The 57671-nt window shown below is 62.3% G+C and carries 24 protein-coding genes (1 of these 24 running past the window's edge); 8 read left to right on the plus strand and 16 right to left on the minus strand.

Features of this window, described 5'->3' with window-relative positions:
* Positions 1 to 674 precede the first annotated feature (674 nt).
* Entirely contained in the window at positions 675 to 1034 is a 360-nt protein-coding gene (locus ACTJK9_RS24105) for a DUF6124 family protein (protein WP_085612895.1), read from the plus strand.
* Between the two features lie 572 nt (positions 1035 to 1606).
* On the opposite strand, the gene ACTJK9_RS24110 is transcribed toward ACTJK9_RS24105, so the two are convergent.
* The 3 genes from ACTJK9_RS24110 to inhA form a co-directional block, all read right to left on the minus strand.
* A complete protein-coding gene (locus tag ACTJK9_RS24110) occupies positions 1607 to 3172 on the minus strand; it encodes a methyl-accepting chemotaxis protein (protein WP_440816752.1) in 1566 nt (521 codons plus the stop codon).
* A gap of 102 nt (positions 3173 to 3274) precedes the next feature.
* Entirely contained in the window at positions 3275 to 4066 is a 792-nt protein-coding gene (locus ACTJK9_RS24115; protein ID WP_440816755.1) for a lysostaphin resistance A-like protein, read from the minus strand.
* A 166-nt stretch (positions 4067 to 4232) separates the two neighbouring features.
* Complete coding sequence (gene inhA / locus ACTJK9_RS24120) at positions 4233 to 4919, minus strand: isonitrile hydratase (RefSeq protein WP_085612892.1); 687 nt, start codon at positions 4917 to 4919, stop codon at positions 4233 to 4235.
* Between the two features lie 87 nt (positions 4920 to 5006).
* Between inhA and ACTJK9_RS24125 the strand changes: the two genes are divergently transcribed.
* Positions 5007 to 5990, plus strand: coding sequence for a GlxA family transcriptional regulator (locus ACTJK9_RS24125; RefSeq protein ID WP_440816759.1), 984 nt, complete (start codon positions 5007 to 5009; stop codon positions 5988 to 5990).
* Here ACTJK9_RS24125 and ACTJK9_RS24130 read toward each other — a convergent pair.
* From ACTJK9_RS24130 to ACTJK9_RS24145, 4 genes are all read right to left on the minus strand, one after another.
* A complete protein-coding gene (locus ACTJK9_RS24130; RefSeq protein WP_440816762.1) occupies positions 5959 to 6858 on the minus strand; it encodes an alpha/beta fold hydrolase in 900 nt (299 codons plus the stop codon). The genes ACTJK9_RS24125 and ACTJK9_RS24130 overlap by 32 nt on opposite strands.
* Positions 6859 to 6869: 11 nt before the next feature.
* Positions 6870 to 7259, minus strand: a complete 390-nt coding sequence (locus tag ACTJK9_RS24135; RefSeq protein ID WP_440816764.1) for a hypothetical protein — start codon at positions 7257 to 7259, stop codon at positions 6870 to 6872.
* A 308-nt stretch (positions 7260 to 7567) separates the two neighbouring features.
* Positions 7568 to 9397: a glycoside hydrolase family 15 protein gene (locus ACTJK9_RS24140; protein ID WP_440816767.1), complete on the minus strand. Its 1830-nt coding sequence runs from the start codon at positions 9395 to 9397 to the stop codon at positions 7568 to 7570.
* Positions 9390 to 10190 carry a glucose 1-dehydrogenase gene (locus ACTJK9_RS24145; RefSeq protein WP_440816770.1) on the minus strand — a complete coding sequence of 267 codons (801 nt, stop codon included), beginning with the start codon at positions 10188 to 10190 and terminating at the stop codon, positions 9390 to 9392. The genes ACTJK9_RS24140 and ACTJK9_RS24145 overlap by 8 nt, the downstream gene beginning before the upstream one ends.
* Positions 10191 to 10398: 208 nt before the next feature.
* Here ACTJK9_RS24145 and ACTJK9_RS24150 point away from each other — a divergent pair, with 208 nt between their 5' ends.
* The 5 genes from ACTJK9_RS24150 (at position 10399) to ACTJK9_RS24170 (ending at position 42771) form a co-directional block, all read left to right on the plus strand.
* Entirely contained in the window at positions 10399 to 11571 is a 1173-nt protein-coding gene (locus ACTJK9_RS24150; protein ID WP_085612879.1) for an MFS transporter, read from the plus strand.
* A gap of 78 nt (positions 11572 to 11649) precedes the next feature.
* On the plus strand, positions 11650 to 12384 hold the full coding sequence (locus ACTJK9_RS24155; RefSeq protein WP_440816773.1) for a thioesterase II family protein: 735 nt from the start codon (positions 11650 to 11652) through the stop codon (positions 12382 to 12384).
* Between the two features lie 180 nt (positions 12385 to 12564).
* Positions 12565 to 28125 carry a non-ribosomal peptide synthetase gene (locus ACTJK9_RS24160; protein ID WP_440816776.1) on the plus strand — a complete coding sequence of 5187 codons (15561 nt, stop codon included), beginning with the start codon at positions 12565 to 12567 and terminating at the stop codon, positions 28123 to 28125.
* Between the two features lie 12 nt (positions 28126 to 28137).
* Positions 28138 to 41760, plus strand: coding sequence for a non-ribosomal peptide synthase/polyketide synthase (locus ACTJK9_RS24165; RefSeq protein WP_440816779.1), 13623 nt, complete (start codon positions 28138 to 28140; stop codon positions 41758 to 41760).
* Positions 41761 to 41823: 63 nt separating this feature from the next.
* Complete coding sequence (locus ACTJK9_RS24170) at positions 41824 to 42771, plus strand: alpha/beta hydrolase (RefSeq protein WP_440816782.1); 948 nt, start codon at positions 41824 to 41826, stop codon at positions 42769 to 42771.
* Positions 42772 to 42882: 111 nt separating this feature from the next.
* Here ACTJK9_RS24170 and ACTJK9_RS24175 read toward each other — a convergent pair whose 3' ends face one another.
* From ACTJK9_RS24175 to pvdM, 7 genes are all read right to left on the minus strand, one after another.
* On the minus strand, positions 42883 to 43143 hold the full coding sequence (locus ACTJK9_RS24175) for a bacteriocin immunity protein (RefSeq protein ID WP_085612870.1): 261 nt from the start codon (positions 43141 to 43143) through the stop codon (positions 42883 to 42885).
* Positions 43140 to 45218, minus strand: coding sequence for an S-type pyocin domain-containing protein (locus ACTJK9_RS24180; RefSeq protein WP_440816786.1), 2079 nt, complete (start codon positions 45216 to 45218; stop codon positions 43140 to 43142). The genes ACTJK9_RS24175 and ACTJK9_RS24180 overlap by 4 nt, the downstream gene beginning before the upstream one ends.
* 314 nt (positions 45219 to 45532) lie before the next feature.
* The gene (locus ACTJK9_RS24185) at positions 45533 to 47959 is read right to left on the minus strand and encodes a TonB-dependent siderophore receptor (RefSeq protein WP_221399127.1); all 2427 of its coding nucleotides are present in this window, start codon (positions 47957 to 47959) and stop codon (positions 45533 to 45535) included.
* A 153-nt stretch (positions 47960 to 48112) separates the two neighbouring features.
* Entirely contained in the window at positions 48113 to 49762 is a 1650-nt protein-coding gene (locus tag ACTJK9_RS24190; protein WP_064594771.1) for a cyclic peptide export ABC transporter, read from the minus strand.
* A 118-nt stretch (positions 49763 to 49880) separates the two neighbouring features.
* On the minus strand, positions 49881 to 50774 hold the full coding sequence (pvdO, locus tag ACTJK9_RS24195; RefSeq protein WP_064594772.1) for a dihydropyoverdine dehydrogenase: 894 nt from the start codon (positions 50772 to 50774) through the stop codon (positions 49881 to 49883).
* A 30-nt stretch (positions 50775 to 50804) separates the two neighbouring features.
* Positions 50805 to 52085, minus strand: a complete 1281-nt coding sequence (gene pvdN / locus ACTJK9_RS24200) for a pyoverdine-tailoring periplasmic protein PvdN (RefSeq protein ID WP_440816791.1) — start codon at positions 52083 to 52085, stop codon at positions 50805 to 50807.
* Positions 52086 to 52113: 28 nt separating this feature from the next.
* Entirely contained in the window at positions 52114 to 53463 is a 1350-nt protein-coding gene (gene pvdM, locus ACTJK9_RS24205; RefSeq protein ID WP_064594775.1) for a pyoverdine-tailoring dipeptidase-like protein PvdM, read from the minus strand.
* A gap of 222 nt (positions 53464 to 53685) precedes the next feature.
* On the opposite strand from pvdM, the gene pvdP reads away from it, so the two are divergent.
* A complete protein-coding gene (gene pvdP, locus ACTJK9_RS24210) occupies positions 53686 to 55314 on the plus strand; it encodes a pyoverdine maturation tyrosinase PvdP (RefSeq protein ID WP_085612863.1) in 1629 nt (542 codons plus the stop codon).
* A gap of 100 nt (positions 55315 to 55414) precedes the next feature.
* On the opposite strand, the gene ACTJK9_RS24215 is transcribed toward pvdP, so the two are convergent.
* Positions 55415 to 56818: an efflux transporter outer membrane subunit gene (locus ACTJK9_RS24215; RefSeq protein WP_064594777.1), complete on the minus strand. Its 1404-nt coding sequence runs from the start codon at positions 56816 to 56818 to the stop codon at positions 55415 to 55417.
* A gap of 7 nt (positions 56819 to 56825) precedes the next feature.
* Positions 56826 to 57671 carry the end of a MacB family efflux pump subunit gene (locus tag ACTJK9_RS24220; RefSeq protein WP_085612859.1) on the minus strand. The gene runs 1128 nt beyond the window's last position, so only the last 846 of its 1974 coding nucleotides appear in the window; its start codon lies off the right edge, out of view; it ends in the stop codon at positions 56826 to 56828.

Genomic DNA, 57671 nt, shown 5'->3' on the forward strand with positions numbered 1-57671 from the left:
CTTCGCCAAACGGTCGCTGCGCTCCCACCCCCGGATAAATCCCTCCACTCAGCCTTCCGACGTCGCCCGAAGATCAGAAGCGGTGCTCGAGCTAACGCTCATCGTTTTGAGTGGTGAGAAGCGGATACGAACTGCTTTCGTTTTCTGTGGGAGCCAGCCTGCTGGCGATGGCGGCCTACGAGCCGACCAGTTTCCTGCAGACTGCATGCGATCCCTGTGGGAGCGAGCTTGGTCCGGGCGGCGATCCGACGAAAGCGGTCTGCCAGAGCACAGCAAAGGAACAGTCAAACATCCGGCTTTTTGGCGCATAAACGTAATTCTGCAAGCGCGTTTAAAGTACACGAACCGTTACGCCATAAGGGCTACGACTCCTTGCGTCGTTGCCTACGCGTACGCCAGAATCCGCCGGCTTACGCGGCTTGGAGAGGGCTATATCGTTTCCCTGTCACTCAAAAGTGACTGGGTTTGGTAGCCCGATTCGAGTTGTGGTTATTGCGACACCTTCAATGCTGTCTCTTTTCTGAGGTGCAGCTTTGTATGGTGGGCATGCGTGGGGCTCATTCGTGAGCGCCGGGTTTCCCAATTCGACCGGTCTACCAACCCGCGCATGGCCGCCACCCGCCGTTTGGTAGCGAGGGTGATGGCTCCCATTTTTTCGAATTGGAGTTTTATCCATGTTCAAAGCCACACCAAATCCACCAGTAACCGATCCAACCTCCAACGACCCCGAGCTCGAGTCCAAAAAGACAAAAGAAGCCGCCGATCGCGCACTCGACTATTACCTCGGCCCCGAAATCCCGAAGTACTTCCCGCCCAAGTCCCGCCCCATCTACATGGTCGATCCCACGCTCGATGACGAAACACTGCTTGTCGAAGCCAGCGAGTCATTGTCGTCAGCCAACGCCATGGCCGGGAATATCGCCAACTCGGTAAAAGGCCCGGAACGCAAACCGCTGCTGGCGCTGCAACAGCTGATCATGTTGAACGAGTTGCTGGTGAATCGACTGCTGGACAAGCTGCGTTTGCCGCAGTAACCGCCAACTCTGACGTCGTACGTTTTAGCGGGTAATAAAAAGCCCGGACGCCTTCTCGCTCCGGGCTTTCAAAATCACGGGATTGATCCTCCTCAACAATCGGGAGGCAGCCTGCCAGAGATCACAAATTTATCGAACGCCTTCTGCCCATCACGCGCCGCTCGCTGCACATCAAGGAATGTCAGTTCACCCCGGACTTCCTTTCTCACAGGTTTGTCGGTCGTCAGCATCGGAGTCTGCGTAGGAGGTTTTTTCATGCTGGCTAGCCCGTGTGAATAGGTTTGAACGACAAAGTAGAGCCGGGCTTCAACGCGTGCCAGTCAGTTGGGTCTGATTCAGTTGTAGGCACTGTCCGCGCTTTTTGAATGAGATTTTCGCCGGCAGACTGGGCCTCTTCGCGGGCAAGCCCGCTCCCACAATGATGGTGGTGTTGCGAAATTTTGTGGCCAATGCGAAACCCTGTGGGAGTGGGCTTGCCCACGAAGAGGGCGGTGCTGGCTACGTCCATTTCAGACAGGCAATAAAAAACCCGGAAGCTCTCGCTATCCGGGTTTTTTGTATTGCCATTTCAATCAGCGGTTAAACCGCTCCACCAACGAATATTGCGTGTTGGCAGTCTTCGTCAGCTCTTCACTCAGCAACGCCGAGTTGTGCGCCTGTTCCGAGGTCTGGTCCGCCAGTTCCGAGATGTTGCTGATGTTGCGGCTGATTTCTTCAGCCACTGCACTTTGCTCCTCGGTCGCGGCGGCGATCTGGGTGGTCATGTCGGTGATGTTGGCCACCGCTTCGCTGATGCCCACCAGGGCCTGGTCCGCTTCCAGAACCCGTGCCACACCTTCTTCCGCCTGGCGATGGCCGGCTTCCATGGTTTGTACGGCGCTGGACGCAGTCTGTTGCAACTTGGCGATCAGGGCATGAATCTGCCCGGTGGATTCGCTGGTGCGTTGCGCCAGTTGGCGGACTTCGTCGGCGACCACGGCAAAACCACGGCCCATCTCGCCGGCACGCGCGGCTTCAATGGCAGCGTTCAGTGCGAGCAGGTTGGTCTGGTCGGCGATGCCTTTGATCACGTCGACCACGCCGCCGATTTCGTCGCTGTCCTTGGCCAGTTGGGTGACGGTCAGGCCGGTTTCACCGACCACGACCGACAGGCGCTGGATGGCTTCGCGGGTTTCGCCGGCGATGTCGCGGCCGCGACCGGTCAGGCGGTTGGCTTCCTGGGTGGCGTCGGCGGTGCGCTGGACGTGGCTCGCCACTTCTTGCGTGGTGGCGGCCATCTGGTTGACGGCGGTGGCGACCTGTTCGGTTTCCACGCGCTGACGTTCCAGACCGCTGGAGCTGTTGTGCGCCAGGGCGTCGGACTGTTTGGCCTGATCGGTCAGGTGCTCGGCGGTGTCCTGCAGACGGGTCAGGCAGGTTTTCAGGCGCGCTTCCTGGCTGAGGATCGACATTTCCAGACGCGCTTGGGCGCCACGGCTGTCGGTGTACATCTGTGCGATCAACGGGTCGGAGGTGGTCTGCTCGGCCAGACGCAGCAGGCGCTTGAGCCCGCGCTGTTGCCATTGCAGGCCCAGCAGGCCCAGCGGCACCGACAGACCGGCGGCGAGGGCGAAGCCCCACTGCGAGTTCAGGGTGGCGCCGATCATGAAGCTCAGCTGGCTGACCAGAATGAACGGCAGCCAGTCCTGCACAATCGGCAGCCATTTGTCGCTCGAAGGAATCGCCGACTTGCCCTGGTTGATGCGTTGGTAGAGCGCTTCGGCACGGCGGATCTGTTCGGCGGTGGGTTTGACCCGCACCGACTCGTAACCGACCATCTGATTGCCATCGAACACCGGCGTTACATAGGCGTTCACCCAGTAATGATCACCGGTCTTGCAGCGATTCTTGACAATGCCCATCCATGGCAAGCCTTGTTTCAGTGTGCCCCACATGTGCGAAAACACCGCCGCCGGCACGTCGGGGTGACGAACCAGGTTGTGCGGCGCACGGATCAGTTCCTCACGCGAGAACCCGCTGATTTCGACGAAAGCGTCGTTGCAGTAGGTGATCACGCCTTTGGCGTCGGTTGTGGAAATCAACCGTTGCTGAGCCGGGAAAGTCCGTTCGCGTTGTGTAATGGGCTGGTTGTTACGCATGGTTTTTCAATCCGCAAGGCTTTGAAAGGTTGTCGGCGGTATCGGTCATTTATTGAAATTTTTTTTCATTTATATGTACGGCGTCGCAAAACCGACCTTGCTTCAACCCGCGAGCATCGGATAGGTGAACAGGCCGAAATGCAGCAGGTTCAGGCCAAAGTGCGTGGCGATAGCCGCACCGAGCCCGCCAAAACGGTAGGCCAGACCATAGCCGACACCCGCCAGGCTCGCCAGCAACACCCAGTGCCAGCCGGCGCCCACATGCACCAGGCCGAACAGCAGGGACGCCAGCAGCAGCGCGAGATTTTCGCCGTAGGGCAGGTGTTTGAAACGCCGGCTCAGGCCGCCCTGGATATAGCCGCGAAACAGCGCTTCTTCGACCAGCGTCACCAGCAGCAGATTGTTCAGCACCCAAAGCCACGCCTGATCCGGCCATTTCGGTGCCCAGGTGATCATGCCCAGCAACACCGCACCGCCCAGCGCCAGAATCACGCTCAACGTCAGTGCCAGCGCTGTCGCATACACCGTCAAGCGCAACGAGCGCCGCGCGACGATCCACGGGCAGACCAGCAGCAGCCAGAAACCAATCAGCGGTTTGTCGAGATTCAGGTGCATCGAGAACGGCACAGCGTTGTCGGTGAAGCGCTGGGGCTCGATGGCCCGGCCGTTGTAGAAGCCCGGCAGCCAGTGCAGGGCCAGCGCCAGGGCCAGCACGATAAACAGGCCATGGCCGAGATAACGCCCGACCGGCACGGTTTGCTGGCGCACGGCGTAACCGGCGAAAACCAGCAGTGCAATGGAGATCAGCGCCAGCCAGCCGAGCTGGCCGAAACTCGACGCCAATCCGTAACCAAGGCTGAGAAGCCCGAGATAGAGCCATGGCAGAGCTGTCATGGAAAGTCCTTGTGCACGATTTGTGGACAGGCTTTCTACACGGGTGGGGGCTACGGGACAAGTGAAGGTGTGACGGGATGTGGGGACAACGCGTGAATCCGAATTCATACACAAACCCAATGTGGGAGCAAGCCCGCTCCCACAGGGTTTTGTTTTTGGCTGGAGATCAGCGCAGATTGAGCTTCGCCGCGGCGCGCTCGGTGATTTCCCGGCGCAGTTTCAGCGACGGTGCTGCACGGTTGCGCGCCTCATCGACAACCGCACTCGGCGCCGTGTCCGGGCTGCCCGAATCAAACGGCGGCGCCGGCGCATATTCCAGCTGCAACTGCACCAGTTGCGCCGTATCGACACCGACCAGCTCTTGCGCCAGGGTCAGGGCAAAATCGATCCCCGCGGTGATGCCGCCCCCGGTAAACAGATTGCCGTCGCGCACCACCCGATCCTTCACCGGGATTGCGCCCAGTGTCGGCAGCAGATCGTGATAAGCCCAGTGCGTGGTCGCCCGTTTGCCCTGCAACAGGCCCGCCGCCCCGAGCACCAGCGAACCCGTACACACCGACGTCACGTACCGCGCCTGCGCCGCTTGCGCCTTGATAAAGGCCAGCGTCTGCTCATCCTCCATCAACGGCCCGACGCCTGCGCCGCCGGGTACGCAGATTACGTCCAGAGCCGGGCAATCCTCGAAGGTGGTGGTCGGTTTCAGCACCAGCCCGGTGCTGGCGGTGACCGGCACCAGATCCTTCCAGACCAGATGCACCTGCACGTCCGGCAACGAGGCCAGCACGTCGTACGGGCCGGTCAGGTCGAGTTGCTGCACCTGGGGAAACAACAGAAAACCGATCTGCAACGCCATGATTCTTCTCCGTGAAAAGGGTGGACGGCTTCACTGTAGGCGCGTAGGTTTTGGCGCATACGCCAATCAGCCCACGAATTACGCCAAATGCCGAAAACCATCCACGTCCTCGCGTTCGCCAATGTGCAATTGCTCGATGTCACCGGGCCGTTGCAGGTCTTCGCCTCGGCTAACGATATCGCCCGTCAGCAGGGTTTGCCTGCGCCATATGCGCCAACGGTGATTGCCAGCGGTGGCGGGGCGGTCAACTCTTCCGCCGGGTTGGCGATGCTGGCCGAGCCGCTGCCGAAACTGCCCAGCGATACGCTGATCATTGCCGGCGGCTGGGGCGTTTACGCCGCTGCCGAAGACGCCGAGTTGGTGAGTTGGGTGCGTGAACATGCGAGCGGCTGCCGGCGTGTGGCTTCGGTCTGCACTGGCGCCTTTCTGCTGGCGGCCAGCGGCTGGCTCGACGGTCGCCGGGTCGTCACCCACTGGACCCGCTGCGAGCAACTGGCGCAGCAGCACCCGCAATTGCAGGTCGAACCCAATCCGATCTTCATCAACGACGGCCCGGTCTGGACCTCGGCGGGTGTCACCGCCGGCATCGACCTGGCGCTGGCCATGGTCGAAGACGACCTCGGTCGCGACATGGCTCTGGACGTTGCCCGGCAACTGGTAGTCTTTCTCAAGCGCCCGGGCGGGCAGTCGCAATTCAGCGTGACGCTGTCGCTGCAAAAACAGGGCAACCGCTTCGATGATCTGCACGCGTGGATCGCCGAACATCTGACCTGCGACTTGGGCATCCCGACCCTCGCCGAACAGGCCGGCATGAGCGAACGCAGCTTCGTGCGCCACTACCGCGCCGACACCGGCCAGACCCCGGCCCGAGCCATCGAACTGATCCGCGTCGAAACCGCCCGTCGTTTGTTGAGCGATACCGGGTTGCCGATCAAACGGGTCGCGGCCAATTGTGGATTTGGCAGTGAAGAGACTTTAAGACGCAGTTTTCTGCGGGCCATGGGTGTGACGCCGCAGGCGTATCGGGAGCGGTTTTCGGTCAGTGCTGCAGCAGATCCAGTAATGCCTTGAGCGTTTCGCCCGGCGCTTCCTCGGGAATGTTATGCCCGACACCCGCCAGCACCCGCCGCTCATAAGGCCCGGTGAAGTGGTGCGCATCTTCATCGTCCGCCGGCGCCGGGCCGACGCCATCATCCGCACCGCACAGCGAAATCGTCGGCACGCTGATCTCCGGTTGTTTTTCCAACGCCTGCTCCATCCACTCCAGCGCCGGATCGCCCGGCGCATACATGAAGCGATGGCGATAAGAGTGAATCACCACCTCGACAAAATCCGGGTTGGCGAACGCCGCTGCGCTCAGCGGAAAACGCTCGGCGTTCCGCGCCCAGGTCGGTGACCACAATTGCCACAGCAACTCGCACAGCGCCCGGCGATTCTGCGTCAGCCCTTCAACGCCACGGGGCGTGTGGAAGTAATACTGATACCAGAAGCGATGCTCGGTCTCGGGATCAAGCGGCCGGACCGAATTCGGAATGTCTTGCAGGTTGTAGCCGTCGCCCGTCACCAAACCGCGCACACGCTCGGGGAACAGCGCCGCCACAATGCACGCCGCCCGACCGCCCCAGTCGTAACCGCACAGCGTCGCTTGCTCGATCCCCAGCGCATCCATCAATTCCAGCAGATCCTGAGCCAGCGCCGCTTGCTGGCCGGAACGCAGCGTGTCCGGGTTGTTGAAACGGGTCGGGCCGTAACCGCGCAGGTACGGCACGATCACCCGGTAGCCCTTGGCAGCGAGGGGCGGGGCGATTTCGTCGTAGGCGCGGGGGGAGTAGGGGAAGCCGTGGAGGAGGATGACCGGCGTGCCGTTTTCCGGGCCGTGATGCTCATAGCCGATGGTCAGGCTTGGGGTCTGGCTGAATCGGATTTCGGCACGGGTCATGGAAAGTCTCCTTACACCTCGGCTTCTGCCACCTGATTGAAATACTTGCTGCGATCCGGGGTAAACGTCACCACCATCTTGGTCCGCGAGCAGGTCATGACTCGCTCTGCACCCAGATCAATATCCAGATCTTCCCCACGCAACCCCTGCCACTGGGCGAGGTATTTCAGTGATCCGTATTTTTCATTCTTCTTCAGGCTGCGACTGACCCCGCCTTTCCAGCCGAGTACCGGCAGTTCATCGGCACGACAGCGTTGGGCGAGGTCGGGGAAGCGGGTGGCGCGCTGGCGGCCGATTTCCCAGCATTTGATCAGGCCCTTGTCGGTGGCTTCCCACAGTTCGTCGCGCTTCAGGCCGGTGCGCAGTGGGGTATCGATCTGGCGGTGGATGCGTTGGCTCATTCTGGTTCCTTGAATCGGGTTTTTATTGGACAGCTCCGCTGTGCCCGTTGCGGTGGATGGTAGGGGGGGATGTAACAGCTGGCAACAAGGTATTTCGGGGTGTAAGTGCGAGTTGCGGGCCAAGCGTTACACGGGGTTGGCAGGTTGTTGTAGGTCGTGCCATCAACAAGTTGTATCGAAAGGAATCGATTGTGTGGGCAAGCCCTTGTAGTGAAAGGCTCAGGGGTGTTTGCCGTTCGTAGGTGGCCATCCTACAAACGGCGGTTGGAGTGGAGATCTTTCTTACAGGCTCTATCGAAAAAGGACGACTACGGCTGCCAGTAATTCTTCTCCCCACTCAACTTGCGATCGAGAAAACTCGCCGCGCTGATCAGCGCCAGATGGGTCAACGCCTGGGGCGTGTTGCCCAGATGCCGGCCGCGGTTGTCGAATTCCTCGGCGTACAACCCCAGCGGATTGGCGTAGCGCAGCAGTTGCTCGAATTCCAGGTGGGCCTTTTCCACTTGCCCGGCGCGGGCCAGGCATTCCACGTACCAGAACGAGCACGCGGCGAAGGCGCCTTCAGTGCCGGACAAACCGTCGATGCCGGCATCGTCGTTGCGATAGCGATAAACCATGCCGTCACGCACCAGATGTTTCTCGATGGCTTCCAGCGTCGCCAGCCATTTCGGATCCTTGGCGCTGACGAAGCGCACCAGCGGCATCAGCAGCATGGAGCCATCCAGTGCGGTGCCGCCCTGGTATTGCACGAAGTGTCCGCGCTCTTCGTTCCAGAAGTTGTCCCAGATGTCGGCATGGATGGCCTGACGGGTCTGGTCCCAGCGGGCGAAGGGCGCCGGCAGCGAGCGTTTTGAGGCCAGACGGATCGCCCGGTCCAGCGCCACCCAGCACATCAGCCGTGAGTGCAGGAAGTGATGTTGCTCACCACGCATTTCCCAGATGCCTACGTCCTTGGTCTGCCAGGTCTCACAGACCTGATCGACCACTTCCGTCACGTGTTGCCAGCCTTCGTGGGAAATCGCGTCGCCGTACTTGTTGACCAGATAAACGGCGTCCATCAGTTCGCCAAAGATATCCAGTTGAATCTGGTCGTACGCGCCATTGCCGATGCGCACCGGTTTGGCACCGCCATGCCCGGCCAAATGCGTGAGTTCGGTTTCCGGCAGTTCCTGGCGGCCGTCGATGGCGTAGAGGATGTTCAGCTTCATCGATGACTGGCCGCAGCAGTCGCTGACCCGCCCGCGCAGCCAGCGCATGTAGGCGTTGGCTTCGTCGACAAACCCCAGGCGCATGAAGGCGTAGACGGTGAACGAGGCGTCGCGGATCCAGGTGTAGCGATAGTCCCAGTTGCGTTCGCCGCCGGGTGTTTCCGGCAGACCGAAGGTGGCGGCGGCGAGGATTGCGCCGTGCTGGCGCGAGGTCAGCAGCTTCAGGGCCAGGGCCGAGCGATTGACCATTTCCCGCCAGCGACCGCGATAGTTGGACTGGCCGATCCAGTCGCGCCAGAACTTCAGCGTGCGTTCGATGCACAGCTGCGCGGCGCCTTCGGCAAAGCGCGGATCGTCGCTGGCGCCGAGCATGAACGCCGCCGTCTGATCCTGCTTGAGGGTGAATTGCGCAGCCGCCGCATTGTTATCGACGTTCAGGGCTTGATCCGAGGCCAGCCGCAGTGTCGGCTGCCCGCTGGCGCTGAACAGCACATCCTGTTTATCGATGACGGTGCGGGTCTCAGCGCGGGCGTAGTCATGCCGCACTGCGCAGCGCAGGTGAAACGTCGCCTGCCCGCTGACCACCCGCACCCGGCGCATCAACAGCGGCAAGGCATCGTCGTTGTCGCCGATGGGCAGCAGATCGGTGATTTCCACCACGGCGTGGTCGCTGAGCCAGCGGGTTTGCAGGACGTTGGTGTCCGGCAGGTAGATCTGCTCGCGCCGGGCATCGGGCAGGTCCGGGGCGAGTTGGAAAATCCCCGCGTCGGGCGTGTCCAGCAGCGAGCAGAAGATCGACGGGCTGTCGAACTCCGGCCAGCAGAAGAAATCCACGCTGCCCTTGTCATTGACCAGCGCGGCGCTGCGCAGGTCGCCAATGATGCCGTGGGCGTCGATGGGGCTTTGTCGTTCGGATTGATGCTCAGCCATTACCACGGAACTCCGGATAGAGGCTCATGCCGCCGTCGATGAACAGGGTGGTGCCGACGATGTAGTCGGAGGCATCGGAGGCGAGAAACACCACCGCGTTGGCCACGTCCTCGACATCGCCGATGCGACCGTAGGGGATGAGTTTGAGCAGGTCCTGCGCGGCGTCGCCTTCGGTGGCGTCTTTATTGATGGCCGTGCGAATCGCCCCCGGCGCGATGCCGTTGATGCGGATGCGCTGGTGGCTGACTTCCTGGGCCAGGGTCTGCATCAACTGATCGACGCCGCCCTTGGACGCTGCGTAATTGACGTGCCCGGCCCAAGGGATGCGCTGGTGCACCGAACTCATGTGGATGATCTTGCCGGCAGCCCGGGAGACGCCTTCGCGCACGCCCTGGCGATTGAAGATCCGCAGCGCGGCACGGGCGCAGAGGAACTGGCCGGTGAGGTTGACGCCGATCACCGCGTTCCAGTCGGCCAGCGACAGATCCACCGCCGCCGCGTCTTTTTGCAGGCCGGAATTGGCCACCAGAATGTCCAGTGTGCCGAAGGCGTCGAGGGTCTGCTGGAACAGCCGCTCAACGTCTTCCTCCTTCGAAACGTCGGCGCCAATGGCGATGGCCTGGCCACCGTCGGCGACGATCTGCCGGGCCAGCGCTTCGGCGGGCTCGGCCTGACGGTTGTAGTTGATGACCACGGCAGCACCGGCGTCGGCCAGGGCTTTGGCGGCACCGTGGCCGATGCCGGAACTGGCGCCGGTGACAAGAGCCACTTGGCGGGCGAGGGAAATCTGCATGCAGGGTCGCGCCTTGGGTTGAGGGCTTACTTAGCTGACTGATGGGCGGCGGCGAGAGTTCATCCGCGTACATGAAATCATCGACAGCTTTATGCTGCAGCGATTGGCCCTGCACGCCACAGGGACTTCACACTCCACCAACAATTGCGCGCTTCCCCGGCTGTCAGGCTTTGTGGCAACTTGGCCGCCCCTGATGAGGCTGCATCCGATGGCAAACCCTTACCGCGAACTGTTCAACGCCCCCGGTGCCCGGGCTTTTGTGATGGCGGCGATGATCGCGCGCATGCCGATTTCCATGACCGGTATCGGTGTGATCACCATGCTCTCGCAATTGACCGGCGGCTACGCATTGGCGGGTGGGGTGGCGGCGACGTTTGCGCTGGCCACGGCGTTTTGCGCGCCGCAGGTGTCACGGTTGGTGGACCGTTTCGGCCAGGGGCGGGTGCTGCCGGTGGCGGCGCTGATCGGCGGAGGCGCGCTGTTGATGTTGCTATTGTGTACCCGTTTGCAGGCGCCGACCTGGACGCTGTTTGTCTGCGCCGCACTGGCCGGTTGCATGCCGAGCATGTCGGCGATGGCGCGGGCGCGCTGGACCGAAATCTATCGCGGCCAGCCGCAATTGCAGACCGCGTATGCGCTGGAGTCGGTGCTCGACGAAGTCTGCTTCATCGTCGGCCCGCCGTTGTCGGTGGGCTTGTGCGTCGGCGTGTTCCCTGAGGCCGGACCGTTGGCGGCGTTGTTGATGCTGGCCATCGGCGTTACGGCGTTCGTCGCCCAGCGCAGCACCGAGCCGCCGGTGCATCCGCACGAATCGCAGCATCAAGGCTCGATCATTCGTTCGACCGACGTGCAGTGGCTGCTGGCGTTGATGCTTGCCATGGGCGTGATCGTCGGCGTGGTGGATGTGGTCAGCGTCGCGTTCGCCCAGCAGCAGGGCCAGCCGGCGGCGGCAAGCATCGTGCTCTCGGTGTACGCCATCGGTTCCTGTCTGGCCGGTATCGCCTTCGGCGCGATGCGCTCGAAACTGCCGTTGTCCAGGTTGTTTCTGTATGGCGGGATCGCGACGGCGGTGACCACTTTGCCGTTGTTGCTGGCGAACAACATTTTCGGGTTGGCTGTCGCGGTGTTCATCGCCGGGCTGTTCTTCTCGCCGACCCTGATCGTGGCGATGGCGTTGATCGAGCGCATCGTGCCGCCGGCCAAACTCACCGAAGGCCTGACCTGGCTGGTGACCGGTTTGAGCATCGGCGTGGCCATCGGCGCCGCCGGTTCCGGCGCACTGGTGGATGCGTTCGGTGCGCGCAGCGGCTTCTGGCTGGCGATTGCCGCCGGGGCGGTGGTGCTGGGCTCGGCGGTGCAGAGTTTCCGCCACTTGAAATGACTGGATAGACGCGCGCGGGCTAATTTCTGCAGGGCCGCCTTCGTTCTTTTATACAGACAACTTTTCGAGGTAAGCCGGGTGACTCAGCTGACATTGCTGTGCCTTCCTTATTCGGGCGCCAGTGCCATGGTCTACAGCCGCTGGCGCCGCAAATTGCCGCAGTGGCTGACGCTACAGCCGGTAGAGCTACCGGGTCGCGGCGCACGTTTTGGCGAAGCGCTGCAAACCGACATGCGGGCGCTGGCCCGTCAGTTGGCCAGCGAACTGCAAACGACCCTGCGTGCGCCTTATGCCATTTTCGGCCACAGCCTTGGCGCGCTGCTGGCCTGCGAACTGGCCCATGCCTTGCGCGCTCTGGGGTTGCCGGAGCCGGTTGCGCTGTTCGCCTCCGGCACGGCGGCGCCGACGCTGCGCAGTGAATATGACCGCGGCTTTGCCGAACCGAAAAGCGATGCCGAACTGATCGAGCAGTTACGCACCTTGAATGGCACCAGCGAGGAAATTCTCGCCAATGCCGAATTGATGAGCCTGACCCTGCCGGTGCTGCGTGCCGACTTTCTGTTGTGCGGACGTTTTCAGCGGATTCAGCGTCCGCTGCTCAAATGCCCGGTGCATGTGCTGGGTGGTACGACCGACCGCGCGACCACCGAGCAATTGATCGGCTGGAGCAAGGAAACCCTCGGCAGTTTCTCCGTGGACATGCTTGCTGGCGGTCATTTCTTCATCCATGAACACGAGGCCAAGGTGCTGAAGGTCATCAAGGATCAGCTCGACGTACACCATCGCCGGCACTCAATACCCGCCATTGCCTGAACAACGGGAAACCCTGTGTGAGCGAGCTGATCGCGCCCACAGGGTTTCCTGTCCGTCTGAAAATTCCCGCCTGCTTCCCTCCTGATAGTTCTTCTCATTCGCTAATTTTTCCGATGTGCATTCGTTTTATAGGGACGACGTGCCTTTGTGCTTCCTGCCTACTGATCCGGATGCTAAGAAATGAATGCTGAAGACTCCTTGAAACTTGCTCGCCGGTTTATCGGGTTGCCCCTGGAAAAGCGCCAGATGTTCCTCGCGGCCCTGCAAAAGGAGGGCGTGGATTTCGCCCGTTTCCCGATTCCCGCCGGGATCGAGGCCGACGATCGCCAGGCGTTGTCTTACGCGCAGCAACGGATGTGGTTTCTCTGGCAACTGGATCCGCACAGCGGCGCCTACAACTTGCCGGGCGCGGTACGCCTGACCGGGCGGCTGAATCTGTCAGCGCTGGAGCAGGCCTTTGCTGCGCTGGTGGCGCGACATGAAACCTTGCGCACGGTGTTCCAGCGCCAGGCGGATGACAGCCTGCTGCAAGTGCCGGCCCCGGCGACCTTGAACATCCATCATGAAGATTTCACTACGCTGCCGGCCACCGAACGCGAGGAAGCGGTTGTTCGTGCCGCCGAGCAGCAATCGGTGTTGCCGTTCGATCTGGCGGTCGGGCCGTTGCTGCGAGTCACCTTGCTCAAGCTCGCCGAGCAGGAGCACGTCTTGCTGCTGACCCTGCACCACATCGTTTCCGATGGCTGGTCGATGAACGTGCTGATCGACGAATTCATCCGTTGCTACGACGCCTTTGACGCCGGCCAGTCGCCGGCGCTGGCAGTCCTGCCGGTTCAGTACAGCGATTACGCCCTGTGGCAGCGTCGCTGGCTGGAGGCCGGCGAGCAAGCGCGGCAACTGGAGTATTGGCAGGCGCAACTGGGTGATGAGCATCCCGTGCTGGAACTGCCGCTGGACCATTCGCGTCCGGCCATGCCGAGCTATCGCGGCACGCGCCATGAGTTTGCCGTCGACGGCCAGTTGGCCGACCAGCTGCGCGCCACCGCGCAACAACATCAGGTCACGTTGTTCATGTTGTTGCTTGGCGCGTTCAATGCGCTGCTGCACCGTTACACCGGGCAGACCGATATCCGTGTCGGCGTGCCGATTGCCAACCGCAATCGCGCCGAGATCGAAGGTCTGATCGGTTTCTTCGTCAACACCCAGGTGCTGCGCACAAAAGTCGATGGCCAGACGCGCGTCGATGCGTTGCTGCAGGCGGTCAAAGAGACGGCGCTCGGCGCCCAGGCGCATCAGGATCTGCCGTTCGAGCAACTGGTCGAAGCACTGAAACTGGAGCGCAGCCTCAGTCACACGCCGCTGTTCCAGGTGATGTACAACCACCAGCCGCAGGTGGCCGATATCGCCGCCCTGGGCACAGCCTCGGGCCTGGTGCTCGACAGCCTCGACTGGCAAAGCCGCACCACTCAGTTTGACTTGACACTCGACACCTACGAGAAGGGCGGCAAGCTGCACGCCGCACTGACTTACGCCAGCGACCTGTTCGACGCGCCGACCATCGAACGCATGGCGCGCCACTGGTTGCGTCTGCTCAAGGCCATGGTCGCTGATCCTGCGCAACGCATTGGCGAGCTGCCGTTGCTGGACGCGGATGAGCAGTACACGCTGGTGCAGGCCTGGAACGGTGCAACAGCGGTTTATCCCACCGAGCAACCCATTCATCAATTGATCGAAGCCCAGGTGACCCGCACCCCGGATGCACCGGCGCTGGTGTTCGGCGAACAAACCCTGAGCTACGCGCAACTCGACGCGCGGGCCAACCAACTGGCCCATCTGCTGCGTGAGCAAGGCGTGCGGGCCGACAGCCTGGTGGGGATCTGTGTCGAGCGTTCGCTGGAAATGGTCATTGGCCTTTTGGCGATTCTCAAGGCCGGGGGCGCCTATGTGCCGCTGGATCCGGAGTACCCGCAGGAGCGCCTGGCCTACATGATCGAGGACAGCGGCATTACCTTGCTGCTGACCCAGAGCGCGTTGCTGGCGTCGCTGCCAACGGCCGGGGTGAACGTCATTACGCTTGATCAGGAAGCCGAATGGCTGGATCGCTACAGCGAAGGCCGTGTCGAGGCGGTCATCGATCCGCAAAACCTCGCGTACGTGATTTACACCTCCGGCTCCACCGGTAAACCGAAAGGCGCCGGCAACAGTCATGCGGCGCTGGTCAACCGTTTGTGCTGGATGCAGGAGGCTTACCGGCTGGATGCCAGCGATTCGGTGCTGCAGAAGACACCGTTCAGTTTTGACGTGTCGGTCTGGGAGTTTTTCTGGCCGCTGCTGACCGGCGCCCGACTGGTCGTGGCAGCGCCGGGCGCGCACCGCGATCCATCGCTGTTGATCGAGACCATCAACCACTACGGCATCAGCACGCTGCACTTTGTGCCCTCGATGTTGCAGGCGTTCATTCATGAGCCGGGCGTCGAGGCCTGTGTCGGTCTCAAGCGCATTGTCTGCAGCGGCGAGGCGCTGCCGCTGGACGCGCAACTGCAGGTGTTTGCCAAGCTGCCGAACGCCGGGCTCTATAACCTGTATGGCCCGACCGAAGCGGCCATCGACGTCACCCACTGGACCTGTGTCGACGAAGGTGCCGACAGCGTGCCGATCGGACGGCCGATCGCCAACCTGCGCACCCATGTGCTCGACGCCGAACTGATGCCGGTGCCGAGCGGCGTGGCGGGTGAGCTGTACCTGGGCGGAGCAGGGTTGGCGCGCAGTTATCACCAGCGCCCGGGGCTGACCGCCGAGCGTTTTGTCCCGTGCCCGTTCCACGAAGGCGCGCGTCTGTACCGCACCGGTGACCGGGTACGCCAACGTGCCGACGGCGTCATCGAATACCTCGGGCGTCTCGATCATCAGGTCAAGCTGCGTGGCTTGCGTATCGAGCTGGGCGAAATCGAAACCCGTCTGATGCAGCATCCGCTGGTGCGTGAAGCCGTGGTGCTGGTGCAGGGCGGCAAACATCTGGTCGGCTATCTGGTGCTGGAAACTGCTCAGGCAGACGAACAATGGCAACAGGACGTCAAGGCGTGGCTGCTCGGCAGCCTGCCGGAATTCATGGTGCCGACCTACCTGATGACGCTGGCCAAATTGCCGGTCACCGCCAACGGCAAGCTCGATCGCAAAGCCTTGCCGCAGCCGGATGCCGCGCCGCAGCAAGCTTTTGTCGCGCCGCAGGATGCCATGCAAAAAGCCCTGGCGGCGATCTGGGAAGACGTGCTCGGTTTGCAACGCGTGGGGCTGGAGGACAACTTTTTCGAGCTGGGCGGCGATTCGATCATTTCGATTCAAGTGGTCAGCCGCGCGCGGCAGGCCGGGATCCGTATCAGCCCGCGCGATCTGTTCCAGTATCAGACTGTGCGCAGTCTGGCGCTGGTCGCGATCCTCGACAGCCACAGTTCAGTGGATCAGGCGCCGGTCACGGGCGAGGCCTTGTTAGGGCCGATCCAGCAGCAGTTCTTCAGCCGGGTGATGCCTCGGCGTGAACATTGGAACCAGTCCCTGTTGCTGACCCCGCGCGAGGCGCTGAATGCGCAGTGGCTCGATGCCGCATTGACCCATGTGATCAATCATCACGATGCCTTGCGCCTGCGTTTTGTCGAGGGCGCCGAAGGCTGGCAGCAAGCGTACGCCGCACAGGTCGAACGCGCTGATCTGTGGCTGCGCACGGCCGAGACGACCGAGCAACTGACCGCCCATTGCGACGATGCCCAGCGCAGTCTTGATCTGGCCAACGGGCCGTTGTTGCGTGCCGTGTTGGTGACCATGGCCGATGGCAGTCAGCGCCTGTCGCTGATCCTCCATCACCTGGTGGTGGACGGCGTGTCGTGGCGCGTGTTGCTGGAAGATCTGCAGCAAGCCTACGAACAGCTGGCGGCGGGCGGTGGCGTGCAATTGCCGGCCAAAACCAGCGCGTTCCAGAGCTGGACGGCGCGCCTGAGCACCGAGGCTTCGCGCTTCGACGATCAACTGGCTTACTGGAAAGCCCAGCACCACGACGCACGGGATCTGCCGTGCGAGCGCCCTGAAGGCAGCCTGCAAAACCGCTTCGGGGAAAAGATCGAATGGCGTCTGGACGCCGAGCGCACGCGCCAGTTGCTGCAACAGGCGCCGGCGGCGTATCGCACGCAGGTCAACGATCTGCTGCTGACGGCACTGGCGCGCACCATCAGTGGCTGGAGCGGTCAGCCGGGCACCTTGATTCAACTCGAAGGCCATGGCCGTGAAGACCTGTTCGACGACATCGACCTGACGCGCAGCATCGGCTGGTTCACCAGCCTGTTCGCCGTCAATCTGGTGGCGAGCGAGGATCTCGACGGTTCGATCAAGGCGATCAAAGAACAACTGCGTGCGGTGCCGGACAAAGGTCTGGGTTACGGCGTGCTGCGTTATCTGGCAGCGCCGTCGGTGCGTGAAGAGCTGGCGTTGCTGCCGCCGCCGCGCATCACCTTCAACTATCTGGGGCAATTCGACCGGCAGTTCGATGAGCAGGCGTTGCTGGTGCCATCCACCGAGTCCGGCGGTGTCGCCCAGGATTCACAGGCGCCGCTGGATAACTGGTTGACGATCGAAGGCCAGGTTTATGGCGGCGAATTGAGCCTGATTTGGGGCTTCAGTTCGCAGATGTTCGACAGTGCCACCGTGCAAAGGCTGGCTGATCGCTACGCCGCCGAACTGACGGCACTGATCGAGCACTGCTGCACCCTCGACACCGCGCAAGCGACGCCATCGGACTTCCCGTTGGCACGCCTCAGCCAGGCGCAACTGGATGCGTTGCCGGTCGCCGCCGCTGTCATCGAAGATGTCTATCCGCTGTCGCCGATGCAGCAGGGCATGTTGTTCCACACCTTGTACGAACCGCAGGCCGAGGCCTATATCAGCCAGATGCGTCTGGACATCCAGGGCCTTGATCCGCAGCGTTTTGCCAGTGCCTGGCAAGCGGCGCTGGCGCGTCATGATGTGCTGCGCAGCAGCTTCCACTGGCAAGGCCTGGACAGCGCCCATCAGGTGATCAGCCGCGAGGTGCAACTGCCGCTGCAGATACTGGACAACACTGACACCGATGCGCTGGCCGAGACCGAGCGGGCGCAGGGTTTCGAACTCGACTGCGCGCCGTTGCTGCGCCTGAAACTGGTGCGCGCCGGCGCCGATCATTGGCACTTGATCTACACCAGCCATCACATCCTGATGGACGGCTGGAGTAATGCGCAGTTGCTCGGCGAAGTGATTTCCCACTACGCCGCCGGGCGCTCACTGCCGGCGCCGGTCGGGCATTACCGCGATTACATGGGCTGGTTGCAGCAGCAGTCGGCGGGCGCCGGCAAGGCGTTCTGGAATGCTGCGCTGGCCCCGTTGCAGGCGCCGACGCTGCTTGCCGACACCCTGCGTCCACCCGTGGGCGGCCACGGCACAGACGAACATCGCGAGGTGCTCGACGAAGCCGCAACACGGCGTCTGGGTGAGTTCGCCCGTCAGCAGAAAGTCACCCTCAACACGTTGTTGCAAGCGGCCTGGAGCCTGCTGCTGCAACGCTACACCGGACAGGACTGCGTAGCGTTCGGCGCCACAGTGGCCGGTCGTTCGGCGCCGCTGCCGGGCATCGAGCAGCAACTGGGGCTGTTCATCAACACCCTGCCGCTGGTGTGCAACCCGCGCCCGGATCACCGCGTCGGGCAGTGGCTGGCTGATCTGCAGGCGCAGAACCTGGCCCTGCGTGAGTTCGAGCATGTGCCGCTGTACGACATTCAGGGTTGGGCAGGGCATCAGGGCTCGGCGCTGTTCGACAGCCTGCTGGTGTTCGAAAACTTCCCGGTCGCCGAGGCGCTGAAACAAGGTGCTCCGGCCGGGTTGACCTTCGGCAACCTGCACAACCACGAACGCACCCACTATCCGCTGACGCTGGGTATCGAACTCGGTGCCACGCTGAGCCTGGAGATGAGCTACGACGCTGCACGATTCAGCGCCGCCCAGGTGCACAGGCTCTGCGCCAACCTGCGCCACTTGCTTGAGCAACTGATCAGCAATGCCACAGGCTGCCTGGGCAACCTGACGCTGCTCGATGACGCCACCACGCGCGCCATGCTCGCCCAGTGTCAGCCGCCAGCGTTGCAGTTGCAGCATGCAGGTCTGGTGCACGAACGCATTGCCGCGCAGGCCAAAGCCACACCGCAGGCGCTGGCCGTGCAGTGCGGTGAACAGCGCCTGAGCTATGACGAACTGAACCGCCAGGCGAATCGCCTCGCCCACCGTTTGCTGGCCAGCGGTGCGGCGCCGGGCAAGCGTGTCGGCCTGGCGCTGCGTCGTGGCCCGCAAATGATCGTCAGCCTGCTGGCAGTGCTGAAGACGGGCGCCGCGTACGTGCCGCTTGATGCCAACTACCCGGCCCAGCGTCTGGCCTACATGATCGAAGACAGCCGTGTCGATCTGCTGCTCGATGAATCCGCTCTCCTGCAAGACGTGCCGCTTGCGGCTGGCCTGGAGTATTTGCAGCTGGACGACATCATCCAGACGCTGGGCGCTTATCCGGACAGCGATCCGCTGAATCACGCCACGGCCGATGACCTGGCCTACGTGATCTACACCTCGGGCTCCACCGGTCAGCCAAAAGGCGTGGCGATTGCTCACGCGGCGCTGCGCGAGTTCTGCCAGACCGGTGCCGAGTATTCGGCGCTCACGGCCGATGATCGCGTGCTGCAGTTTGCGACCTTCAGCTTCGACGGTTTTGTCGAGCAGTGTTACCCGCCGCTGTGTGTCGGCGCGGCGCTGATCATGCGCGGCGACGAACTCTGGGACGTCGTGCAACTGGCGGACGAGATCGTCGACCATGGCGTGACTCTGGCGGACTTGCCGGCGGCCTACTGGTTCTTGCTGGCGCGTGAATGCGCGGGCGGCAACATCACCGGTCTGGGCGCGTTGCGTCAGGTGCATGTCGGCGGCGAAGCCATGTCGGTCGAAGGGCTGCGCCTGTGGCACGAAGCAGGACTGAGCCACGTGCGCTTGCTCAACACCTACGGGCCGACCGAGGCGACGGTGGTGTCGAGCGTTCACGACTGCCGCTTGAGCGATGCCAGCGACAGCTTCGGCATTCCGATTGGCCGGGCCATTGCTGGCCGCGCGTTGTACGTGCTCGACAGCGCCGGGCAATTGCTGCCTGCCGGTGGCGTCGGCGAGTTGTGCATTGGCGCGAGTGCCTGTCTGGCGCAGCAGTATTTCGATCGTCCGGCCCTCACCGCCGAACGTTTCCTGCCAGACCCGTTTGCCACCGAGCCGGGGGCGCGGCTGTATCGCAGTGGCGACCTGGCGCGTTACAACGAAAACGCTGATCTGGAGTACGCCGGGCGTATCGACCACCAGGTGAAGATCCGTGGCTTGCGCATTGAAATGGGTGAAATCGAAGCCTGCCTGCAAGCACAGGAGGGCGTGCGCGCCGCTGCGGTGATCGCGCAGGATTTCCCGGGTGGCGCGCAACTGGTGGCTTATGTGGTGCCCGAGACAGGAACCGAACCTGCGACCGCGCAGGCGCAGTGGCTGGACTCGCTCAAGGCTTCGCTGCAACAGCTGCTGCCTGATTACATGGTGCCGGCGCACCTGCTGTCGCTGGACGCGTTGCCGTTGAACAACAACGGCAAACTTGATCGCACCGCACTGCCGAAAGTCGAGCTGAGCCAGGACCTGTGCGCATATGTTGCGCCGCAGACCTTGCTGCAACTGCAACTGGCGCAGATCTGGGAAGCCGTGCTGGAGTCCGGCGCGGTGGGGCTCAACGATCACTTCTTCGAGCGAGGCGGTCACTCGCTGCTGGCCACCCAGGTGATTTCCCGGGTCCGCCAGACGCTCAAACTCGATGTGCCGATGCGCACCCTGTTCGAGCAGCCGACGCTGCAAGCCTTTGCCGCCGCCTGCGCCACCCTGCAACACAGCGAAAGCGTGCCGATGCTGGCGCTGCAGCGCGGTGCTGCACTGGCGTTGTCTTATGCCCAGGAACGGCAGTGGTTCCTCTGGCAGCTGGAGCCGGACAGTGCTGCTTACCACGTGCCCAGTGCGCTGCGCTTGCGCGGTGCTCTGGACATCGTCGGGTTGCAGAACAGCTTCAATCAACTGGTGGCGCGTCACGAACCGTTGCGCACCACGTTCCACCAGGACGACGAGCGCACTGTGCAGGTGGTGCATGCGCACGGCCAATTGACGATTGAACAGCACAGCCTCGACGCCGAGGACAATCTTTCGAGCTGGGTGCAGGCGCAGATTCGCCAGCCGTTCGATCTGCTGAACGGGCCGCTGCTGCGCGTCAGTCTGTTGCGGTTGGCGGCGGGTGATCACGTATTGGTGATCACCCAGCACCACATCGTGTCTGACGGCTGGTCGATGCAAGTGATGGTGCGCGAATTGATGGCGATGTATGCCGCAGAACGCGCCGGAAAACCGCTCGAACTGGCCGCGCTGCCGCTGCAATACGCCGATTTCGCGCAGTGGCAACGGCAGTGGATGGAGGCGGGCGAGCGGCAGCGTCAACTCGATTATTGGGTGGGCCAGCTTGGCGGCGAACAACCGGTGCTGGAGTTGCCGCTGGACCATTCGCGTCCGGCGGTGCAGAGCTACCGTGGCGCGCGGCTGGAGGCGCCATTGGAATCTGCATTGAGCGCGCAGTTGCAGGCGCTTGCCGGACGTGAGGGGGTGACGATGTTCATGCTCTTGCTGGCCTCGTTCCAGACCCTGCTGCACCGCTACAGCGGTCAGGACGATATCCGCGTCGGCGTGCCGATTGCCAACCGCAACCGCGCCGAGACCGAGGGCCTGATCGGCTTCTTCGTCAACACCCAGGTGATGCGCGCACAGTTTGCCGGCGACCTGAGTTTCCGTGATCTGCTGGCGCAGACCCGGCAGGCTGCAATGGGCGCCCAGGCGCATCAGGATCTGCCGTTCGAGCAATTGGTGGAAGCACTGGCGCCGGAGCGCAGCCTCAGCCACAGCCCGTTGTTCCAGGTGCTGTTCAACCATCAGCGTGACGCCGCGCCGGTCACCGATGTGGCGGATCTGCGCATCGAAGGCCTGCCGTGGGACAGCGCCACCGCACAGTTCGACTTGACCCTGGACACCACGGAAACCGCCGCCGGGCTGATGGTCAGCCTGACCTACGCCAGCGACCTGTTTGAAGCGGCAACCATCGCGCGCCTGTTCGAACACTGGCAGGCATTGTTGCGGGCGATTGTCGCAGCGCCGCAGCAATCGGTCGCTGCGTTGCCGATGCTCGCCGCGCAAGAACGCCAACGGATTCTCGAAGACTGGAACGCTACCGCCACCGAGTACCCGTTACACCTGAGCGTGCAGCAGCTGATCGAGGCACAGGTCCTGCGCACCCCGGACGCCGCAGCGCTGAAGTTCGCCGATGAATGCCTGAGCTACGCGCAGCTCAATGCCCGCGCCAACCGGTTGGCACACAAGCTGATGGCGCTGGGTGTCGGACCTGAAAGCCTGGTCGGCATCGCTGCCGAACGGTCGATGGAAATGGTCGTCGGTCTGTTGGCCGTGCTCAAGGCCGGAGGCGCCTACGTGCCGCTCGACCCGGAATACCCGCAGGATCGCCTGGCCTACATGATCGAAGACAGCGGCGTGCAGCTGTTGCTGACCCAGGCGCATCTGCTCGATGCCTTGCCATTGAACGGGCAGGTGCAAACCCTGTTGCTTGAAGCATCGCTGGAGGGCTTCGCCAGCCACAATCCGGACGTCGCGGTCACCGGGGAAAACCTCGCCTATGTGATCTACACCTCCGGTTCCACCGGCAAACCGAAAGGTGCCGGCAACCGTCATGTCGCCCTGACCAACCGTCTGTGCTGGATGCAACAGGCCTATGAGATCGGCGCGGGCGACAGCGTGCTGCAGAAGACGCCGTTCAGCTTTGACGTTTCGGTGTGGGAGTTCTTCTGGCCACTGATGACCGGCGCACGGCTGGTCGTCGCAGCGCCGGGCGATCACCGCGATCCAGCCAAACTGGTGGCGTTGATCAAGCGCGAACACATCACCACGCTGCACTTTGTGCCGTCGATGTTGCAGGCCTTCCTGCAGGACGCCGACGTTGCCACGTGCACCAGCCTGCAACGCATCGTGTGCAGCGGCGAAGCGCTGCCGGCGGACGCGCAACAGCAAGTCTTCGCCAAACTGCCAACGGTCGGGCTTTATAACCTTTACGGCCCGACGGAAGCCGCCATCGACGTCACGCACTGGACGTGTGTAGAGGAGGGCCGCGACAGCGTGCCGATCGGACAGCCGATTGCCAACCTCGGCTGCTACATCCTTGACGATAACCTCGAACCGGTGCCGACCGGTGTGCTCGGCGAGTTGTACCTGGCGGGCGTCGGTCTGGCGCGGGGTTACCACCAGCGTCCGGCGCTGACCGCCGAACGTTTTGCCGTCAGCCCCTATGGCGATGGCGAGCGGATCTACCGCACCGGTGACCTGGCGCGTTACCGCGCCGACGGCGTGATCGAATACGCTGGCCGGATCGACCATCAGGTCAAGCTGCGCGGCTTGCGTATCGAGCTCGGTGAAATCGAAGCGCGTCTGCTGGAGCATGGCAACGTCCGTGAAGCGGCGGTGCTGGTGATCGACGGCAAGCTGCTGACCGCTTACGTGGTGTTGAACGAAGAAAGCGCGGACTGGCGCGACGCCCTGATGCGGCATCTGCACGCCGGACTGCCGGAGTACATGGTGCCCAATCAGTGGCTGAATCTTGCGCAGATGCCGTTGAGTCCCAATGGCAAGCTGGACCGCAAGGCGCTGCCGAAACCTGAATGGGGGGCGGGCAAGGCGGAATACATCGCGCCGCGCAATGCGCTGGAGCAGCGCATTGCCGCGGTGTGGGCCGATGTACTGAAGCTGCCGCGAGTCGGGCTGGGCGATAACTTCTTTGAACTGGGTGGCGATTCGATCATTTCGATTCAGGTGGTGGCCCGTGCCCGTCAGGCCGGCATCCGCTTTACCCCCAAAGACTTGTTCCAGTACCAGACCGTCCAGGCGCTGGCGGGTGTGGCGACGCTGGGCGATGGCGCGGGGCAGATCGATCAGGGCCCGGTCGGCGGCGCTACGCCGCTGCTGCCGTTCCAGCAGTGGTTCTTCGCGACAGACATTGCCGAGCGTCACCACTGGAACCAGTCGGTGATGCTCAAGCCGGCCATCAGCCTCGAGGCCGTCGCACTTGAACAAGCCTTGCAAGCGTTGATCGAGCATCACGATGCCTTGCGCCTGTCGTTCACTGAAACCACCGACGGCTGGACCGCGAATCACCACGCAACAACCGTCAGACACGAGCTGTTGATGCAGGCTTCGGTCAGCGATGAACAACAATTGCAGGACGCCTGCCTTGCGGCGCAGCGCAGCTTCGACCTGGCGCAAGGCCCGCTGTTGCGTGGCTTGCTGGTGACCCTGGCCGATGGTTCGCAACGCTTACTGCTGGCGGTGCACCACCTGGTGGTGGACGGTGTGTCCTGGCGGATTCTGCTGGAAGATCTACAAAGCGCTTATCAGCAGCGCATCGACGGCAAGCCCCTGGTTCTGCCGGCCAAGACCAGCGCCTTCAAGCACTGGGCAGAACGTTTGCAACAGCACGCGCCACGACTCGCGGGTGAACTCGAGCTGTGGCGTACACAACTGGCCGATGCGCCGGTCGACCTGCCGTGCATCAATCCGCAGGCCAGTCTGCAAAACCGCGATGCGCACACCGTACAGACACGCCTCGATCAAGCGCTGACCCGACAACTGCTGCAACAGGCGCCGGCGGCGTATCGCACTCAGGTCAATGACTTGCTGATGACCGCGCTGGCCCGAGTCATCTGTCGCTGGACGGGGCAGGCTTCGACCTTGATTCAGCTGGAAGGGCACGGTCGTGAAGACCTGTTCGACGACCTTGACCTGAGTCGCAGCGTCGGCTGGTTCACCAGTCTGTTCCCGGTGCGCCTGACCCCGACTGCGTCGGTCGACGGTTCGATCAAGCAGATCAAGGAACAGTTGCGGGCGATTCCCGGCAAGGGCCTGGGCTTCGGCGTGCTGCGTTACTTCGGTGATGAAGCGACCCGCCGTGAGCTGGCGGCGCTGCCGACACCGCGCATCACGTTCAACTACCTCGGACAATTCGACCGCCAGTTCGATGACGGCGCGCTGTTCGCCCCGGCCCGCGAAAAGGCCGGGGACGAACAGAGCCCGTTGGCGCCACTGGGCAACTGGCTGGAACTCAATGGTCAGGTTTACGCGGGCGAGTTGACTCTGGGCTGGACGTTCAGCCGCGAGATGTTCGATGAAGCCACCATTCAGCGACTGGCCGATGAGTACGCGATCGAACTGGCGGCGCTGATCGAGCATTGCTGCGCTGCACAGAACGCCGGCGTCACGCCGTCTGACTTCCCGTTGGCGCCGCTCGACCAGCAACAGCTCGATGCCTTGCCGGACGCCGGTGCCGAGGTCGAAGACATCTACCCGCTGTCGCCGATGCAACAGGGCATGTTGTTCCACAGCCTGTACGAACAGGGTTCGGGGGATTACATCAACCAGATGCGCGTCAGCGTCGAAGGCCTCGATCCCGAGCGTCTGCGTCAGGCCTGGCAGGGCGCCGTTGATCGCCATGGGATTCTGCGCACGCGTTTTGTGTGGATTTCCGAGCAGGAGCAGCCGCTGCAAATCGTCCAGCGTCAGGCCGAGTTGCCGTTCAGCCTGCATGACTGGCGCGGTCGCGCTGACCTTGCGGGAGCACTCGACGTGCTGGCACAGGAGCAACTGCAACAAGGCTTCGACCTGTTGCAGGCACCCCTGCTGCGTCTGGTGCTGGTCCGCACTGACGATGACCGCTTTGAGATGATCTACACCAGCCATCACATTCTCATGGACGGCTGGAGCAACTCGCAGTTGCTCGGCGAAGTGATGCAGCGCTACGCCGGTGAAACCCCAGCCGCGCCGGTGGGCCGTTATGGCGATTACATTGGCTGGCTGCAGCGTCAGGACGGTCAGGCCAGCGAGCGATTCTGGACTGAGCGTCTGGCCGACCTGGATGAGCCGACCCACCTGGCCCGCAGCTGCCTCGATACGCTGGCGACCGCCGGGCAGAGCGGTTACGACCAGCAGACCCGTTGGCTGGACCGTGAGCAGACTCAACGTCTGGGGGCGTTCGCCCGTCAGCACAAGGTCACCCTCAATACCGTGGTGCAGGCCGCCTGGTTGTTGCTGTTGCAGCGTTACACCGGGCAACCGACCGTGGCGTTCGGCGCTACGGTCGCCGGGCGTCCGGCCGAGCTGCCAGGTGTCGAGCAACAGATCGGTTTGTTCATCAACACCTTGCCGGTGATCGCCACCCCGCGTGTCGAGCAATCCCTCGGTGAGTGGCTGCAAACGGTGCAGGCGCTGAACCTGGCCATGCGCGAATTCGAATACACGCCACTGGCGGACATTCAGCGCTGGTCCGGGCAACGCGGCGAAGGCTTGTTCGACAGCCTGCTGGTGTTCGAGAACTACCCGGTGTCGGAGGCGTTGAACAACGGTGCGCCGCAAGGCTTGCGTTTCGACCAGGCACGCAGCCAGGAACAGACCAACCTGCCGTTGACGGTGCTGGTGGACCTGAGCGACAGCCTGTCGTTGCAATTGGCCTATGCCCGGCAGCATTTCAGCGCTGCGCAGATCGAGCAGATCGCCGGCCACTTGCAGCACCTGTTGCAGCAAATGGCCGACTCGCCCGCGCAACGTCTGCTGGCCGATCTGAGCCTGTTCGATGCCGCACAACAACAGGCGACGCTGCACGACTGGAACCGTGCGCCAGCCACCTTTGCCCAAACCCGCACCCTGCCACAGCTGATCGAAGCACACGTGCGTCGCGCACCGCAGGCGATTGCCGTGAGTCTGGGCGAGGAGCAATTGAGCTACGGCGAACTCAACGCCCGTGCCAACCGTCTGGCTCATGCCCTGATCGCGCGGGGTGTCGGTGCCGATGTGCTGGTGGGTCTGGCTGCCGAGCGATCCATCGAAATGATCGTCGGCCTGGTCGCCATCCTCAAGGCTGGCGGGGCTTACCTGCCGCTGGATCCGCAGTACCCGGCCGAACGTCTGCAGTACATGATCGAGGACAGCGGCATTGCCCTGCTGCTGATGCAGCCGGGTGTGCTCGATCACCTGGAGGTTGCCGAGAGCGTTGAAACCCTGCTGTTGGGTGATGACAGCCGCTGGCAGGATCAATTGGCAACCGACCCGCAGGTCTGGGCCGACAGCGCCAGCCTCGCTTACGTGATCTACACCTCGGGCTCCACCGGCAAACCGAAAGGTACGCTGCTGGCTCACGACAACGTGCTGCGCCTGTTCGAGGCAACAGAGCCTTGGTTCAGCTTCGGTGCCGAGGATCGCTGGACGCTGTTCCACTCCTACGCGTTTGACTTCTCGGTCTGGGAAATCTTCGGCGCACTGCTGCATGGCGGGCGCCTGGTGATCGTGCCGCACAGCGTCAGCCGCTCACCGCAGGAGTTCCATGCGCTGCTGTGCCGCGAGCGGATCACCGTGCTCAACCAGACGCCGTCGGCATTCAAGCAACTGATGCAGGTCGCTTGCGACGCGCCCCAGGATCCGCAACTGTCGTTGCGTTACGTGGTGTTTGGCGGTGAAGCGCTGGAAGTACGCAGCCTGCGCCCATGGTTCGAACGCTTCGGCGATACCGCGCCACAGCTGATCAACATGTACGGCATCACCGAAACCACGGTTCATGTGACTTACCGTCCGTTGACCCTGGCCGATCTCGAACAGGACGCCGGCAGCCCGCTGGGCGAGCCGATCCCGGACCTGGGCTGGTACGTGCTCGACGCCGACCTGAAACCGGTGGCCAAGGGCTGCATCGGCGAGTTGCACGTCAGCGGCGCCGGGCTGGCACGCGGTTATCTCAAGCGTGCCGACCTCAGCGCCTTGCGTTTCGTGCCCAACCCGTTCGGGGGCGACGGTGCGCGGCTGTATCGCACCGGTGACCTGGCGCGCTATCGCGCCGATGGCCGGATCGAGTACGCCGGGCGCATCGACCATCAGGTGAAGATCCGTGGTTTCCGGATCGAGCTGGGTGAGATCGAGGCGCAACTGTTGGCACTGCCGCAAATCCGTCAGGCCGTGGTGCTGGATCAGCCAGGCGCCGGCGGCGTGCAGCTGGTGGCGTATCTGGTGGCCGATCAGTCGGTCGAACTCGACCAACAGGGCCAGTGGCGTGAGCTCCTGCGCCAGGCGCTCAAGCACAACCTGCCGGATTACATGGTGCCGGCGCACCTGTTGCTGCTCGACAGCCTGCCGCTGACCGCCAACGGCAAGCTTGACCGCAAGGCCCTGCCACAACCGGACGCCAGCCTGCTGCAAAACAGCTATGTGGCGCCTGATAGTGAACTGCAACAGCAGATCGCCGGGGTCTGGGCCGACGTCTTGAAACTGGAGCGGGTCGGCCTGACGGACAATTTCTTCGAACTCGGCGGCCATTCGTTGCTGGCCACCCAGGTGGCCCTGCGTCTGCGCGAGTTGCTGGGCTTCGACGTGCCGTTGGCCAGCCTGTTCGCCAGTGCCGATCTGGCGGCTTTCAGCGACGCCGTACAAGCCCTGCAACCCGATTTGCAGCCCGTTCATGATGTTTTGGCTAAATCCTTGGAGGCTCTCAATCGTTTATCAGCAGATGAACTTGAAAAACTGATTTCCTGAGAGGACCACGGCATGCAGCAGTTGATTGAATCGGTAGGCGCGCTTTCTCCCGAGAAACGCAAGGCGCTGGCGATTCTACTGGGCAAACAGGGCATTAACCTTTATGGCATCGCGCCGATTTTTCGGCGCACCGAAGGTGAACCGCTGCTTTTGTCTTATGCCCAGGAGCGGCAGTGGTTTCTCTGGCAGATGGAGCCGGACAGCGCGGCGTACCACATTCCCACGGCGTTGCGCTTGCGCGGTGCCCTGGACATGGCGGTACTGCAGCGCAGTTTCGATACGCTGATCGAGCGTCACGAGAGTCTGCGCACCGGGTTTGCCCGAGGTGATCAGGACAAGGCCATTCAGCTGATCAAGGCGCCGTTTGCCTTGCAGATCGAGGTTCGCGAGCTGGAGGGCGAAGTCGATGAGCCGCGTTTGCGCGCGGCCATCGAAGCCGAAATTGCCCGCCCGTTCGATCTCGAACAGGACACCTTGCTGCGCGTCTGCCTGCTGCGGCTGGCACCGGACGACCACGTTCTGGTGATGGTGCAACATCACATCATTTCCGATGGCTGGTCGATGCAAGTGATGGTCAGCGAACTGATCGAGCTCTATGCCGGGTTCAGTCAGGGCGCACCGGCCACGCTGGCACCGTTGCCGATCCAGTACGCCGATTTCGCCCAGTGGCAACGCAGCTGGATGGACGCCGGTGAGCGCGAACGGCAATTGAGCTATTGGGTCGAGCATCTGGGTTCGGATCCGGGCGTGCTGGAACTGCCGGCCGATCACCCACGCCCGCTGGTGCAAAGCTATCGCGGTGCACGTCTGGATATGCAGCTGGACGCCGCGTTGAGCAAAGGCCTGCAAGATCTTGCGCGTCGTGAAGGCGTGACGATGTTCATGCTGTTGCTGGCAGCGTTCCAGACCTTGCTGCATCGCTACAGCGGTCAGGACGACATTCGCATCGGCGTGCCGATTGCCAACCGCAACCGTGCGGAAACCGAAGGGCTGATCGGCTTTTTCGTCAACACCCAGGTCTTGCGTGCCACCCTCGACAGCAGCATGACGTTCAGCGCCTTGCTGGCCCAGGCCCGGCAATCGGCGCTGGGCGCCCAGGCGCATCAGGATCTGCCGTTCGAGCAATTGGTCGAAGCCCTGGCGCCGGAGCGCAGCCTGAGCCGCAGCCCGTTGTTCCAGGTGATGTTCAATCACCAGAGTGGCGCGCGGCAGGCCGGACAGGCCATGCAATTGCCGGGGCTTGCCGTTGAAAGTGTGAACTGGGACAGCCTCACGGCGCAGTTCGACCTGACCCTGGAAACCCATGAATCGCCGGAAGGCGTGTGGGCCTCGCTGATCTATGCCACGGACCTGTTTGAAGCGGCGTCCATCGAGCGTATGGGCAGGCATTTGCAGACGTTGCTCAAGGCTGTCGTCAGCGATGCGCAACAACGTGTCGGCGAGTTGCCATTGCTCGATGCCCGTGAGCGGCAGGTATTGCTGCACGACTGGAACCCCGTGGACGCACCGTTTGCCAGCGATCTGTGCATTCATCAGTTGATCGCTCGTCAGGCGATTCGGACCCCGGATGCGCGGGCGGTGACCTTTGCCGAGCGGCATCTGACCTATGCCCAGCTTGAAGCACGGGCCAACCCATTGGCGCATGCCTTGATCGAGCGAGGCGTCGGCCCGGAGGTGCGCGTCGGCGTGGCGATGCAGCGCTCGGAGCATCTGCTGGTCGCGTTGCTGGCCGTGCTCAAGGCCGGGGGCGTGTACGTGCCGCTCGACCCGGATTACCCGGCCGATCGCGTCGCCTACATGCTCGAAGACAGCCGCGCGCTGTGCCTGCTGACCGAACGGGACGTCGCCGCCAATCTGGCGATTGCGGCGGACATTGACGTGCTGCTGATGGACAACGCCGCCGATGATTTCGCCGCGTACCCGGCGCATGCACCGCAAACGCGGGTGTCGGCCGACAACCTTGCGTATGTGATTTACACCTCCGGTTCGACCGGCAAACCGAAAGGCGTGGCGATTGCCCACCGCAACGTGCTGGCGCTGATCGACTGGTCGCAATCGGTGTACAGCCGCGACGATATCCAGGGCGTGCTGGCCTCGACGTCGGTGTGTTTCGACCTGTCGGTGTGGGAGCTGTTTGTCACCCTGGCCAACGGCGGTTCGTTGATCATCGCCCGTAATGCCCTGGAGTTGCCGCAGTTGCCGGCCCGCGATCAGGTGCGTCTGATCAACACCGTGCCGTCGGCGATTGCCGCCCTGCAACGCAGCGGCGAGATCCCGCCGAGCGTGCGCATCATCAATCTGGCCGGCGAGCCGCTCAAGCAGTCGCTGGTCGACACCTTGTATGCGCAACCGACGGTCGAACACGTTTTCGACCTGTACGGCCCGTCGGAAGACACCACCTATTCGACCTGGACACGGCGCACGGCCGGTGGCCAGCCAAGCATCGGCCGGCCGCTGAAACACACCGCCAGCTATGTCCTTGATGGCGAGCTGCAACCGGTGCCGCAAGGCGTCGCCGCCGAACTGTATCTGGCCGGTGCCGGCATCACGCGCGGTTATCTGGCACGGCCGGCGTTGACCGCAGAAAAGTATCTGCCGAACCCGTTCGGCGCTCCGGGCGAGCGTTTCTACCGCACCGGTGACCTGACGCGTTATCAGGCTGACGGCAACCTGCAATACGTCGGGCGTATCGACCATCAGGTCAAGGTGCGTGGTTTTCGCATCGAGCTGGGCGAGATCGAAGCGCGTCTGCTGCAACAAGACACGGTGCGCGAACTGGCGGTGCTGGCGCAGGAAGGCGCGAGCGGTCAGCAATTGGTCGCCTACATCGTGCCGAGCGCTGCGCTGGGTAACGCCGAAGAACGAGCGCGGCTGCGTGAAGTGCTCAAGGCCGGCCTGCGCGAGCACCTGCCGGAATACATGGTGCCGGCGCATTTGCTGTTCCTCGAACAGCTGCCGCTGACGCCCAACGGCAAGCTCGATCGCAAGGCTTTGCCCAAACCAGACGCAGCGCTCGAGCAGCACACCTATCTGGCGCCGGGCAACGACAACGAACGGCAGTTGTGCGAGATCTGGCAAGCCGTGCTCGGGCTGGAGCAGGTAGGCGTCACGGATAACTTCTTTACCCTTGGCGGCGACTCGATCATCTCCATCCAGGTGGTCAGCCGTGCACGTCAGGCCGGCCTGCGCATCACCCCCAAGGATCTGTTCCAGTACCAGACTGTGCAAGGTCTGGCCCGGGTCGCTCAGCGGGGTGAAGCGGCGTTCAGCATCGAGCAGGGCGCTGTCACCGGCAGCACGCCGTTGCTGCCGTTCCAGCAACGATTCTTCGAACTGGCGATTCCCGAGCGGCAGCGCTGGAACCAGTCGTTGCTGCTGAAACCTTCCCAGGCCATTGACGCCAGTGTCCTCGAGCAGGCCTTGCAGGCGCTGGTTGCGCATCACGATGCCTTGCGCCTGAGCTTCAGCGAAGGCGCTGAAGGCTGGACGGCCATGCACCGCGCGCCGGATAACCGGCCGTTGCTGCAACAGGCGGGCGTGCAGCACACCGACGAAATCGAAGCGGTGTGCGACGCCGCGCAAGGCAGCCTCGATCTGCAAGACGGCCCGTTGTTGCGCGCCGTGCTGTTGAATGTGGCTGACGGCAGCCAGCGCTTGTTGCTGGCGATCCACCACCTGGTGGTCGACGGTGTGTCCTGGCGCGTGTTGCTGGAAGATTTGCAGAATGCCTGCGAGCAGGCGCAAAGCGGCCAGGGGATCAAGCTCGCGGCCAAGACCAGCCCGTTCAAGGACTGGGCGCAACGTCTGCAAACATTCGCCACCGGCGAGCTGCACGACGAACTGACGTGGTGGGCCGGACAGTTGGGCGAAGCGCCCGCGGATCTGCCTTGCGACAACCCTGCGGCAACCTTGCAAAACCGTCACGCGGTGAGCGTGGAAACCCGCCTGAATGCGGATCAGACCCGCCAACTGTTGCAGCAGGCGCCCGCCGCCTATCGCACGCAGATCAACGATGTGCTTCTGACAGCACTGGCGCGGGTGATCTGCCGCTGGACCGGTCAGGCCTCGACCCTGATCCAACTCGAAGGTCATGGCCGTGAAGAACTGTTCGACGACATCGACCTGAGCCGCACCGTTGGTTGGTTCACCAGCCTGTTCCCGGTGCGTCTGACCCCGGCCGTGGGCCTGGCCGACTCGCTCAAGTCAGTCAAGGAACAACTGCGTGGCGTACCGAACAAGGGCCTGGGTTTTGGTGCCCTGCGTTACCTGGGCGATGAACACGCGCGACAGACGCTCGCCGCGCAGCCAGTCCCGCGCATTACCTTCAACTACCTGGGCCAGTTCGACAGCCAGTTCGACGAGGCCGCGCTGTTTGTGCCCGCCAGTGAAAGCACCGGCCGCGAACAGAGTTCGCTGGCACCGCTGGCGAACTGGCTGGACATCAACGGCAAGGTCTATGGTGGTGAGCTCAACCTCAGCTGGTCGTTCAGCCACGAAATGTTCAATCAGGCGACGATCCAGCGTCTGGCTGACGACTATGCGCAAGAACTCAATGCGCTGATCGCCCATTGCTGTGAAGCGCACAACCGCGGTGTGACGCCGTCGGACTTCCCGCTGGCTGAGCTGACTCAGGCGCAGCTCGATACGCTGATCACGGATCCGCAAGCGGTGGACAACGTTTATCCGCTGTCGCCGATGCAGCAGGGCATGCTCTTCCACACCCTGTACGAGCAAGGTTCGGGGGATTACATCAACCAGATGCGGGTGTCGGTGGAAGGGCTTGATGTCGAGCGTTTCCGTCAGGCCTGGCAAGCGGCGCTGGAGTCCCATGACATTCTGCGCACGCGGTTTGTCTGGGGAGGGGAGCAGGCCCAGCCGCTGCAGATCGTCGAACGCTCGGCGACGCTGCCGTTTACCGTTCACGACTGGCGCGGCCAGCCGGGCGAAGCGCTGGATGCGCTGGCCGAGGCCGAGCGCAGCCGTCCGTTCGATCTGAGCGAGGTGCCGCTGTTGCGCCTGGTGGTGGTGCGTACCGCGCAGGACCGTCACGAACTGCTCTACACCAGCCACCACATTTTGCTGGACGGCTGGAGCAACTCGCAGTTGCTCGGTGAAGTGTTGCAACGCTATGCCGGGCAAGTCCCTGCAACGCCCATTGGCCGCTACAGCGATTACATCGCCTGGCTGCAGCGTCAGAACAGTCGCCTCAGCGAGCAATTCTGGCTTGAGCGTCTGGCCCGGTTCGATGAGCCAACCCGCCTGGCCCAGGGGCTGGCGGACCGTTCGGCGAACGCCGATGGCGGTACCGGACAATATCAGCAGTGGATCGACGCCACTGGCACGTTGCGCTTGAGTGAGTTTGCCCGTCAGCAAAAAGTCACCCTTAACACCCTGGTGCAGGCGGCGTGGCTGTTGCTGTTGCAACGTTACACCGGGCAACCGACCGTGGCCTTCGGCGCCACTGTGTCGGGACGTCCGGCCAACCTGCCGGGGGTCGAGCAGCAGGTCGGCCTGTTCATCAACACCTTGCCGGTGATTGCCCGTCCGGAACCGCAACTGACGGTCAGCCAGTGGCTGCAAACCGTGCAGGAACTCAACATCGCCCTGCGTGATTTCGAACACACCCCACTGGCCGATATCCAGCGCTGGTCGGGGCAGGGCAGCGACGGCCTGTTCGACAACCTGTTGGTGTTCGAGAACTACCCGATCTCCGAAGCGCTGGAGCAAGGCTCGTCGCTGGGCCTGAAGTTCGGCGCGGTCGACACCCGTGAACAAACCAATTTCCCGCTGACGGTCGGGGTCAACCTCGGCGAAACCCTCTCGGTGCATTACAGCTTTGCCGCCGCCCGTTTCAGCCCGGACTCCATTGTGCGTTTGCACGCGCAACTGGCCTCGCTGCTGGAGCAGTTCGTACAGTCGGCGAATGCGCGTCTCGGCGCGTTGACCCTGCTCAGCGGTGAAGAGCAGCGTCGATTGCAGGAAAACAATCGTGCGCAACCGTGCACGGATCCGTTGCTGGTGCATCAGCGCATCGCGGTGATTGCGGCGCAGCAGGCGCAACAGCAAGCCGTGCGTTGTGGCGATCAGGCGTTGACCTTCGCCGAGCTTGAAAGCTACGCCAATCGCCTCGCGCATGTGCTGATCAATGAAGGCGTCGGGCCGGAAGTGCGCGTCGGCGTAGCCCTGCCGCGCAGCCCATCGATGCTGGTGGCCTTGCTCGCGGTGCTCAAGGCCGGCGGCGCCTATGTGCCGCTGGATGCCAGTTATCCGCGCGAGCGCCTGGCCTATCTGATCGAAGACTCGGGCATCGCGCTGTTGCTCAGCGATTCGCAACTGCGTCCTCGGTTGCCACTGAGCGCCGGAGTGCGTGCCCTGGATCTGGACACGTTGTCGACTGCCGAATGGCCAGACGTTGCGCCGCAGGTCGAGGTACACGCGCAAAACCTGGCTTACGTGATTTACACCTCGGGTTCCACCGGCCAGCCCAAGGGTGTGTGCGTGGAGCACGGACCGCTGGCGATGCATTGCCAGGCCATCGGCCAGCGCTATGAAATGACCCCGGACGATTGCGAGCTGCACTTCATGTCGTTCGCGTTCGACGGCGCTCATGAACGCTGGTTGACCCCGCTGACCCATGGCTCGCGGCTGTTGCTGCGCGATGACAGTCTGTGGAGCCCGGAGCAGACCTACACCGCCATGCAGCAACACGGCGTGACGGTGGCGGCGTTCCCGCCGGTGTACTTGCAGCAATTGGCCGGGCACGCCGAACAGGTCGGCCAGCCGCCCGCTGTGCGGATCTACTGTTTCGGCGGCGATGCCGTGCCCAACGACAGTTTCGAGCGGGCGCGTGCGGCGCTGGCGCCGCAGTACATCATCAACGGTTACGGGCCGACCGAAACCGTGGTCACCCCATTGATCTGGAAGGCCGGGCGGCATGACGCATGCGGCGCAGCCTATGCACCGATCGGCACGCGGATCGGCGACCGCAGCACCTGTGTGCTCAGCGCTGACCTCAATGCGTTGCCCCAGGGCGTGATGGGCGAGCTGTATCTGGGCGGCACCGGGCTGGCCCGGGGTTATCTGGATCGTCCGGCGCTGACCGCTGAGCGCTTTGTACCCGATCCGTTCGGGGCGCCGGGCAGTCGTCTGTACCGCAGCGGTGACCTGGTGCGTGAGCGCGCCGATGGCGTGTTCGACTATCAGGGCCGCGTCGATAACCAGGTGAAAATCCGTGGTTTCCGCATCGAACTGGGCGAAATCGAAGCGCGTCTGCTGGAACTGAGCAGCGTGCGCGAAGCCGTGGTGCTGGCGCATGCCGGGCCAAGCGGCAAGCAACTGGTGGCCTATCTGGTCCCGACACAACCGGTGGCAGACGCACATCTGGCTGAATGGCGCGACAGCGTGCGCAACGCTCTCAAGGAGAGTCTGCCAACGCACATGGTGCCGGCGCACTTGATGGTGCTGGCGCACCTGCCGCTGACCCCGAACGGCAAACTGGACCGCAAGGCGCTGCCTGCACCGGACGCCAGTCTGCTGCAGAACAGCTACGTGGCGCCGCGCAATGAAATGGAGCAACGTATCGCCACGATCTGGGCCGATGCGCTGCGCCTTGAGCAGGTCAGCGCCACGGACAATTTCTTCGAGCTGGGCGGCGATTCGATCATCTCGATTCAAGTAGTCGGCCGTGCGCGGCAGGCCGGTATCCAGTTCACGCCCAAGGATCTGTTCCAGCACCAGACCGTGCAGGCACTGGCGGCGGTAGCACAGTCGGGCGGCACGGTGCTGAGCATCGACCAGGGGCCGGTCAGCGGTGCGACGCCGTTGTTGCCGTCCCAGCAATGGTTCTTCGCCAGCGAGATCCCCGAGCGGCATCACTGGAACCAGTCGTTGCTGCTCAAACCGGCGATGACGCTGCACGCCGAGACCGTTGCGCAGGTGCTCCAGGCATTGGTTGCGCATCACGATGCCTTGCGCCTGTCGCTCATTGAAACGACTGACGGCTGGACAGCCACTCACCGCCCGATCGAGCCTGTGCAAGCACTGCTCTGGCAGCGCACGCTGACGGATTCGGCTGCAATCGAAGTGCTCTGTCAGCAGGCCCAGGGCAGTCTTGATCTGCACGACGGTCCGCTGCTGCGCGGCGTGCTGTTCGATCTGCCGGATCAGACTCAGCGCTTGTTGCTGGTGGTGCATCACCTGGTGGTCGACGGTGTCTCCTGGCGGATCCTGCTGGAAGATCTGCAAACCGCATTCAGCCAGATCCAGGCCGGGCGCGAGGTCGCGTTGCCGGCCAAGACCAGCGCCTTCAAAGCCTGGGCCGAGCGCCTGCAGGCGCACACCGTCAGCCTCGATGACCAACAGGCCTTCTGGCGTGGGCATTTGCAGGGGGCGACCGCCACGTTGCCGTGCGAGCGCCCGGACGGCAGCCTGGAAAACCGCTACGCGCAAAGTGTGCAGACGCGCCTTGCCCCTGAACTGACCAGACAACTGTTGCAACAGGCCCCGGCGGCTTATCGCACGCAGGTCAACGACTTGCTGCTGACCGCACTGGCCCGGGTCATCAGTCGCTGGAACGGACAGGCCTCAGCCCTTATTCAACTGGAAGGACATGGTCGTGAAGACCTGTTCGACGACATCGATCTGAGCCGCACCGTTGGCTGGTTCACCAGCGTGTTCCCGGTGCACCTGACCCCGGCCAGCGGTTTCGCTGATTCGATCAAGCAGATCAAGGAGCAGCTGCGTGCGATTCCCGACAAGGGCATCGGTTTTGGCGCCTTGCGTTATCTGGGCGATGCCTCGGCGCGTGAGGCTCTGGCAGAACTGCCCACGCCGAAAATCACCTTCAATTACCTCGGCCAGTTCGATAGCCAGTTCGACGAAGCCGCGCTGTTCCTGCCGGCCGGCGAAAGTGCCGGCAGTGACCTCAGCGATCGCGCCCCACTGGGTAACTGGCTGTCGGTCAATGGTCAGGTGTATGGCGGTGAACTGAGCCTGTCGTGGAGCTTCAGCGGGCAGATGTTCGACACCGCGACCGTGCGGGCAGTGGCCGATGAATACGGGCGTGAACTGACCGCGCTGATCGAACACTGCGTGACCCCGGGCAACCACGGCCTGACGCCGTCGGACTTCCCGCTGGCAGCGCTGGACCAGATGCGTCTGGACGGTTTGCCGGTGCCGGTCGCGGACATCGAAGACATCTATCCGTTGTCGCCGATGCAGCAGGGCATGTTGTTCCATACCTTGTCCGATGACGGCGACGATCTCTACGTCAACCAGCTCAACCTGACGGTGGAAGGCCTCGATATCGAGCGCTTCCGTGCCGCGTGGGAATGCGTGGTGGAGCGCCACGAAATTCTGCGCACGTCGTTCCATTGGCAAGACAGCCAGGCGTCACCGGTGCAGGTCGTCCACCGTCAGGGCATTGTTGACCTGCAAGCACTGGACACGCCGATGGATGAGGCGCAACTCGCCGAGTTTGCCCGTCAGCAGCGGGTTCAGGGCTTTGCGCTGGACCGCATGCCGTTGCAACGCACGCGCCTGATTCGGCTGGATGCCGACAAGTACCAGTTGATCTGGACCAGCCATCACATTCTGATGGACGGCTGGAGCAGTTCGCAGTTGTTCGGCGAGGTACTGCAGCACTACGCCACCGGCCAGGTCGAAGGCGAAAGCGGTCGGTATCGCGACTTTATCGCGTGGTTGCAGCAACAGGATTCGGCGCAGCTCGAGCAATTCTGGCGCGGCCACTTGCAGACGCTGGTCGAACCGACCGCGTTGAGCCAGGCGATGCACCCGCGTCACGAATCCGCCGAGCACGGCCACCAGGCGTTGTACACCCGTTGGGATGCGCAGCAGACCGCCTTGTTGCAGCAGCATTGCCGGGCTCAGGGCATCACCGCCAACACGTTGATTCAAGGCGCATGGTTGCTGCTGTTGCAGCGCTACACCGGTCAGCACAGCGTGGCGTTTGGTGCCACCGTGGCCGGGCGCCCGGAGGGATTGCCGAATGCCGGCAGCATGCTGGGGCTGTTCATCAACACCTTGCCGGTGATCCAGACCCTCGATCCGGCGCAGCCGCTGAATGCCTGGCTGAGCAATCTGCAGGCCTATAACCTCGATCTGCGTGAACATGCTCACGCACCACTGGCGGACATTCAGCGCTGGTCGGGGCAGGGCGGGCAAGCCTTGTTCGACAGCATCATCGTGTTCGAGAACTACCCGATCGACCAGCGTCTGGAACAGGCACCGGGCGGCCTGCGTTTCGGCACCTCGGCCAGCCATGACGTGACCAACTTCCCGATGGACCTGGCCGTGCATCTTGGCGAAGAGTTCTCCATCGAGTACCTGTTCCTGCGTGATCGGTTCAGTGTCGAAGCGGTCGAGCGGATCCGCCAGACCATGGAAGTGCTGCTGCACAGCATGATGCAGCAGCCGACGGAGCGACTGGGCAACCTGCAGCGTCTGGCCGCGCCACAATGGCAGGCCTTGCAGCAGTGGGGCGCAGAACCGGCGGCGGTGCACAACCGTGAGCTGTTGCCGGCGATGATTGCTGCGCAACGGCCTGAGGCCATTGCCGCCGAATGTGGTGACGAGCAGTTGAGCTATGCGCAACTCGAGCACCGGTCCAACCAGCTGGCGCATCATTTGATTGCGGCGGGTGCCGGTCCGGAAGTCCTGATCGGTGTCGCTCTGGAACGTTCGCTCGACATGCTGGTGGCCTTGCTCGCCGTGTTCAAAAGCGGCGCTGCCTACGTGCCGCTGGACATCGACTATCCAGCCGATCGCCTGGCCTTCATGATTGAAGACTCCGGCATGCGTCAGATGATCAGCCGTGGCGCCGCCAGCCAGCGTTTGCCGCTGCCGGCGAATTTGCCATTGCTTGATCTGGATCTTTTCGATGGCAGTCAGTACCCGAACACGGCGCCGCGGGTGCAGACCTGTGATGACAGCCTCGCCTATCTGATCTACACCTCGGGTTCCACCGGTTTGCCCAAAGGTGTGGCGGTAACCCACGGACCGCTGAGCATGCATTGCCAGGCAATCCGCGAGTTGTACGAAATGGACGCCAGCACGCGCGAATTGCACTTCATGTCGTTCGCTTTCGACGGCGCCCATGAACGCTGGCTGACCACCCTGGCCTTTGGCGGCACGCTGGTGCTGCGCGATCATGAACTGTGGACACCGGAGCAGACCAGCCACGCCTTGCTCAACCGTTCGATCGATATCGCCTGCTTCCCGCCGGCCTACCTCAAACAGGTAGCCGAGTACGTCGAGGCCAGCGGCATGGCCGTGCCGAAGGTGCGCATTTATTGCCTGGGGGGTGACGCGGTGCCGGAGCAGACCCTGGCGCAGGTGCGCCGCGTGTTGCAGCCGCAGTTCATCACCAACGGTTACGGCCCGACCGAAACCGTGGTCACGCCGATGCTCTGGAAAGCGCCGAATGATGAGGCCTGTGCGGCTGCCTATGCGCCGATCGGGCGAGTGGTCGGTCAACGCTCGCTGTGGGTTCTGGACGACGATCTCAATCCGCTGCCACAAGACTTGTCCGGCCAGTTGTACATCGGAGGCTACGGGGTTGCCCGTGGTTACCATGGCCGTGCGGCGATCACCGCCGAGCGCTTCGTGCCGGATCCATTCGGCGCGCCGGGCAGTCGTCTGTACCGCAGCGGTGACCTGGTGCGCCTGCGCCATGACGGCATCCTCGATTACGTCGGCCGCGCCGACCATCAAGTGAAGATTCGCGGTTTCCGCATCGAGCTGGGTGAAATCGAAGCCTGCCTGCGCGCTCAGGAAGGTGTCACCGACGCTGTGGTCATCGCCCGTGACGGCGTCTCCGGCAAGCAGTTGATCGGCTATGTGGTCAGCAGCGACGACAACGTCGGGGATCGTCTGAAGACCCTGTTGCGCGCACAGTTGCCCGAATACATGGTGCCGCTGCAGATCATGGCTCTGGCGCGCCTGCCGATTTCGCCGAACGGCAAACTGGATCGCAAGGCGCTGCCGCAGCCCGAGTTTTGCGCCGATCAATATCAGGCGCCGCGCAACGCGCAGGAAACCTGGCTGGCCGATATCTGGGCCGACGTGCTGCAAGTGGAGCAGGTTGGCATCAGCGACAACTTCTTCGAGTTGGGCGGTGATTCGATTCTCAGCCTGCAGGTGATTTCCCGGGCACGGAACCATCCGCAACTGAAACTGGACATCAAGCTGCGTGACCTCAGGCGCTTCCAGACCATTGGCAACCTGTTCGACCAGCAAGCAGTCACCCGCTCAAGCCAGGCTGGCGACAGCAGCCACGTAGCACAGGCGGGTGCGTTTGGATTGTTGCCGATCCAGGAGTGGTTCTTCGCCGAGGACATGAGCGAACCGCATCATTTCAACCAGGCAATGATGCTGCGTTCGCGCCAGACGCTGGATGCCCCGGCGCTGGAGCAGACGCTGCGGTTGATGCTGGCCCAGCATGATTCGTTGCGGCTGCGCTTCTATCAGGATCAGGGCCGCTGGTTGCAGCACTATCAAACGTTGCAGGACAGCCTGCGCAGCGCCGAGCACAAGCCGTTGCTGTGGCAGCGTGAGATCAGCGACATCGAGCAACTCGACGCACTGGTCAACGAAGCCCAGCGCAGCCTCAACCTGTTCGACGGGCCACTGATGCGCGGCCTGCTGGTGAATCTGCCGGACGGCGAGGTGCGCCTGCTGCTGGTGGTGCATCACCTGGTGATCGACGCGGTGTCGTGGCGGGTGTTCCTGCAAGACTTGCAACTGGCCTACGAGGCGTTCAGTCAGGGGCGCGAGCCGCAACTGGCGCAGCGCACCAGCAGCTATCGCGCCTGGGCCGATGGCCTGGCGGCGCAGGTGCCGGCACTGGTCGAGCAAGAGCTGGATTATTGGCTCGGACAGCTGGATCAGCCGGGCAGGGATCTGCCGTGTGACAACCCGCGCGGCAAGAACCTGGTGCGTTTTCGCGAAGAAACGTTCATGGGCCTCGACGCCACCCGCACCGGGCAACTGCTCAAACAGGCGCCAGCGGTATACGGCACGCAGATCAACGACCTGCTGCTGACCGCGCTCGGTCGGGTGCTGTGTCGCTGGAGCGAGGCCGAGTCGGTGCTGGTGCAACTGGAAGGGCACGGTCGTGAGGACCTGGTCGAAGGGCTGGACCTGAGCCGCACCCTCGGCTGGTTCACCACCATGTTCCCGGTGCGGCTGGCGCCGTTGGCGGAGCAGGATTTCGGCGCATCGATCCTGGCGGTACGCGAGCAGTTGGCGGCGGTGCCGCAGAAAGGCGTCGGCTACGGCGCGCTGCGCTACATGGCCGATGCGTCGGTGCAACAGCGTCTGGCGGCGTTGCCACAGGCGCGGCTGACCTTCAACTACCTGGGGCAGTTCGACCAGACCTTTGACGAGCAGGCGATGCTGATGCCGGCGGACGAGCACATCGGCGACGTCTATAGCCTGGATGCCAACCTCGGCAACTGGCTGGAAATCGTCGGTCAGGTGTTCGACGGCAAACTGTCGATGCGTTGCATGTACAGCACCCGTCGCTTCCGCCCGGGCACCATCGAGACCTTGATGCAGCAGTATCAGGCCGAGCTGGAAGCGTTGGTCGACCATTGCCTGCAACAGTCGGCGCGTTGAGCCGGTCTTTAACTTTTTGAGAGGGCCGGTGCGCATTGTGTGCATCGGCCCGGGATGTGGTGCATGTCATTGAATTCGGAAGTAGCGGCGTTTCTTGATCTGGTCGAAGACAGTCAGAACGGCGCGTTTCACCAAGGGACACCTGAGCGGGCCCGTGAGGCGTTCGAGCGGTCCTCGCAACAGATGCGCTGGGACGTGCCGGATGTCGAAGTGAGTGAGGTGCGACATCTTGCCCGCGACGGCGCTGAGCTGACCCTGCGGCTGTACCGTCCGTTGCACAGGGGTGGTGTCCTGCCGGTGCTGCTGTTTTTGCACGGCGGTGGTTTTGTGGTCGGCAGCCTCGATTCCCACGACGGTATTTGCCGTGAATTCTGCGCGCGCACGCCGTGTGCAGTGCTGTCGGTCGGCTACCGCCGCGCGCCGGAACACAAATTCCCGGTGGCGTTGCACGATTGTGCCGATGCACTGGATTGGCTGCGCGAACAGGCCGGCGAATTCGATCTCGACCTGTCGCGCCTGGTGTTTGGCGGCGACAGCGTCGGCGCCACGCTGGCGACCGTGCTGGCGCTTGAGGCGCGCGCGCCCGGCGCGCTGAAACCGTGCCTGCAATTGCTGTGCTACCCGGTAACCGACGCCTCGCAGCGCCGTGAATCGATGGACCTGCTCGGCGAAGGTTATCTGCTGGAAAGCGATACCCTGGAATGGTTCTACCAACACTACGCCCGCCGCCTCGAGGACCGCCGCGACTGGCGTTTCTCGCCACTGCTGAGCACCGACCTTGCCGGCGCCGCACCGGCCTACGTCGCCCTGGCAGGCTTCGACCCGCTGGTGGACGAAGGCCGCGCCTACGCCGAACGTCTGGCCAGCGCCGGAGGATTGCTTGAATGCCGCGAATTCAGTGGCCACGTGCATGACTTCCTGCGCATGCGCATGGTCACGCAAGAGGTGGAGGCGATCTATCAGGAACTGGTGAGCGTGCTGCGCACCGCGATGTATCCGGAAACGGTCTGATCCGACTTGGCCTGATGTGCGCGTCCACACACCAGGCCATCAACACCCGTCTCCGTTGGAGCGGGCTTGCTCGCTAAGAGGGCGCCTCTGAAAGCGCGTTTCAGGAACTGACTATTCCGGTTTGAAACCTGGTTTTCCGTTGGCGGCCCGCCATTCCTTGATGGCTTTTAATGCACCAGCGGGGCTGTCTTCGACCCCCTCGGCAGGGTAGTACAAAATATCCGAGCCGCTCGGGTGTTCCGAAATTTTCACTATGTTGTCCACTATCGCGTCGTGCTCTCTCTCGGATGAGTAGTCTCCTTCAACCAGGCGGTTTATGAGGGCGATAAACTCTGACTCTGTATATTCTTCAAACCTGGATTTAAATTTCATTGTTTGGTCCTCCTCTGCTTGGCGTGGATTTTTATGTGTTGGCGCGGTGTCAACAGTCGGAGATTGTCTGCATCGTAAACCATGCCACCTTCACCGATAGGCACAACATGATGTATCTCTATTTTTACCCTTCTCCCTACATGTTCTGCTTGGGGGGCACGTGGTGAAAGCCCCTTTTTGATATCGAGTTGATTAAAGTATGGAAACTCATGCATTAATTGCTCATTACTTTCCACTGCCTTCCAAAACGCCCGCCTAAACGCTTTAAAACTGGAAAACTCCTGCCCCCTCAGCGTATCCGCAATCTGCGCGGGTATCGGCGCACCGTCCGGGGTTGACGCGGCCCCCAGCCAATTCCCCGATATCACTTGCCCATTCCCCGAAGCGACTCCCGGATCCTGACGACGATCCCTGAACATCGTGAAGGTCGGCGGGATGCCGGACTCGATCGGGAATACGGTGATGAAGCCACCGAAGTCGTACTGGTCCAGTTCGGGAAAGGGGTCGATTCGCCCGCCTTGCGGGGTGACCGTTGCACCTTCGTAGATCGGCAGATCGGTGTCGGCGAACGGCAAATCCGTCGAAGGATTCAGCGGTTGTACCAAAGGTGTCCAGGTCAGGGTGGGACCCTTGGCCTCGGCGTCGCCGGAGACGTACGCATTTTTGCCGGCATCAAATCGGGCCAGCCTTACCGGCACGTTGGCAGGTACCGTGGTGCCGGCCGTACCGACGACGACAATCTCCGCGCTGTTGCCTGTCGTCCTGGAACCGAGCCTCACCGGCAGGTCGACGTCTTTGCCGCTGGCCGCCCGTTCGTACAGGTCGACAGCGTTCAGATCGGGAGCGAGTTCCGAGAGCGGAACACTGGCCGAATAAAGATCGCCATTGCCCAGCCTGGATGGCATCAGCAGTGCTGCGAAACCGACCAGAACGGGCGCCGCTGCGGCGCTCACGACAGAAACGGCGGTGCGCAAAGCAGTTCTGAGCGCCAGTGAGGTGGCCTGGCTGGTGGCGATGTGGCCGAGCGTGCCGCTAAACGTTGAGTCAAACGCAGCCAGTGAACCAACGTTGGCAAATGTCGGGTTTTGCCAGCGGGCGTCGCTCTCGGCTTGCCATTGTTCATGCAGGCGTTTTTGTTGCGCGGCCAATCTGGCCCTGGCCCGGCGCGCTTGCTGCTGCTTTTTCCTTTTGGCCTTCCTCTGCGCCTGACGCTGCTCCTTCAAGCGCTGTGCTTCCTGTTCTCTTTGAACCCGCGCCTGTTCAGTCTCTGCCAGTTCACGTTGGCGACGAGCCTCTTCGGCCAATGCATGTTGACGCTGCTGCTCGGCGGCGATAAGGGCCCGTTCGGCAGCCACGCGCTGAGCCTCTGCCTGTTCACGCTGGCGACGTGCTGCATCTGCCAACGCCTGCTGACGCTGCTGTTCAGCGGCGATTCTGGCGCGCTCGGCGGCCTGACGCGCCGCTTCGGCGGCAGCGGCTTGTGCCCGTTCGTTGGCCTGCACGGTGGCCAGCCAGTTGTGCACATTGGCTTGTTGTTGATGAAGAACGTTGAGGGTCTGAGCCAGCAATCTGGCTTCGAGCGCTGCTCGATAGGACAGTTTCCACAGGTTCATTCCCGGGCCGTTGGGGCTGAGAATCGGGTCGATGATCTGTGCGCGGGAGAGGAACTGGGAAACCGTTTTGTCGGTAGGATCGCTGCCGTAGAAACCGTGGGACAAATGGGTCTGGTGTTGCAGTTGTTGGTTTTTTCGCTGAATCACGGTGTTGCGTACACCCAGCTCGCGGACCAACGATGCAGCCGGTGGTAGCGGGTGGGTCGAGATTTCCTGTCGTGCGGCTGCCAGATCCGTTTCAATGGTCTGCAGAATCTGTGCTGTCTTGCCTTGATATTCCGCCTCCAGCGGGCCGGTAAAGTTTTGCAGTACTTGCTGATATTGGCCGGTGCTTCGCGGAGGGCCGAACCGGCCGCTGTTGGGAATCGTGGTGCCGGTCGAGGGGTTTATTCGCATGCCTGGAGGTGCTTTCCCGATTGTGTGGACGGCCTCGGTCAATTCGAACGACGATGGTTTTTGCATATTCATATCCTTTTGAATGTGCATTGTTTTTCGATAAGTAATGGGTGAGCAGTCAATTGCTTCCTGCCAATCAACGTTACAACGAAGTGCTCAGGGAAATACCCGAGTCTTCTGTAGGCGCTGACAGGAGATAAGGCGGAAGTTTTCGCCAAAAAGAGGGTTTTGGCGGATGCTTCTTTTATGTAATCGGACGTTTCCTATGCAACGAAAGGAAATACCTTTCAAGCCGCATGTTTTGTAGTGCCGTTAAACCTTCATCCAAAAAAAAAGCGCCCCGGTCTGGCCGGGGCGCTTTTTGTGTTGCAGCGGTTAAATCAGAACGTGTACTTGAAGCCGGTCATGATGTTGCGCGGTGCGCCGTACATGCCGTGGTCGCCGGCGTAGCTGAGGTATTCGCGGTCGAATACGTTGTTCAGGTTGACCGAGGCGCTGAGGTTTTTGCTGATGTCGTAACGCGCCAGCAGGTTGGTGACGGCGTAGCTGCCTTGCTGGAAGGTATGCAGGTCGGCACCGGTCTTGCTCTGCCAGTTCACACCGCCGCCAACGGTGACTTTGTCCAGGATGCCCGGCAGGCGATAGCTGGTGAAGGTCTTGAGGCTGTGACGGGGCAGGGTGGTGACGATGCGCTGGTCATCGGCATCGGTGCTGACTGCATAGGCGTACCCGGCAGACGCTTGCCAGCCTTCGGCCAATTCGCCATCGAGGGTGAATTCGGCACCCTTGGTGGTGGTGCCCTGTTCGGATTTGTAGGTGTTGCCGCCTGGGGTGTCGATCCAGATTGCCAGGTTGTCCTGCTCGATCTTGAACAGCGCGAAGCTGGAGTTCAACTTGCCATCGAAGTGGCTGCCCTTGACGCCGACTTCGTAGCCGGTGCCTTCCATCGGGTCCAGAGGCTTGTTGTTGACGTCGCGAACCCACGACGATTGCGGGTTGAAGATCTTGGTGTAGCTGGCGTACAGCGACCAGTTGTCGTTGACGTCATAGACCACACCCGCGTACGGAATGTAGACACCGGTTTCCGATTCCTTGGTCTTGGTTTCTGCACCGCCGTACGGCTTGTCTTCGATGTCGCGATGCCAGTCGACCACGCGGCTGCCGAGCAGGATGCTCAGGTCATCGGTGGCACGCAGGCGGGTGGCCAGGTACGCGGCGTATTGCGTTTCATCGACGGTGGATTTGCCGGTGACGTTGAATTCGGGTTTGACCGAATCGCCGTTCCAGTTCAGCAGGTTGTCGATGGCGCCGGCAGGGGAGCCGGAGTAGTCGTATTTCCAGCTGCCGTAGTTCGGCACGTTTTCGTTGTATTGCGACAGGGTCACACCGGCGATCAACTCATGCTCGCGACCCAGCAGGCCGAACGGGCCGGTCAGGTAGGCGTCGATGTTGTTCTGGCGCGGGGTACCGGAGAAGCGCACCGGCAGTTGGGTCGTGCCGCTGCCGTCCGGGTTCAGGCCACCGTTGACGTAGTTGAAGACCTCGTCGAACTTGTTCTCGGAGTGAGTGAATTCAACCTTGCCGCTCCAGCCATTGCCGAACTGCTGTTCGATCGAGGTGAAGAAGCTGGTTTGTTCGTGATCGTTATACGACCAGGTCTGCGCCGAGTTCAGCGAACGGCTGAGGTTGGTGCGCGAGCCATCGGTGAAGCGGGTTGGCAGGCCCGAACGCATTGGCGAATCGACGTCGGTGCGCTGGTAGCTGAAACCCATGGTCAGCAGCGTGTCTTCGCTCAGGTCGAATTCAGTGATGCCGTACATCAGCTGCGAATCTTGCTTGTAGCGGTCGATCCAGGACTGTTCGGTCTTGAAGTCGCCGACCAGTCGGCCACGGATGTTGCCGGTTTCGGTCAGCGGCCCGGAGACATCGAAACCGGTGCCGTAGCGATCCCAGTTGCCGGCTTCAGCGGTGACGCTGGCCTGAGCTTCGGCAGTCGGACGCTTGCGGATCAGGTTGATGGTGGCCGAAGGGCTGCCCAGGCCGCTGATCAAACCGGTGGCGCCACGCACCACTTCCACACGGTCGTACATCGCCATGCTCTGGGTGTAGTTGTCCATGCGCTTGACGGTCGGCACGCCGTCGATTTCGAAGTTCTGGATCTCGAAACCACGGGAGAAGTAACCGTCGGACTCTGCGCCCTGGCCGTCACGCAGCACAATGATGCCCGGTGTGGCGTCGAGGGTGTCGCTGAGGTTGGTCAGACGCTGGTCGTCGAGGCGCTGACGGGTCATGACGGTCAGTGACTGCGGGGTTTCCTTGGGTGTCAGGTTCAGGCGCGTCGAGCTGCTGGACGAGTACGTGGTGTACAGCCCGGAGCCTTCAGTGGTCGACCCCGGCGCCTTGCCGGAAATCGATACCGCGCCCAGCTCCAGTGCGTTTCCCGCGCCTGCACCGGTGGCCGGCACCAGCGAAACGGAGTTGCCGGTCAGTTGATAGGTCATGCCGCTCCCCAGCAGCAAGTTGTCCAGTGCCTGTTTCGGCTCCAGGTGCCCGGATACCGCGTTCGAGTTCAGGCCAGCCAGGGATTCCGGGCTGTAGAGAATCTGCAGATTGGCTTGTTGCCCCAGCTGTTGCAGTGCTCGGGACAGCGGTTGCGCAGGGATGTTGACGTCGACCGGCGTCGCTTGAACCTGGGTGCTGCCCAACAGCATCAGCGTCAGCAGAGCACCTGACAGCATTGCGCCACGCGGATTGCGGCGGGAGATGGCCTCGGCCAGAGGGGTGCGGGACAACTTTAAGGCTTGCATTTGCTCGGGATGCTCCTGAAGTGCGAGTGCAGTTTTATTAGTTAATGATAATTAGACGCAACACTGCGTAAAAACCGGAAAAATCCCGCGAACCGCGAAAGTCTCTGCTATCGCGCGAAGGCGGGATCAGCTCATCCCTGAGCGGTTGGCGTATCAGGCCGGGTTGAGCGCGGTTTTGACTTTGCCGGCATCCATGCGCACCAACTGGTCGGCGACATCGAAATAACGGTCATCGTGGGAGATCACGATGATGGTCTTGCCAAGGCGTTTGAGATCGGGCAGCAGCTCGGTGTAGAAGATCCGGCGGAAGGTCGGGTCCTGATCCGCGGCCCATTCGTCGAACACCAGCACCGGGCGCTCCTCCAGCCACGCATTGACCAGCGCCAGACGCTTGCGCTGGCCGGTGGACAGGTCGGTGGTGGTGAAGCTGCCGTCCTGCACGCTTACCTTGTGGGCGATTTCCAGGCGTTGCAGGTATTTGTTGGCGTCGTCGGGAATGTGCGTATCGCCTTGCACCACGTCATCGAACAGGTAGTAGTCGGCAAACACCGTGGTGAACAACTGGCGGTAATCGTCGCGGGTGAGGGCAGTCACGCATTCGCCGTTGAGACGGATTTCTCCTTGTTGTGGCGGATACAGGCCCAGCAGCAGTTTGATCAGGGTGGTCTTGCCGCAGCCGTTTTCGCCGACGATGAATACGATGTCGCCTTGTTCGATCTTCAGGTTCACCGGCCCCAGCGTGAACGGCTTGGCCTCGCCCACGGCCGGGAAGGCGTAGCGCACGTCCTTGAGTTCCAGGCTCTGCACCGGCTCGGCTTTCTTGCCCTGATCGCTGAGCAACAGATGCGGCTCGGGCGAGGAGAACTGCGCCGACAGTTCAGCGATGCGGCGGAAGGCAATCTGCGCGCGGCTGACCACCGGCAACGTGCCGACCAGGTGTTCCAGCGGACCTTTCATGTACAGCAGCACCAGGACGAAACCGCTCATCACGGTTTTGTCAGCGCTGGGCCAGAACGATTGCAGGGCCAGCGCCAGACCGATGACCACAAAGAACAGCATCGAGCCGAAACTCTTGGCAATCACGAACGTGTTGATCGATTTGATCTGGGTCTTGCAGATGAAATCGGCCGTGCCCTTGATGCCACTATTGAACATACGCTGGCGGCGCGGGCGGTGTATGCGCAGTTCCTTGGCGCCTTCGGCAATCGCGTTGTAGTGCTTTTGCAGTTCGTCTTCAGCGTCACGGGCGGCGAAGAAACCTTTGATCCCGCGACCTTGGGCGAAGTACTGGATGCCAGTGCCGATCAGGATCGCCACGACCATGATCAGGAACATTGGCCACGACAGCATCGCCAGGTACCCCATGCAACCGAGGGTCACGGTCAGCGAGATGGCCAGTGGCGCGAAGGCGAAGGCGAAGTCACTGATGGTGTCGACGTCGTGGGTCAGCACCGGAATCAGGCGATGGCTGCGATAGCGTTCAATCTGTTCGATCGGTGCCGACAGCACTTTCTCGCCCAGCTGTTTGCGCAGGGTGGCGATGATGTGCTGGCCGACATAGTTGGTGCCGATGTCCGAGCAGATCGAGCTGAGCAGCGCCAGCACGCACAGGCCACCGAACAGCGCGACCACGCCCTGGGTCAGGCCGGATTCGGAGTGCAGCGCGTTATTGATGGTGGCCAGCAGGACCGTAACACTCAGGCCACCGACCATACCCAGAATGACCGACAGTGCGACGACGAGCCGAAAAGGTTTGAGTAGGGTGAACAATTCATGAATTGCACCGCGCGTAGGCTGGGTCATGACAGGACAGTTCCTTGGGTCGTAAGGCAGATACCCTGTAGAACGTCTGATCCGGAGCTTAATTTAGACGGTCGCCGACTGGCGGCGACCGTGGGGAGAGCAGAAGCGTTACTGCGGATTACAACTCACGCACGACACGGAAACCGATCCAGTCGCCGCGGGTCTTCGGATCGATGTCGTTGCGGTTGCCCGAACGAGAGAATACCGGCGCTTCCCCCCAGTCATTGCCACGAATGCGCAGGGTGTCGCAGTTGGGTTCAAGCCACGCGCTGCCATCGGTTGGCGCACCCTTATAGTCCGGGTGATAGCAGTCTTCGACCCATTCATAGACATTGCCGTGCATGTCGTACAGGCCAAAGGCGTTGGCCGGGTAGCTGCCCACCGGCGAGCTGAAGCTGTAACCGTCCGCCGGGCCGTAGGTGTTGGCGTGTTTGGCGATGCTATAGCCTTTGCCCTCGTCGAACGGGAAGGGAAAAGGGCCTTTGGATCCTGCCCGGGCACCGTATTCGCGCTGGGCTTCACTGAGCATGCTGTACTTCTGCCCGGTTTTTTTCGACAGCCAGGCGACGTAGTTCTTGATGTCCTGGAAATCCATGCACACCGCCGGCTGACGCGGGGTTTGCGGATAGCGCGGTTTGCTGGCGATGCACTCGCGACCGGGGCGCGTGTCGCCGTTGGCGATCACTGCACCGCTCTGGCGAATGTAGCTGTCCCATTCACCGGCGGTGATCTGGAAGCGGCTCATGGCGAAGGGTTTGGCGAAGGTTACTTCATGCATCGGGCCTTCGTCAGGTTCGCGGCCCACTTCATCCTCAGGCGTGCCCATGGTAAAGGTGCCGGCCGGCAGTACGACCATTTCCGGGCAATCTTTGCAGTCCTTGAATACTTTACCCGCGGCGGGCGGTGTCGCGGCCTGTGCGGCGGTCGGCAGCAGACCGGTCATGAGGGCGGCGAGGGCCAGTGCCTTGAGCGCGTTGGCGCCGTGGGCAGGGGGCAACAGATCACGTTTCATGAGTCATCTCGTTTAAAGGAAAGCGGGGTGTCAGAGCTGTTTGTCGAGTACGGCCATGAAACGCTCGATGTCGTTTTCGCTGTTCAGCAGGCCGGGGGCGATGCGGATCACCGGGCCGACGTCGCGCTCCACCGCGTCACACACCACGCGGTTTTGCATGAGCTGGGCGGCGACCTGTTCGCAGTCGCGATCCTTGATCCGGAAGAAGGTAAAACCGGCAGACAAATCGGCGCTGCGGGGTGTCACCAGTTCAATCGAGCGGTGTTCCAGCAAGCGGTTCTTGGCGTAGGTGTTGAGTTCGTGAATGCGCGTTTGCACCTCGCGTTTGCCCAGCGCCAAATGCAGCTTGAACGCTTCGTCCAGTGCCCAGCGGTGTTCGAAACTGTGATACCCGCCGGGGGTCATGATGGTCGAGAACGTGGTGGCCTCGGAAAAGGTCGGGATGGTCGGGGTGACGTCCTTGAGTTCACTGGAACGTGCGCAAATGATCCCGGTACCGCGGGGGCCGAACATCCACTTGTGGGTGCCGGCGATAAAGAAGTCGCAATGCATGTCGGGGAAGTCGAGGTCATCGACACCGAAACCATGCACGCCGTCGACGACGTACAGGATGCGATCCTTTTCCTCGCGCTGGCGATTGTGCTGATCCACCAGTTTGCCGATCTCGCCGATCGGCAGTTTCACGCCGCTGCCCGATTGCACCCAGGTCATGCCCAATACGCGTGTTTCGCGGCGAATGCCTTTGTCGATGTTGCTCAGCACTTCGTCGACGGACACTTTGGCGCTGCTGTCGAACAACTTCAGTTTGCGCACCTTTACGCCATCTTTCTGTTGGCGATAACCCAAGGTGTAATTCGTCGAGTAATGTTCGTGTTCGGTGGTGAGGATTTCCTGATCGGCGCGTACATGAATGCCGCCATAGATCAGCGCCAGACCTTCGGTGGTGCTGCCGGTGAGAGCAATCTGCTCGGGCTTGGCCTTGAGGTAGCGACCGGCCCATTCGCGCACGGCTTGCTCGCGCTTTTCGCTTTCACCCAGATCCCAATCCATCGCACGTCCGGGGTTGCGGTCGAGGGTTGCGCGGTAACGCTCGATGGCTTCGCGCACCGGGCGCGGATGGGAGGTCACGAGGAAGTTGGCGAAATGCAGGTAATCCGGGTCCTGATCGAACAGCTGGTGCAATTGCGCCCATTTGTTTCCGGCGGGCGGTTGTGGATTGGCGGCGCCGGCCGGCAGGTTGACGGCAGCGCCCAAGGGCAGGCCGGCGGCAAGGATGCCGGCCTGTTTGAGGAAAGAACGACGGTTGGTCATGAGATCAGATCGCTTGTTCGAAGAGGTGTCAGCGGTTGACCACAGGCCTGGAGGATTTTTGTACCTGTTCCCAGACCCGCAAGAAGTTGCCGCCCCACAATTTGGCGATGTCGGCCTCGCTGTAGCCACGCGAGATCAGCTCGGCGGTTACGTTGCGCGCTTCGCTGACGTCCTTCCAGCCATCCAGGCCGCCGCCATCGTTGAAGTCGGAACTGATGCCGACATGGTCGATGCCGATTTTCTTCACGGCGTAATCAATGGCGTCACCGAAGTCCTTGAGGTTGGCCTTGGGTTCTTCGTCGACGATTGAATAGAGCTGGCCGGCGTACTCGCCAAAGCGTTGTTCCGGCCACACAGTGATGATCGGGTCGCCAGGCATCAAGGCCATTTCCAGGCCCTGCAGCGGCTGCAGATCAAACTTCGCACGCAACGCGTTGAGCTTGTCCTGGGTGGCCTGGCTCAACGGGCGCAGGTAAGTCGGGAAACCGACAATCTGCACGACGCCGCCGCTGTTCTTGATCAGTTGCATTTCCTGGTCGCTGATATTGCGCGGGATATCCACCAGCGCCCGGGGAGCCGAATGGGAGGCCACGATCGGTGCGCGGCTCAGCTGTGCGACTTGTTCCAGGGCCTTGGTCGACATCTGCGAGACGTCGATGATCACGCCCAGATCGTTGAGCCGATGCACGGCCTGTTTGCCAATGTCCGACAGACCGCCAAGCGCATCGCGGGTGTCATTGAAAAACGGCAGGGGGCGCGAGGAGTCGGCCCAGTCGTTGTTGCCCACGTAACTGAAGCCGAACATGCGCATGCCGCGTGCGGCCCACTTGTCCAGAGCGTTGAGATCGTTGCCCAGTGGATAGGCGTTGAGCATGCTGATGAAAATCGCAAACTTGCCTTCGCCATGCAGGCGGCGGAAATCGTCCGGGGTGTAGGCGATGGCGACCTGATTGGGGAAATCGCGGACCAGGGTGCTGATGATCTTGTAGCGGGTTTCCTGTTCGAAGCGGGCCTCTTCTACAAAACCGGCGGTGGGACGGTGAGGCGCGTTGGCGCCGTTCCAGATTTCCGGCCAGCCGAAGATCGTCAGGGCGGCACCGGACAGGCGCCCGCGGGCGGTTTTCACCAGATCGAACTGGCCGCTGCCATCCTTGTCGGCTTCGTTGCCGGCGGTGCCGAAATCCAGCGGCACGGTGATGTGGCTATCGAACGAAATGATCCGATCCTGCAACTCATCGGCTTGCTGCATGACTTTGACCGGGTAGCCGGGATTGTCCTTGAACCAGTGTTCCCAGACCGCAAAGCCTGCGGCAGCACTGATCGCCAGGGCCAGCGGCAGGCCAATGTAAAGAGCCTTTTTCGAACGTGGTGTTGTCATTGCCATCTCAGTCAGGTTCGCCGTCGAGTTGCGGGCGCAGGGGCCTTCGCTATTTGGGTGGAACGACTGGGCAGCCGGGTAATTTAGGCCTGGCTGAAAAGAACGCAGCCCGATTCAGGCACTGCCGAAGGCTGCGAACTTTTCGGGGCGCCATAAATTTACCTCTGCAACAAACGTTCTAGCTTGGATAAAGCCTGCTTCATGGCTGACACAGGTAGGGCAATGAAGATTTCTCGACGATGGTTCATGGCGGGCCTGGCACTGACCGGCGCCGCTGTGCCAGCAGCGTATTTTGGGCATCGTGAATGGACGAAGCCGGATCCGACGATCACCCCGGGTGAGGCGTCGTTCGACATCGCGGATGTTGCCGGGCAACGCCTGGCGGATGCGCTGCGCGGTATCTGGCAGATTCGTTTCGAGGGCCATGACGCCGGTATCGCGGGTTTGCCCAGGGACGGTCTGGAAGTGTTTCTCGATGTGGCCCACAAAGGGCGCGGCGTTATCGGCTTTCTCGACACGGCCGAGCGTTTGCGCTCGCCTCAGGCGCCGCGCTACCGCATTCTCGCGGACCTCGCCGATGTCAAAGCCTCGCAGTTGAGCTGGCGTCTGGTCAGCACATCGGCGGCCGACGGTGCACCGGACTACGAATTCAACATGGCGCTGGATGAAGTCTGGGGCGGCTTCGGCAACGCCGGCAGCGGCAGCCTCAGCGGGCGCGTCCTCAGACTGGATCGGCCGTTAATGCTGCCGGCGCAGGACAATCGTTTTATTGCCGTAAAACGCATGTTCCCCGAGGCACGCGAGCGGGCCGGGTTGAACCCGACGTTGCTGGCCTGGCTGATCTCCCCCGAGCACCGCCTGTTCCACCAACTCTGGCACGCCAGCCGCGACAAGTGGCACACCTTGAGCGAGGAAAAACGCGGCGCCCTGCGCGGTATCGGCTGGCAGCCTGGCCCGCGTGGCAAGGAGCGCGACGCCCGTGGCCCGCGCAAGGATCGCAATGGCTCGGGTATCGATTTCTTCTTCATGCACCGGCACATGCTGGGCACGGCGCGATCAATGCAGGATCTGCCGTCGTGGCAGCATTTTCCCCTGCCGCAGCCGGAATTGATCCGCGATCGCCAGGGTTTTGCCGATTATTTCGACAATCACGACGGCACTTCGCTGCCGCCGACCTGGCTGGCCGAGGACGATGACGAATACTCGCAATGGGTCAGCGACATCAAGACGGCCGAGACTTATCACAGTAATTTCCTGGTGTGGGAATCGCGCTACCGTGACCCGCGCTACCTGGCCAAACTGACCTTGGGGCAGTTCGGCTCGGAGGTTGAGCTGGGGCTGCACGACTGGCTGCACATGCGCTGGGCGTCTGTGCCGCGCGATCCCTCCAACGGGCACCCGGTGCCGTTTGCGCGTGATCCGGCCGATTTTTCCGCGCGTTGGTACGCCGCTGAAAACGATTTCCTGGGCGATCCGTTCTCCTCTCATGTGAGCCCGGTGTTCTGGGCGTTCCATGGCTGGATCGATGATCGTCTGGAAGACTGGTTCCGCGCGCACGAGCGCTTTCATCCGGGCGAAGTCAGTCGCTTGCAGGTCAATGGCGTGCCGTGGTTTGCACCGGGACGCTGGGTGGAAGTCGCCGACCCGTGGCTCGGGCCGAGCACCCACGGCTGCAGCACGGTACCGGGCCTGCAGCCAGGCAAGTCAGTGGAGATGGATCCGGAAACCATGAAGCTGGCCCTGCGCATCACCTTCAGCGATGACGAGAAAGTGTTGTCGTCGTTGTTGCGCAAGGTGCCGCAGCGTCCGTGGTATGCGCGTCATCTGAAGCCCAGACAGACTCCGGTCTGAGACGGTATTCACTGCCATCGCCAGCAGGCTTGCCCCCCACCCATTCAGCTGCACCGATGAATGTGGTGGGGCCCGACCTGCTGGCGATTGCACTTGCAGGTCAGCGCGATGCCAGTACCTGCCAGCCGCCGCCTAATGCCTTGTACAAGGCAATGCTTGCCTGCATTCGTGACAATCTCAACTGCACATTCAAATCCTGCGCGGCATAGAGCGTGCGTTGGGTTTCCAGTACCGTCAGCAAATCCTCTGCGCCGGCCTGGTAGCGACTCTGGGCGATGTCGAACGCCGTTTGCGCTTGCCGCAGCTCCTCGCTTTGCCATTGCCGTTGCTCGTCGAGGCCGCGAATGCTGTTCAAGGCTTTTTCGACATCGGCGAAGCCATTGATGATCGCGCCGCGATAGTTCTGTAGCAGTTCTTCCTGGCGCGCAGTGGCTTTGTCGCGCTCTGCGCCGAGACGACCGTTATTGAAGATCGGCCCGATCAATCCGGCGGTCAGGTTGTAGAAGGGGTTGCGCAGAACGTCGCGGAACTGGTCGGCCCCGGAGCCGATATCGGCACTGAGGCTGACAGTCGGCAGCATGGCAGCGCGGGCAACCTTGACGTCGGCCTCGGCGGCGGCCAGTTGCGCTTCGGCGCGCGCGATGTCCGGGCGGCGATTGAGCAGATCGCTTGGCACGCCAGTGGCGATTTCCGGCCAATGCAGTTGATCGAACGATTCCCGGTTCAGCACGAGAGCCTGAACCGGGCGACCCAGCAGGGCTGCGAGGCTGATCGAAGCGTCCCGGGCCTGTTGTTGCACCAGCGGCAATTGCCGTTGCTGGGCCGCTACCAGGCTTTTCTGCTGAGCCAGTTCCAGGGCGGTGGCTGAGCCTGAGTCAAAACGTGTTTGCACCAGTTTCAAAACGCTTTGCGCGTTGGCCAGATTGAGCTCGGCAATGCGGCTCTGCTCGCGCAGCGACAAGGTTTGCGCATAGGTGTCGGCGACACTGCCGAACAAGGTCAGCTCCACCGTGGCACGATCGAACTCGCTGGCCTGCAAGGCGAATTGCGCACTGTCGCGAGAGGCTTGTTTGCCACCCCAAAAGTCGATTTCGTAACTGGCATTCAGATTGGCGTCGAAGTAATCCACGGCCTTGTTACTGCTGTCGGCGTCCAGTTGGCTGTAGCCCTTGCCGCGTAACAGTTTCTGCCGATTGGCATTGAGCGTGGCCTGCACTTCAGGCAATTGTGAGCCGCCGGCGATCACGGTGCCGGCCTGGGCCTGGCGTACCCGAGCCATGGCAGCGGCGAGGTCGAAACTGCCAGTGCGAGCCTGTTCGATCAGGCGATCGAGCTCCTGGCTGCCGAACTGCGTCCACCATTGCGGGTTGTTGCGGGCAGTGCTGGCAGCCTGCGCTGACTGCCACGCGGCGGGAGGCTGCAAGCCGCTGTCCGGACGCTGGAGGGGATTGGCGCAGGCGCTGAGAATCAGGCACACGGTCAACAAACTGAAGCGCGGTTTCATAGATCGATCATTCACTGGTAAGGGCCGTGACCGGGTCGAGCCGGGCAGCTTTGCGGGCCGGCATGAAGCCGAAGACAACACCGGTGACCAGGGCGCAGCCAAAAGCGCCGAGCACTGCCAGCAGCGAGAAGGCGACGGCGATGTCACTGAGGATCAGCACGCCACCGACGATCAACGCCAGGGCAATCCCGGCGATCCCGCCGACCACCGAGAGCATCACCGCTTCGGTGAGGAACTGACGCAGGATGTCGCGCTGGCGAGCGCCGGTGGCCATGCGAATACCGATCTCGCGGGTACGTTCGCGCACCGTCATGAGCATGATGTTCATCACGCCGATACCGCCGACCAGCAGCGAAATCGCCGCAATCGATCCGAGCATCAGCGACAGGGTATTTTGCGTGCGCGCTTCGGCCTGGATCATGGCGGCGTTGTTGGTCAGTTCGAAATCCTTTTTGCCGTTATGCAGGCGCAGCATCATGCGCTCGATTGCCTGTTCGGTTTCCTTGACCTTGCGTGCATCGGCGGCAGCGATGGCGACGTACTCCGGGTTATACGTGCCAAACAGGCGCGTGCTGGCGGCGGAGTAGGGAATGGCGATGCGGTCGTCACTGTCGGAATCGCCGGAACTGGAGCCTTTTTCGGCGAGAACCCCGACCACTTGAAAGGGCACGTTTTCAATCAGGATGTACTGCCCGATGGGATTGGCGACGTCCTTGAGCAACTTGCTTCGGACTTTGTGGCCGATGACGGCAACCGCAGCGCCACTGGCTTCGTCGGCGGCGGTGAAGTAAGCCCCTTCAACCACCGGCCAATTGAAAATCTTCGGGAAATTGGTGTCGTTGCCGCCCACGTA

Origin of the sequence: Pseudomonas sp. 22082 (assembly GCF_052046055.1) — a bacterium.
Taxonomy (GTDB): domain Bacteria; phylum Pseudomonadota; class Gammaproteobacteria; order Pseudomonadales; family Pseudomonadaceae; genus Aquipseudomonas; species Aquipseudomonas pharyngis.

What these genes read in the sequence shown, in the direction of transcription:
- ACTJK9_RS24105 (WP_085612895.1), top strand. Translation starts at nt 675, where the DNA reads ATGTTCAAAGCCACACCAAATCCACCAGTAACCGATCCAACCTCCAAC.
- ACTJK9_RS24110 (WP_440816752.1), bottom strand. Translation starts at nt 3,172, where the DNA reads ATGCGTAACAACCAGCCCATTACACAACGCGAACGGACTTTCCCGGCT.
- ACTJK9_RS24115 (WP_440816755.1), bottom strand. Translation starts at nt 4,066, where the DNA reads ATGACAGCTCTGCCATGGCTCTATCTCGGGCTTCTCAGCCTTGGTTAC.
- inhA (WP_085612892.1), bottom strand. Translation starts at nt 4,919, where the DNA reads ATGGCGTTGCAGATCGGTTTTCTGTTGTTTCCCCAGGTGCAGCAACTC.
- ACTJK9_RS24125 (WP_440816759.1), top strand. Translation starts at nt 5,007, where the DNA reads ATGCCGAAAACCATCCACGTCCTCGCGTTCGCCAATGTGCAATTGCTC.
- ACTJK9_RS24130 (WP_440816762.1), bottom strand. Translation starts at nt 6,858, where the DNA reads ATGACCCGTGCCGAAATCCGATTCAGCCAGACCCCAAGCCTGACCATC.
- ACTJK9_RS24135 (WP_440816764.1), bottom strand. Translation starts at nt 7,259, where the DNA reads ATGAGCCAACGCATCCACCGCCAGATCGATACCCCACTGCGCACCGGC.
- ACTJK9_RS24140 (WP_440816767.1), bottom strand. Translation starts at nt 9,397, where the DNA reads ATGGCTGAGCATCAATCCGAACGACAAAGCCCCATCGACGCCCACGGC.
- ACTJK9_RS24145 (WP_440816770.1), bottom strand. Translation starts at nt 10,190, where the DNA reads ATGCAGATTTCCCTCGCCCGCCAAGTGGCTCTTGTCACCGGCGCCAGT.
- ACTJK9_RS24150 (WP_085612879.1), top strand. Translation starts at nt 10,399, where the DNA reads ATGGCAAACCCTTACCGCGAACTGTTCAACGCCCCCGGTGCCCGGGCT.
- ACTJK9_RS24160 (WP_440816776.1), top strand. Translation starts at nt 12,565, where the DNA reads ATGAATGCTGAAGACTCCTTGAAACTTGCTCGCCGGTTTATCGGGTTG.
- ACTJK9_RS24165 (WP_440816779.1), top strand. Translation starts at nt 28,138, where the DNA reads ATGCAGCAGTTGATTGAATCGGTAGGCGCGCTTTCTCCCGAGAAACGC.
- ACTJK9_RS24170 (WP_440816782.1), top strand. Translation starts at nt 41,824, where the DNA reads ATGTCATTGAATTCGGAAGTAGCGGCGTTTCTTGATCTGGTCGAAGAC.
- ACTJK9_RS24175 (WP_085612870.1), bottom strand. Translation starts at nt 43,143, where the DNA reads ATGAAATTTAAATCCAGGTTTGAAGAATATACAGAGTCAGAGTTTATC.
- ACTJK9_RS24180 (WP_440816786.1), bottom strand. Translation starts at nt 45,218, where the DNA reads ATGCAAAAACCATCGTCGTTCGAATTGACCGAGGCCGTCCACACAATC.
- ACTJK9_RS24185 (WP_221399127.1), bottom strand. Translation starts at nt 47,959, where the DNA reads ATGCAAGCCTTAAAGTTGTCCCGCACCCCTCTGGCCGAGGCCATCTCC.
- ACTJK9_RS24190 (WP_064594771.1), bottom strand. Translation starts at nt 49,762, where the DNA reads ATGACCCAGCCTACGCGCGGTGCAATTCATGAATTGTTCACCCTACTC.
- pvdO (WP_064594772.1), bottom strand. Translation starts at nt 50,774, where the DNA reads ATGAAACGTGATCTGTTGCCCCCTGCCCACGGCGCCAACGCGCTCAAG.
- pvdN (WP_440816791.1), bottom strand. Translation starts at nt 52,085, where the DNA reads ATGACCAACCGTCGTTCTTTCCTCAAACAGGCCGGCATCCTTGCCGCC.
- pvdM (WP_064594775.1), bottom strand. Translation starts at nt 53,463, where the DNA reads ATGACAACACCACGTTCGAAAAAGGCTCTTTACATTGGCCTGCCGCTG.
- pvdP (WP_085612863.1), top strand. Translation starts at nt 53,686, where the DNA reads ATGAAGATTTCTCGACGATGGTTCATGGCGGGCCTGGCACTGACCGGC.
- ACTJK9_RS24215 (WP_064594777.1), bottom strand. Translation starts at nt 56,818, where the DNA reads ATGAAACCGCGCTTCAGTTTGTTGACCGTGTGCCTGATTCTCAGCGCC.